The organism is Streptomyces sp. NPDC088116, assembly GCF_044741745.1.
In the GTDB taxonomy this organism is placed as follows: Bacteria; Actinomycetota; Actinomycetes; order Streptomycetales; family Streptomycetaceae; genus Streptomyces.
Genome location: NZ_JBIUTF010000002.1, coordinates 1 through 55,778, shown reverse-complemented (window position 1 = coordinate 55,778; position 55,778 = coordinate 1). Strand labels below are relative to the sequence as shown.

General features: G+C 70.2%; 41 protein-coding genes and 1 other RNA gene. 17 read left to right on the top strand and 25 right to left on the bottom strand.

Going from position 1 to position 55,778, the window contains the following annotated elements; translation table 11 throughout:
* Positions 1-145: 145 nt before the first annotated feature.
* From ACIOJD_RS06925 to ACIOJD_RS06910, 4 genes are all read right to left on the bottom strand, one after another.
* Positions 146-1,333, bottom strand: a complete 1,188-nt coding sequence (locus ACIOJD_RS06925; protein ID WP_401909178.1) for an acyltransferase — start codon at positions 1,331-1,333, stop codon at positions 146-148.
* Positions 1,330-3,507: a bifunctional polysaccharide deacetylase/glycosyltransferase family 2 protein gene (locus tag ACIOJD_RS06920; protein WP_401909176.1), complete on the bottom strand. Its 2,178-nt coding sequence runs from the start codon at positions 3,505-3,507 to the stop codon at positions 1,330-1,332. Before ACIOJD_RS06920 ends, ACIOJD_RS06925 begins: the two co-directional genes overlap by 4 nt.
* A 171-nt stretch (positions 3,508-3,678) precedes the next feature.
* Positions 3,679-4,170: a hypothetical protein gene (locus tag ACIOJD_RS06915; RefSeq protein WP_401909173.1), complete on the bottom strand. Its 492-nt coding sequence runs from the start codon at positions 4,168-4,170 to the stop codon at positions 3,679-3,681.
* A gap of 474 nt (positions 4,171-4,644) precedes the next feature.
* Entirely contained in the window at positions 4,645-5,610 is a 966-nt protein-coding gene (locus ACIOJD_RS06910; RefSeq protein ID WP_401909170.1) for a LysR family transcriptional regulator, read from the bottom strand.
* A gap of 104 nt (positions 5,611-5,714) precedes the next feature.
* Here ACIOJD_RS06910 and ACIOJD_RS06905 point away from each other — a divergent pair, with 104 nt between their 5' ends.
* Positions 5,715-5,909, top strand: a complete 195-nt coding sequence (locus ACIOJD_RS06905) for a hypothetical protein (protein ID WP_401909168.1) — start codon at positions 5,715-5,717, stop codon at positions 5,907-5,909.
* Between the two features lie 94 nt (positions 5,910-6,003).
* On the opposite strand, the gene ssrA is transcribed toward ACIOJD_RS06905, so the two are convergent.
* From ssrA to ftsE, 5 genes are all read right to left on the bottom strand, one after another.
* Positions 6,004-6,396, bottom strand: a transfer-messenger RNA (tmRNA) gene (ssrA, locus tag ACIOJD_RS06900).
* 153 nt (positions 6,397-6,549) lie between these two features.
* Positions 6,550-7,029: an SsrA-binding protein SmpB gene (gene smpB, locus ACIOJD_RS06895; protein WP_401909165.1), complete on the bottom strand. Its 480-nt coding sequence runs from the start codon at positions 7,027-7,029 to the stop codon at positions 6,550-6,552.
* Positions 7,030-7,088: 59 nt separating this feature from the next.
* Positions 7,089-8,321, bottom strand: a complete 1,233-nt coding sequence (locus tag ACIOJD_RS06890) for a S41 family peptidase (RefSeq protein ID WP_401909164.1) — start codon at positions 8,319-8,321, stop codon at positions 7,089-7,091.
* Between the two features lie 67 nt (positions 8,322-8,388).
* On the bottom strand, positions 8,389-9,306 hold the full coding sequence (gene ftsX / locus ACIOJD_RS06885; protein WP_401909161.1) for a permease-like cell division protein FtsX: 918 nt from the start codon (positions 9,304-9,306) through the stop codon (positions 8,389-8,391).
* Positions 9,307-9,337: 31 nt separating this feature from the next.
* Positions 9,338-10,027, bottom strand: coding sequence for a cell division ATP-binding protein FtsE (ftsE, locus tag ACIOJD_RS06880; protein WP_046503740.1), 690 nt, complete (start codon positions 10,025-10,027; stop codon positions 9,338-9,340).
* Positions 10,028-10,323: 296 nt separating this feature from the next.
* Here ftsE and ACIOJD_RS06875 point away from each other — a divergent pair, with 296 nt between their 5' ends.
* Positions 10,324-10,518, top strand: coding sequence for a hypothetical protein (locus ACIOJD_RS06875; protein ID WP_401909158.1), 195 nt, complete (start codon positions 10,324-10,326; stop codon positions 10,516-10,518).
* A gap of 134 nt (positions 10,519-10,652) precedes the next feature.
* On the opposite strand, the gene ACIOJD_RS06870 is transcribed toward ACIOJD_RS06875, so the two are convergent.
* The 4 genes from ACIOJD_RS06870 to ACIOJD_RS06855 form a co-directional block, all read right to left on the bottom strand.
* Positions 10,653-11,327, bottom strand: a complete 675-nt coding sequence (locus ACIOJD_RS06870) for a hypothetical protein (RefSeq protein ID WP_401909155.1) — start codon at positions 11,325-11,327, stop codon at positions 10,653-10,655.
* Positions 11,328-11,598: 271 nt separating this feature from the next.
* Positions 11,599-12,705 (bottom strand): peptide chain release factor 2, encoded by a 1,107-nt coding sequence (gene prfB, locus ACIOJD_RS06865; RefSeq protein WP_401909153.1) that lies wholly within the window; start codon positions 12,703-12,705, stop codon positions 11,599-11,601.
* A gap of 475 nt (positions 12,706-13,180) precedes the next feature.
* A complete protein-coding gene (locus tag ACIOJD_RS06860) occupies positions 13,181-14,416 on the bottom strand; it encodes a serine/threonine-protein kinase (RefSeq protein WP_401909150.1) in 1,236 nt (411 codons plus the stop codon).
* A 182-nt stretch (positions 14,417-14,598) separates the two neighbouring features.
* Positions 14,599-16,341 (bottom strand): serine/threonine-protein kinase, encoded by a 1,743-nt coding sequence (locus tag ACIOJD_RS06855; RefSeq protein WP_401909147.1) that lies wholly within the window; start codon positions 16,339-16,341, stop codon positions 14,599-14,601.
* Between the two features lie 607 nt (positions 16,342-16,948).
* On the opposite strand from ACIOJD_RS06855, the gene ACIOJD_RS06850 reads away from it, so the two are divergent.
* The 4 genes from ACIOJD_RS06850 (at position 16,949) to ACIOJD_RS06835 (ending at position 24,769) form a co-directional block, all read left to right on the top strand.
* The gene (locus ACIOJD_RS06850) at positions 16,949-20,839 is read left to right on the top strand and encodes an FHA domain-containing protein (protein ID WP_401909145.1); all 3,891 of its coding nucleotides are present in this window, start codon (positions 16,949-16,951) and stop codon (positions 20,837-20,839) included.
* Between the two features lie 195 nt (positions 20,840-21,034).
* Positions 21,035-22,450, top strand: coding sequence for an ABC transporter substrate-binding protein (locus ACIOJD_RS06845; RefSeq protein WP_401909143.1), 1,416 nt, complete (start codon positions 21,035-21,037; stop codon positions 22,448-22,450).
* Between the two features lie 4 nt (positions 22,451-22,454).
* Positions 22,455-23,807 carry a carbohydrate ABC transporter permease gene (locus ACIOJD_RS06840; protein WP_401909140.1) on the top strand — a complete coding sequence of 451 codons (1,353 nt, stop codon included), beginning with the start codon at positions 22,455-22,457 and terminating at the stop codon, positions 23,805-23,807.
* The gene (locus ACIOJD_RS06835) at positions 23,804-24,769 is read left to right on the top strand and encodes a carbohydrate ABC transporter permease (protein WP_401909139.1); all 966 of its coding nucleotides are present in this window, start codon (positions 23,804-23,806) and stop codon (positions 24,767-24,769) included. Before ACIOJD_RS06840 ends, ACIOJD_RS06835 begins: the two co-directional genes overlap by 4 nt.
* Positions 24,770-24,886: 117 nt before the next feature.
* Here the strand turns inward: ACIOJD_RS06835 and ACIOJD_RS06830 are convergent, their stop codons facing one another.
* Positions 24,887-25,564, bottom strand: coding sequence for a TetR/AcrR family transcriptional regulator (locus tag ACIOJD_RS06830; RefSeq protein ID WP_401909136.1), 678 nt, complete (start codon positions 25,562-25,564; stop codon positions 24,887-24,889).
* Positions 25,565-25,736: 172 nt separating this feature from the next.
* Between ACIOJD_RS06830 and ACIOJD_RS06825 the strand changes: the two genes are divergently transcribed.
* Positions 25,737-26,699, top strand: coding sequence for an ABC transporter permease (locus ACIOJD_RS06825; protein ID WP_401909134.1), 963 nt, complete (start codon positions 25,737-25,739; stop codon positions 26,697-26,699).
* The gene (locus ACIOJD_RS06820; protein ID WP_401909131.1) at positions 26,692-27,492 is read left to right on the top strand and encodes an ABC transporter ATP-binding protein; all 801 of its coding nucleotides are present in this window, start codon (positions 26,692-26,694) and stop codon (positions 27,490-27,492) included. The genes ACIOJD_RS06825 and ACIOJD_RS06820 overlap by 8 nt, the downstream gene beginning before the upstream one ends.
* A gap of 80 nt (positions 27,493-27,572) precedes the next feature.
* Here ACIOJD_RS06820 and ACIOJD_RS06815 read toward each other — a convergent pair whose 3' ends face one another.
* Positions 27,573-32,570, bottom strand: a complete 4,998-nt coding sequence (locus ACIOJD_RS06815) for an NAD-glutamate dehydrogenase (RefSeq protein WP_401909129.1) — start codon at positions 32,568-32,570, stop codon at positions 27,573-27,575.
* A 424-nt stretch (positions 32,571-32,994) separates the two neighbouring features.
* Here ACIOJD_RS06815 and ACIOJD_RS06810 point away from each other — a divergent pair, with 424 nt between their 5' ends.
* Positions 32,995-33,546, top strand: coding sequence for a DJ-1/PfpI family protein (locus ACIOJD_RS06810; protein WP_401909126.1), 552 nt, complete (start codon positions 32,995-32,997; stop codon positions 33,544-33,546).
* A gap of 453 nt (positions 33,547-33,999) precedes the next feature.
* On the opposite strand, the gene ACIOJD_RS06805 is transcribed toward ACIOJD_RS06810, so the two are convergent.
* Together ACIOJD_RS06805 and ACIOJD_RS06800 are read right to left on the bottom strand one after the other, a co-directional pair.
* On the bottom strand, positions 34,000-34,677 hold the full coding sequence (locus ACIOJD_RS06805) for an HAD family hydrolase (protein ID WP_401909123.1): 678 nt from the start codon (positions 34,675-34,677) through the stop codon (positions 34,000-34,002).
* A 90-nt stretch (positions 34,678-34,767) separates the two neighbouring features.
* Positions 34,768-35,271 carry a DUF6912 family protein gene (locus tag ACIOJD_RS06800; protein WP_401909120.1) on the bottom strand — a complete coding sequence of 168 codons (504 nt, stop codon included), beginning with the start codon at positions 35,269-35,271 and terminating at the stop codon, positions 34,768-34,770.
* Positions 35,272-35,742: 471 nt separating this feature from the next.
* On the opposite strand from ACIOJD_RS06800, the gene ACIOJD_RS06795 reads away from it, so the two are divergent.
* Complete coding sequence (locus ACIOJD_RS06795) at positions 35,743-36,189, top strand: Rv3235 family protein (protein ID WP_401911587.1); 447 nt, start codon at positions 35,743-35,745, stop codon at positions 36,187-36,189.
* Between the two features lie 134 nt (positions 36,190-36,323).
* Here the strand turns inward: ACIOJD_RS06795 and secA are convergent, their stop codons facing one another.
* On the bottom strand, positions 36,324-39,137 hold the full coding sequence (gene secA / locus ACIOJD_RS06790) for a preprotein translocase subunit SecA (RefSeq protein WP_401909117.1): 2,814 nt from the start codon (positions 39,135-39,137) through the stop codon (positions 36,324-36,326).
* A gap of 240 nt (positions 39,138-39,377) precedes the next feature.
* On the opposite strand from secA, the gene ACIOJD_RS06785 reads away from it, so the two are divergent.
* Together ACIOJD_RS06785 and ACIOJD_RS06780 are read left to right on the top strand one after the other, a co-directional pair.
* Positions 39,378-39,998, top strand: coding sequence for a GNAT family N-acetyltransferase (locus ACIOJD_RS06785; protein WP_401909115.1), 621 nt, complete (start codon positions 39,378-39,380; stop codon positions 39,996-39,998).
* A gap of 30 nt (positions 39,999-40,028) precedes the next feature.
* The gene (locus ACIOJD_RS06780) at positions 40,029-41,228 is read left to right on the top strand and encodes a winged helix-turn-helix domain-containing protein (RefSeq protein ID WP_401909113.1); all 1,200 of its coding nucleotides are present in this window, start codon (positions 40,029-40,031) and stop codon (positions 41,226-41,228) included.
* 33 nt (positions 41,229-41,261) lie between these two features.
* On the opposite strand, the gene ACIOJD_RS06775 is transcribed toward ACIOJD_RS06780, so the two are convergent.
* The 7 genes from ACIOJD_RS06775 to mtnA all read right to left on the bottom strand — a co-directional run bounded on the left by ACIOJD_RS06775 (position 41,262) and on the right by mtnA (position 49,958).
* A complete protein-coding gene (locus ACIOJD_RS06775; RefSeq protein WP_401909111.1) occupies positions 41,262-42,023 on the bottom strand; it encodes a response regulator in 762 nt (253 codons plus the stop codon).
* 242 nt (positions 42,024-42,265) lie between these two features.
* Positions 42,266-42,958 carry a ribosome hibernation-promoting factor, HPF/YfiA family gene (gene hpf / locus ACIOJD_RS06770; protein WP_401909108.1) on the bottom strand — a complete coding sequence of 231 codons (693 nt, stop codon included), beginning with the start codon at positions 42,956-42,958 and terminating at the stop codon, positions 42,266-42,268.
* 315 nt (positions 42,959-43,273) lie between these two features.
* Positions 43,274-43,996 (bottom strand): ComF family protein, encoded by a 723-nt coding sequence (locus ACIOJD_RS06765; protein ID WP_401909106.1) that lies wholly within the window; start codon positions 43,994-43,996, stop codon positions 43,274-43,276.
* Positions 43,997-44,210: 214 nt separating this feature from the next.
* Positions 44,211-46,088 carry an LpqB family beta-propeller domain-containing protein gene (locus ACIOJD_RS06760; protein ID WP_401909103.1) on the bottom strand — a complete coding sequence of 626 codons (1,878 nt, stop codon included), beginning with the start codon at positions 46,086-46,088 and terminating at the stop codon, positions 44,211-44,213.
* Positions 46,078-48,117: an MtrAB system histidine kinase MtrB gene (gene mtrB, locus ACIOJD_RS06755; RefSeq protein WP_401909101.1), complete on the bottom strand. Its 2,040-nt coding sequence runs from the start codon at positions 48,115-48,117 to the stop codon at positions 46,078-46,080. Before mtrB ends, ACIOJD_RS06760 begins: the two co-directional genes overlap by 11 nt.
* 1 nt (position 48,118) lies before the next feature.
* The gene (gene mtrA, locus ACIOJD_RS06750; RefSeq protein WP_401909098.1) at positions 48,119-48,796 is read right to left on the bottom strand and encodes a two-component system response regulator MtrA; all 678 of its coding nucleotides are present in this window, start codon (positions 48,794-48,796) and stop codon (positions 48,119-48,121) included.
* Positions 48,797-48,803: 7 nt separating this feature from the next.
* Positions 48,804-49,958 (bottom strand): S-methyl-5-thioribose-1-phosphate isomerase, encoded by a 1,155-nt coding sequence (mtnA, locus tag ACIOJD_RS06745; RefSeq protein ID WP_401909095.1) that lies wholly within the window; start codon positions 49,956-49,958, stop codon positions 48,804-48,806.
* Positions 49,959-50,152: 194 nt separating this feature from the next.
* Between mtnA and ACIOJD_RS06740 the strand changes: the two genes are divergently transcribed.
* From ACIOJD_RS06740 to ACIOJD_RS06720, 5 genes are read left to right on the top strand one after another with little or no spacing between them, the layout of a single operon-like run.
* A complete protein-coding gene (locus ACIOJD_RS06740; RefSeq protein ID WP_401909093.1) occupies positions 50,153-51,388 on the top strand; it encodes a hypothetical protein in 1,236 nt (411 codons plus the stop codon).
* A 4-nt stretch (positions 51,389-51,392) separates the two neighbouring features.
* The gene (locus tag ACIOJD_RS06735) at positions 51,393-52,079 is read left to right on the top strand and encodes a DUF4129 domain-containing protein (RefSeq protein WP_401909090.1); all 687 of its coding nucleotides are present in this window, start codon (positions 51,393-51,395) and stop codon (positions 52,077-52,079) included.
* Positions 52,076-53,296 carry a DUF4350 domain-containing protein gene (locus ACIOJD_RS06730; protein ID WP_401909088.1) on the top strand — a complete coding sequence of 407 codons (1,221 nt, stop codon included), beginning with the start codon at positions 52,076-52,078 and terminating at the stop codon, positions 53,294-53,296. The genes ACIOJD_RS06735 and ACIOJD_RS06730 overlap by 4 nt, the downstream gene beginning before the upstream one ends.
* Entirely contained in the window at positions 53,293-54,276 is a 984-nt protein-coding gene (locus ACIOJD_RS06725; protein WP_401909086.1) for an AAA family ATPase, read from the top strand. Before ACIOJD_RS06730 ends, ACIOJD_RS06725 begins: the two co-directional genes overlap by 4 nt.
* Positions 54,277-54,287: 11 nt before the next feature.
* Positions 54,288-55,598 carry a DUF58 domain-containing protein gene (locus ACIOJD_RS06720; RefSeq protein ID WP_401909083.1) on the top strand — a complete coding sequence of 437 codons (1,311 nt, stop codon included), beginning with the start codon at positions 54,288-54,290 and terminating at the stop codon, positions 55,596-55,598.
* Positions 55,599-55,778: the final 180 nt, after the last annotated feature.

The window sequence follows — 55,778 nt, the reverse complement described above, 5'->3', positions numbered from 1 at the left end:
GGGCGCCGCGCGGCCGGGGCGGGGGGGGGCCGCCGGGGGGGGCGGGGGGGGGGGGGGGGGCGGGCCGGCCGGGCCGGGGGGGGGGGGGGGGGGGGGGGGGGCCCGGGGGGCCCCCCGGCGCCCGGCCCCTGGATCCGTTACGCGCCTACCCGCCGGTCGGCCACAGCCGTGGCCGGCGTCCGGCACCCGCGTCCTCGGCCCAGCCCATCACGAGGATCACCAGAGCGAGCAGAGGCCAGACGAGGACCAGCGTCAAGGCCGGGTAGGCCGCGTCCAGTTCCGTACCGAAGGCGTCCGCCCCCGGCAGGTTCCAGAGCTGGTCGATGATCGGGAAAGTCGCCATGATCAGCAGGTTGTGCCAGAGGTAGATCGTCACCGCTCGGTTGTTGGCGAGGCTGATCAGCGAGTCGAACCGCGCCAGCCTGCCCGGGAGTTCTCGCCAGGACGGGGCGTACCGGAACAGGAGCACACAGAAACCGAGCGACCAGGTCGCCTGCGCGAGCGGGATCTCGTCCAGGTTCCAGCCCTCGTCGGTGGGATGGCCCGAGGCCCACCACAGGCCGAAGGCCATGGTGAGGAACGCCAGGCAGAGCGTGAGATGGCGCGGGACCTTCTGGAGCATGCCGTCGTTGTGGGCGAAGCCCAGCACCCAACAGGCCCCGAAGGCCCCGAAGTCGGTGAGGGCCTCCCCCGTCTCGCCGGGGATCTCCACCAGTCCCGTGCCGAACACGGCCGTCAGGGCGACCGGGAAGGCCAGCGCCGCCCACGGCACCCTGCGGAACGCCCACAACAGCACCGGCGAGGCGAGTACGAACCAGAGGTAGGCGCGGATGTACCAGAGCGGGCCCGCCGCCTGGTCCGCCCAGGACGAGTCCAGCAGACCGCCCGCGCTCCCGCTCTCCGCGGGATAAGGCGGGGCTCCGAACGGGACGAGGTAATTGGCCAGTTCGGCGAACCACCACAGGCCCTCCTCCCTGACCGGCCGCCAGCCCATCACGAACATCAGCGGTACGACGACCAGCGCGAACGCCCACATCGGCGGCAGCAGTCGCCGCAGCCGGCCCCGCAGGACTTCCGGCGCGGGCCGCCGGGAGAGCGACCGGGCCATCAGCGATCCGGCCAGCGCGAACATCACGCCCATGGACGGGAAGAGGAAGGTCAGCCAGGCCCAGCCGAACATGTGGAACACCACGACGCGGACCAGCGCGATGGTGCGCAGCAGGTCGAGACAGCGGTCCCGGCCGGCCGGAGCCCGCCTGACAGGTGTGGTGGGTGCGGCGGACTCAGTCCTCCGCGCGCCCTCACCGGAGTCAACCGAAGGAGATGACGTCACGCGACCGGCCTCCGATCGGCGTCCGCACCCGTACGGGAACCGGCGCCCGAACCCACACCGGCGTGCGCGTCCGCGTCACGCCCCCGCGGCGCCGGGACCGCCCCCGGCGCCTCCACCACGCCCGTACGGCGCAGCTTCTGCCAGCGCAGCCGGCCGCCGGTGAGCGCCGTGATCCAGGACTGGAGCAGCACCACGTACATGAGCTGCCGGTAGAGGATCTGCTGGAGGGGCAGCGAGATCAGATGCCTCATCCGCTCCCGGTCGAGCCGGAAGGCGTACGCCGCGCAGACCGCCTGGACGAGCAGGACGCCGAACCAGGCCACGATCGTCTTCTGTGTCGGGCCGAAGACCAGGCCGTACAGCAGGAACACGTCGATCAGCGGCGCCAGCAGGGGTGCCAGCACCATGAACAGCGAGACCAGCGGCAGACCGACCCGGCCGAAGCGGCCGGACGGGCCGCGTTCGACGAGCGCCCGGCGGTGCTTCCAGATCGCCTGCATCGTGCCGTAACTCCAGCGGTAACGCTGGGACCACAGCTGCCGTACGGACTCCGGCGCCTCCGTCCAGGCACGGGCGCGCTCCGCGTAGACGACGTGCCAGCCGTCGCGGTGCATGGCCATGGTGATGTCGGTGTCCTCGGCGAGGGTGTCCTCGCTCATCCCGCCGACGCGTTCCAGCGCCCGGCGCCGGAAGGCCCCGACCGCGCCGGGGATGGTGGGCATGCAGCGCAGTACGTCGTACATGCGGCGGTCCAGGTTGAACCCCATGACGTACTCGATGTGCTGCCAGGACCCGATGAGCCGGTCGCGGTTGCCGACCTTGGCATTGCCCGCGACGGCGCCGACGCGCGGGTCGCCGAAGGGCTGCACCAACTCGCGCACGGTGGAGCGTTCGAAGACGGTGTCGCCGTCCATCATCACGACGATGTCGTGACGGGCGTGCGCGATGCCGTTGTTGAGGGCGGCGGGCTTGCCCTGATTCTCCTGGCGTACGACACGGACGTTGGGCAGCCGGAGCGCGTCGACGATGTCCGCGGTCCCGTCGGTCGAGCCGTCGTCGATGACGACGATCTCGATGGGATGGTCGCTGTCCATCAGCGAGCGCACCGTGTTGGTGATGCACTCGCGTTCGTTGTACGCGGGCACCAGCACCGTCACCGGTTCGGTGATCTCCTCGCCCCAGCGGAAGTCACGGCGGCGCACCTTGCGCGCGTGCGCGAAGGACAGGACCAGCATCAGGCCGAACCGTACGAGGACGAGCACACCGATCACGGAGAGCCCGACGACCAGGGCATCGGTGAGGTTGTCCGAGAGGGTCACGGCGCCGACCCATGCCGTGCCCTTCCAGAGCTCCGGTCCGGTGACCCGGGTGTGGGCGCTGGGCGCGCCGAGCGCTTCGGTGAGGTTGGTGAACGTGAACCCCTTGGCCCGCATCTGCGGCAGGTACCGGTCCAGCGCGGCGACGGTCTGCGAGCGGTCGCCCCCGGAGTCGTGCATCAGCACGATCGATCCCCTGTCGCCCTTGGGCGTGGCCCGCTCGACGATCGCGGCGGCGCCGGGCCGCTTCCAGTCCTCGCTGTCGATGGTGTCGAGCACCGTGATGTAGCCGAGGCTGCCCAGGTAACGGGCGACCGGCCAGGACTTGTTGTCCATGGCGTCGGCGAAGGAGGAGTACGGCGGCCGGAACAGCGACGTGCGGATGCCCGCGGCGCCCGCGAGTGCCAGCTGGTTCTGCGAGAGCTCCCAGTCGATACGGGAACTGCTCTGGTAGGAGAGGTCGGGGTGGTTGAAGGTGTGCAGGCCGACCTCGTGCCCCTCGTCCACCATCCGTTTCACCAGCGCCGGATAGCGGGAGGCCATGGTGCCCGTGACGAAGAAGACGCCGTGTGCGTCGTACTCCTTCAGCTTGTCGAGGACCTTGGGCGTCCACTCCGGGTCGGGACCGTCGTCGAAGGTGAGGACGAGCCTGCGGTCCGGGATGTCCAGCGACTTGGCGGGGGTCGCGGCGCGGGCGTCGATGACCGGGCCGCCGTCGAGGATCCGGTCGGGCACCTGATCGGTGGCGGCCGGGGGGCGTACGCGGTGGTCGGCGAGGATCTCGCTGTGCACATAGCCGCGCAGCATCAGCATCGCGAGCAGCGCGACGAGGATGAGGGAGGGCAGCAGATAACGCATGGGCAGCCTGCGCCGTTTGACGCGGACGCTCCTGCCCCGGCGCGAGCCCTTCCGACCGCTCCCACTTCTCACGCCGCTCACGCCGCTCACGTCGCTTACGCCGTTTGCGCGTCGGCCTTCGATGTCCTGTGCGTCGTCGCGCCGACGGGCACGTCTGCCGGTGGATGTCATCTACCGCGCGCCTTCCGCGGCCAAGGTCTGGCCGCCGTCCCGCGCCGGTGTGGTCGCCACGGGCCCGGTGGGCTCGGCGGGCGGCGGGCTCGGCTCGGCGGGCGGGTCCGTCGGCTCGCCGCCGGTGCCACCGGTGGTGACCGCGCCGCCGGTTCCTCCGGCGCCGCCTGTCCCCGATCCGCCACTCGCGTCGCCACCGGACGGGGACGATGCTCCGGGCCCGGGAGTACTGCCGCCGGTGCCGGCCGCACTGCCCGTGCCGGCCGAGGAGTTGGGCGGCTTCACCGAACTCGACGCCCCCGTAACGGGCTTGCCCGTGGCGCCGCCGGAGCCGCCGGAGCCGCCGCGCGAGGGCTGCCGTACGGTGACGGCGCCGTTCGCGTCCGCCGGCGAGGGCGTGACATCCGCCGTGCCGGGCGTCGCGGAGGTGGTCGCGCCGGCCGTAGGAGTTGGCTGAACCACCACCTTGTCCGCGCTCTCCTTCTCCGGCACCCCGGGTATCCGAAGCCACGGAGCGCTGGAGTTTCCGCCGACCAGGGCGGCTATCACCGCCACCGCGTAGCAGGCACAGACGAGGGACACGACCCAGCCGGCCCGGCGGAGTTTTTTACTCCGACGACCGCTTGAATCAACAAAAACTGGACCATCAGGCGCATTTGAAGCAATTTTCTGCGCAGAATCCGCCTCCGAAACGGGCGAATCTCCCGCCGGAAGCTCGGAGAGCTGTCGACCCAGCCCATCGAGCTCGAAGGTGACATCGTTCGGCTCATGTATATGCCCGGTACGGGCATCTTCTCGCCATTTTTCCATTGCAGTACGCACATCCCCCACCACTGAACGTCATGAGTGCGCGCATGGCTGGCTGCTTTTCTCCCTCGGCCGGGTCCCCACCCGGGCCGAGCGCCCCCCTACCACACCGCACTCGGAAGGAGAATGTAGCGCACGCTGGTGCGTCCGAATGAACCTTCACGAGTTATCGCCCCTCGCCGTGACGGCAGTGGTAGGGAACCAACTGCCAAGAGGGCGTTCCAGCCAACCTTCACTTTTCGCCAGGGTGGCCGCAGCGGCACGCAGAGCATTCACTCCAGGATGGTTCAGCCCCTTGCGCCACACCAGCCACACGGGTGACAGAGGTACGGGGTCCACCAGCGGGCGCAGCACCGCACCGGGCAGCACCGGAAAGTCCACCACGGCCAGCACGGGTGTCCGGGTCCTGGCCATGACCCGCCCGAACTCCTGCGCACCCACCGCCATCGGCGCCGGCGGGGCGATCGCGATGGAGCGGCCCGCGAAGAGCTGTCGCGCCAGCTCCGTCCACTCCGGCGTCGCCGGATTGCCGTCCCCCGCGTAGACGGTCTCCCCGGCGAGCGCGTCGAGCGGCACTTCGGCGCGGGCGGCCAGCGGATGGTCGTGCGGAAGCAGCACGGCCATCGGCTCGTACCGTACGAACTGACACGCCAGCCCGGAACGCAGCGCGGGCACGAGGCCGTCGGCGTAGCCGAAGGAAGCGTCGATCCGCCCGTCGAGGATGCCCGCGGCGGCCCCGGTGAGACCGCTCTCGAAGCGGGCCATCAGCTCGTGGCGCGGGGCGAGTTCACGGGCGAGGGCCAGCACGCGGCCCGACGTCATCCCCTCACTGTTGACATCGACGAGCAGCGGCCGCGCCTCGCCCGCGAAGGCCCCCAGCAGTTCGTCCTGAGCCGCCAGCACCCGCCGGGCGTACGGCAGGAGCCGTTCACCGTCGGGCGTCAGCGTCACCTGCCGGGTGGTCCGTACGAACAGGTCGGCGCCCAACTCCCGCTCCAGCCGCCGGATATCACGGCTGAGGGCCTGCTGGGCGACATAGAGCCGGGCGGCGGCCCGGGTGAAGTGCAGGTCTTCGGCGGCGGCCAGGAAGGAACGGAGCAGCCGGGGATCGACGTCTCGGGGCATTGCCGCATTCAACCGGGGGCGGCCCGTTTTTCACAACACCATTGCGTGAATGGCCTCTGATCAGGTGTTGGACCGGACGGGGAGGGTGCCATGAAGGTAAGACCATGCCGCATTCACCCGACGCCCCCTCGCCCCTGATGACCGTCACGGGCAACACCCTGGTCCTGGCCCAGTGGTACGCCCCGGACAAGGACTCCGGCACGCACTCCGGTACGGACTCCGGCGGCCTCACTCTGGCCTCGCGCCTGATCGCCCGGCTGAGCCGTCTTCGTCGTCCGCGCCGCGAGCGCACCCCTTAGAACACGACGACAGAACTCGACGACACGTGAGAACACCGACGACACGACGAAGGCCCCGCTGCCGGAGCAGCGGGGCCTTCGCCTCACATGGGAATTGTGGAGATGGCGGGAATCGAACCCGCGTCCAACGGTGCGGAACCAGGGCTTCTCCGAGTGCAGTCCGCTGCGATTTTCTCGGCCCCGGAGATCACACGGACAAGTCTCCGACGGGCTCAGTCACTGTTTGATTTCCTTCTGTGCCCCGTGACCGGGCTCAGAAGTTTAGTTCCCTAGTTGATGCCAGGAGCCGGGTCGGGAACAGCCCCGGGCTGACACTCCATATGGAGCTTTCGTCTAGCTGCTAATTAGGCAGCGAGAGCGAAGGCTTCGGAGGAATCGCGCTTAGAAGTGGCGATTATTGTTTGCGACATATGGTTAACGAGATCATTGCCGCTTCCTCGACTCGCTTCCCCTGCTTCGACATCCGCTGTCGAAACCGATCATCCCCATGTTGATTTTTCAAATGCCCTTTCCGGGCGTGCACCCGCTGTGGGGTACGGGACCCATCGTACGTGACCAACGCACGACGGTGCCAGCCTATTCCGCCGGGGCGGGCCTCGGCGGACCTCTTCGGGCGTCCGCCGGCCGGGCGCGGGCGCCGTCAGGCCCGTTCGCGCCGCTTCGCCGCCGAGATCGCCCGGTCCGTCTCGCGCCGGTCCTGCTTCTCCCGCAGTGTCTGGCGCTTGTCGTACTCCCTCTTGCCCTTCGCCAGCGCGATCTCGATCTTCGCCCGGCCGTCCTTGAAGTACAGCGCCAGGGGCACGATCGTGTGACCCGTCTCCTGCGACTTCGACTCCAGCTTGTCGATCTCCATGCGGTGCATCAGCAGCTTGCGCTTGCGCCGGGCGGTGTGGTTGGTCCATGTGCCCTGGCTGTACTCGGGCACATGGACGTTGTGCAGCCACGCCTCGTGCCCGTCGATCTGGACGAAGCCGTCCACCAGTGAGGCCCGCCCCTGGCGCAGGGACTTCACCTCGGTACCCGTCAGCACGAGACCACACTCGTAGGTGTCGATAATGAGGTAGTCGTGCCGCGCCTTCTTGTTCTGCGCGATCAGTTTGCGCCCTTTTTCCTTAGCCATAGTCCCGCCATTTTCGCACCCCGGCGCAACTCCTTTACGCCTGTCCTTACGGTGCTGTCCTACTGCGTGCCGCCCAGCCCGCTCAGTACCGTCCTGGCCCGCTCCTGGGCGCGCTCGCTCACCTGTAGATCCGGTGTGACGCCCCGGCCGTCCACACCGTGCCCGGAGGGCGTGCGGTAGTGGCCGACGGTCAGCTCGGCGACGGAACCGTCGGCCAGGGTGCTCGGCATCTGCACCGAGCCCTTGCCGAAGGTGCGTGTGCCGACGGTGACGGCGCGGCCACGGTCCTTGAGGGCTCCGGTGACCAGCTCGGCGGCGCTCATCGTGCCGCCGTCGACCAGCACCACCACGGGCCGGCCGGTGTCACCGCCCGAGTCCGCGTAGAGAGCCCGCTGCTCGCCCCTCATGTCGTACGTGGCGACCAGGCCGCCGTCCAGGAAGGCCGAGGTGGCCTTGACGGCCTCGGTGACCAGCCCGCCCGCGTTGCCCCGCAGGTCGAGCAGGACACCGGCGCCCTTCGGGGCCTCCCGGACCGCGTCCCGCACCCGCTCGCCCGAGCCCTTGGTGAACGACTCGACCTTGATCCGCAGCGCCCCGCCCTCGATCGGGTCGACCGACACGGACTCGGTGGCGAGCCGGGCCCGGCGCAGACTCTCCGTCCAGCGCTGCCCGTCGCGCTCCAGGCCCACGGCGACGGACGTACCGACGGCGGAGGCACCGGCCGGGGCGCCGCCGCCCCCGCTCCTGGCGCTTCCCTTGTCGCTCTTCACGGTGACGTTCTCATTGTCGCCGCGCAGCAGCGCCATGACCTCCGTGACGGGCCGCCGCGAGACGCCCACGCCGTCGATGTCCCGGACGATGTCACCGGGCCCGATACCCGCCTTCGCCGCGGGACTGCCGGGCGCGACCCGGGTCACCTCGATCAGTCCGGCGACGGTCCGCCGGGCCCAGAGCCCGACTCCGGTGTACTCGCCGTCGAGGGCCTGCTCGAACTCCTCGTACTCCTTCTTGTCGTACACCGCGCCCCAGCGGTCACCACTGCGGCTGACGACTTCCTCGGCCGCTTCCGTGGCGGACTTGCCGTCGGCCACGGCCTCGGCCGCCGCTCTCGCGACTTCGTCGCGGTCGGCCGTCGAGGACACCGACCGGGTCGGTCCGTCGGACGGCGTCCGCCCGTCGCGCGGCAGGGAGTTGGTGGCGACGCCCGTGGCGAGCACGCTCGCGAAGAGCAAAGTCAGGGCCGCCCCGCGGCCGGGACCGCGGGACATTCGGTGCGACTCGGAGCCCGACATGGCGTTGAGTCTAGGACAACCCCGGGCGACCCAACGGTACTTGTCGGCACCACGCCAAGGGCACTTGTCACACCCTGAGGTACTTGCGCAACGCGAGGAAAGCGGCCACGGCGGGCATCAGCAGACCGATCGCGATCACCAGCGGAAGCTTGGCGAGCACCGCGTCCCAGCCGATGAAGTTGACCAACTCCATCTTGTCGGCGAGGGCGAGACCGTTGTCGATCAGGAAGTACCGGCCCAGCAGCAGCATGCCGCAGGCGACCACACCGCCGATCAGTCCGGCGAACGCGGCCTCCATGATGAACGGCATCTGGATATAGAAACTGGACGCGCCGACGAGCCGCATGATCCCGGTCTCGCGTCGGCGGCTGAACGCCGATACACGAACGGTGTTCACGATCAGCATCAGCGCAATGACCAGCATCAGCGCCATCACACAGAGCGCGGCGATATTCATGCCGTTCATCAGATCGAAGAGGTTCTGCAGGATATTTCGCTGGTCCTGGACGGATTCGACACCGTCCCGGCCGGCGAAGGCGGTCGCCACCACCTTGTACTTCTCGGGGTCCTTGAGCTTGACGCGGAAGGACTCCGGCATCTGGTCCGGCGTGATCGTGCTGGCGATCGGGGAATCGCCGTACCGCTCCTTGTAGTGCTTGAACGCCTCGTCCGACGTCTCGTGGTGGACGGTCTCGACGATGTCCATCTTGTCCAGATCGGTTTCGATCTGCTTCTTCTGCTCGCCCGTGACCGCGCCCTTGGTGCACTTGGGCGAGGTGGTCGCGTCGTTCTTGTTGCAGAGGAAGATGGAGACGTTGACCTTGTCGTACCAGTAGTCCTTCATCACGCTGACCTGCTCGCGCATGAGCAGCGCGCCGCCGAACAGGGCGAGCGAGAGGGCCACGGACACGATGACCGCGAAGGTCATCGTGAGATTTCGGCGGAGACCGACGCCGATCTCCGACAGGACGAACTGGGCGCGCATGGCGTCCTTTCAGCTTTCGGTACTTCGATGCTCAGTGCTGGTAGCCGTAGACGCCGCGCGCCTGGTCGCGCACCAGACGGCCCTTTTCGAGCTCGATCACGCGCTTGCGCATCTGGTCGACGATGTTCTGGTCGTGGGTCGCCATCACCACGGTGGTGCCGGTGCGGTTGATGCGGTCCAGCAGCTTCATGATGCCGACGGAGGTCTGCGGGTCGAGGTTGCCGGTGGGCTCGTCCGCGATCAGCAGCAGCGGGCGGTTGACGAAGGCCCGCGCGATCGCGACGCGCTGCTGCTCACCACCGGACAGCTCGCCCGGCATCCGGTCCTCCTTGCCGCCGAGGCCGACAAGATCGAGGACCTGGGGGACGGACTTGCGGATCTCACCGCGGGACTTTCCGATGACCTCCTGCGCGAACGCCACGTTCTCCGCCACGGTCTTGTTCGGCAGCAGCCGGAAGTCCTGGAAGACCGTGCCGAGCTGGCGGCGCATCTGCGGCACCTTCCAGTTGGACAGGCGCGCGAGGTCCTTGCCGAGGACATGCACCATGCCGTGGCTGGTGCGCTCCTCACGGAGGAGCAGCCTCAGGAAAGTCGACTTACCGGAACCGGAGGAGCCGACCAGGAAGACGAACTCCCCCTTCTCGATCTCAAGGGAGACATCCCGCAGGGCGGGGCGGTTCTGCTTCGGATAAGTCTTGGAGACGTTGTCGAATCGGATCACTGATGCACACCACGGTCGGCCGGGAGTAGGTGAGCGAGACCTTACGCGAACCCGACGGACCCGCGCAGTCCGCATCCGCCTCCGAGGCCGGTTCCGGAACGGACCGGCGCCCCGTCTTGGGCGATTTATCACAGATCGGCCGGGGCCGCCACCCATGACGGTCTTGGCGGAATCCGGTCGGCCGCGCCGATTGCGTGGGGAACTGGCAAAGTAGAAGGGGGAACGGTCGTGTTCCCCGGAGCGTTGAGCGGAGTAACACTGACAGCGGCTCCGCCGCGCGGTGAGGAGGAATGCGCATGACCTACGACCGATTGGTGTGCGCCAACTGCGCGGGACCTGTCAGTGAGGGCAGGTGCGCCGTATGCCGTGCCAACAGGGAGCGTCTCCAGCACCAGGGCCCCTTGGGGGGCCTGAGCCCGGTGGCTCTGCTGACCCTGCTGGTGCTGCTCGTGGCGGCCGTGGCGCTGGTGGCAGCGCACCAGCCCGCCTGACCGCCGGCCCCCACCCGGACACACCGAAGGGCCCGGACGCTTTCCGCGTCCGGGCCCTTCCACGTACCCGAAGTACGTGACGTGTGTTCCCGCGCGCCACCCGTACTCAGGCGCCGCGCGGGTCCCGCCGCTGACTACGCGACGGTACGGCCACCGGCCAGACGCGGCAGCATCCGGAAGCCGATGCCACCGGCGATCATGGTCGCGGCACCGATGAGCAGGTACGCCGTCTCGGGGGCGCCGGTCTCCGCCAGCTCCTCCTTGGCGGCACCCTGCTCCACCGGCTGCGAGCCGGCCGAGTCGGTGTCGGTGTTGTCGGCGCACTCGGCGCCGTCCAGGTCGACGGTGCAGGTGCTCGCGCCGTCGTCACCGTTGCCGCCACCGGTGCCGCCGCCGTTGCCGGGGTCGGTCGTGGCGGGGACGGACGGGTCCTCCGAGGGCTCAGTCGGCTCCCCGGTGGGCTCCTCGGTCGTCGGAGGCGTGGGCTCCTCCGTCGTCGGAGGGGTGGGCTCCTCGGTCGGAGGGGTCGGCTCCTCGGTGGGAGGAGTGGGCTCCTCCGTCGGGGGCGTCGGCTCCTCGGTGGGAGGAGTCGGCTCCTCGGTCGGCGGGGTCGGCACCTCGGTCGGCGGAGTCGGCGTCTCGTCGCCGAGACCGAGACCGATGTCGGCGTTGACGCCATCCTCGGAGATACCGAGACCGACGTCGATACCGGTGGCCTGAGCGGCGCCCGCAGCGGTCAGCGAGGCACCCGCGGCGATCACCGCGCAGGCGGCGATACGCGCTACGCGGATGCGCGTCTTCTTGGTCATCTGCTTGCTACCCCCAGTAGCTCATACGTCATTTGGTGCAGCGCCCGGGGCAGCTGCCGCTGGGGGCCCCTGTCACTCCGCCCCCGGTCTCACGCGCCCCATGAATTACGCATGCCGCGTCAGCTTTCCGAGTTTTCATATACGCGTCAAGGTCATTGCGCGTGCAATGACCGGTATCACGCCGGTTGTCCGGCATGCGGGGATGCAACTGTGACATAAAAGGGAACTGCCGTCCCTCGGACGGCAGTTCCCTTGTCGACAAAGCGTGAATTTACTTGTCCTGCTGCTTGCGCCAGCGAATTCCGGCTTCCAGGAATCCGTCGATCTCGCCGTCCAACACGCCCTGGGGATTGCCCACTTCGAAGTCCGTGCGCAGATCCTTCACCATCTGGTACGGGTGCAGAACGTACGAACGCATCTGGTTGCCCCAGGAGTTGCCGCCGTCTCCCTTGAGCGCGTCCATCTTGGCCTGTTCCTCCTGGCGGCGGCGTTCGAGCAGCTTCGCCTGGAGGACGTTCATCGCGCTCGCCTTGTTCTGGATCTGGGAGCGCTCGTTCTGGCAGGAGACCACGATGCCGGTCGGCACGTGCGTGATCCGCACCGCGGAGTCGGTGGTGTTGACGCCCTGCCCACCGGGGCCCGAGGCGCGGTAGACATCCACGCGCAGCTCGGACTCGTCGATCTCGACATGGTCACTGGACTCGACGACCGGAAGCACCTCGACACCCGCGAAGGAGGTCTGCCGACGGCCCTGGTTGTCGAACGGCGAGATACGGACCAGACGGTGCGTGCCCTGCTCCACGGAGAGCGTTCCGTACGCGTACGGCGACTTGACCACAAAGGTGGTCGACTTGATGCCGGCCTCTTCCGCGTACGACGTCTCGTAGACCTCGGTGCCGTAGTTGTGCCGCTCGGCCCAGCGCAGATACATCCGCTGAAGCTGCTCGGCGAAGTCGGCGGCGTCGACGCCGCCCGCCTCGGCGCGGATGTTCACCAGCGCCTCACGCGCGTCGTACTCGCCGGACAGGAGCGTACGGACCTCCATCTCGTCCAGCGCCTTGCGCACCGACTCCAGCTCCGACTCGGCCTCGGCACGGGTATCGGCATCGTCCTCGGCCTCGGCCAGCTCGAAGAGCACCTCAAGATCGTCGATGCGCCCGCGCAGCGCCTCCGTCTTACGGACCTCGGCCTGGAGGTGCGAAAGCTTGCTCGTAATCTTCTGCGCCGCGTCCGGATCGTCCCAGAGGGACGGGGCCGCGGCCTGCTCCTCGAGCACAGCGATGTCTGCCCTCAGCTTGTCGAGGTCCAGGACGGCCTCGATCGACCCCATGGTCGAGGAGAGGGACTTCAGCTCTTCGGATACATCGACGACTGCCACGGGTCCAGCGTAACGGCTGAGCGCGCGAACCCTCCCCCGGCTGCTTTTTTGAGGGCTCGGTTCGGCTTCGGGGCGCTTCAGCCCCTGCCGACGGTCGACCGTGCCCGCCCCCCGTACCTCGGGGCCTGCGCGCGCTCTCCCTTACGACAGCGGCGCGCCCCTTCGGCTCACTCGCCGCCGGACGACCGAACCGGAACATCCCCAGAGGCGCAGGCAGAACCAGAAAGCGGCCCGCAGACGAGGACGGACGGGAGGGGGCCGGGGCCGCAGGAGGTGACGTGTCCGGACGTAGAGCGTGATGTGTGCCGCACACCGGCCCGCACCCGACCACGAGACCCGCACGCGGCGTAAATCATGCAGTCCGGACATGCGCCTCCGGAGCCCCGGCCCCCGCACCACCCACGGCGAAACCGCACCCGCACCGCTCCCCAACCCGCCTCGCCCGCCGCACGGCGACACCGCCCCCGCCGAGGACCTACGGCACCGGCGAAGTGGTCTGCCGAGAATCCCGCGGCGCCCCACCCGCCCCGTCCCCACTCGCGGCCAGCCATCCGCCCACCCCCACCACCGCGAGCAGCAGCACCGCCACCACCCCCAGAGTGATACGCCGCTTCCGCACCGCCTCCGCCTTGTGACGGGCCGAGCCGGGTCTGCGCCGGCTCGACGAGCGGGGCGCACGGGCCGTGCCGCGCGCGCCGCCGGCCAGTTCGTCGGGGCCGGGGACCCGCATGCTCGTATGCGTGTCCCGGTTGGAGTCGGGGGCCGCGCCGGGGACCAGCGGGACCGCGCCGCGACGGCGCGGCTCCTGCGGCTCGGCCCGCCGGGGCTCCTCGTAGGGCTGCTCGGTGGGCTCCGCGTCGGGCTCGTCCACGTCCAGCGGCGGGATGCCCGCCAGGCCCGGCAGCTGCTCGCGCAGCCGGGCCGCCAGCTCGGAGGCGCGCAGCCGGGAGGCGGGGGCCTTCGCCAGGCACTGGAGGAGGAGCTGCCACAGTTCCTCGGGGATGCCGGGCAGCGGGACGACGGACTCGGTGACATGCCGGCGCAGTACGGCCCCGGGGTGGCCGCCGCCGAACGGCGTGAAGCCGGCGAGCAGCTCGTACAGGACGGTGGCCAGCGCGTAGATGTCGACGGCCGCGCGCGGCGGCAGGCCCTCCACGATCTCGGGCGCCAGATAGTCCGGAGTACCGATGATCTTGGTGGCCTTGGTGCGGCGCGGGGTGTCGATCAGCTTGGCGACACCGAAGTCGGTCAGCAGCGCGGGGTGCGAGCCGCCGGGGCCGAGCGGGCCTTCCATGTCGAGCAGGATGTTCTCGGGCTTGACGTCGCGGTGGACGACCCCGGCGGCGTGCGCGGCCGCGAGTCCGTCGGCGACATCGGCGATGATCGCGACGGCGGCCTCGGGGGCGAGCCGGCGCTCGCGGTCGAGGCGGGTGCGCAGATCAGTGCCGCGGACCAGCTCCATGACGAGCGCCAGGTCGTTGCCGTCCACGACGAGATCGTGGACGCCGACCACCCGGGGGTGGTCGAGACCGAGCAGGGCGGTGCGCTCCTGGACGAAGCGTCCGACGAGTTCCTGGTCGGACGCGAGGTCCTCGCGCAACAGCTTGATGGCGACGGGCCCTTCGGGTCCCTCGCCGAGCCACACCGTCCCGGCGCTCCCCCGCCCCAGAATCTGATGGGCGGTGTACCGGCTGCCGATATTCCGTGCCAAGACTGCTCCCTCAGCGGCTGGCGTTGCCCACCAAAGTACGCGGATGTCGGGGCGTCTCGCGCCCAGGTCGGCCCCGACCCCCACACCTGTGGGGGAAATGTGATGATCCGGGGGCCCCGCCCCCGGATCATCGCGCGAACCCCGTCCGTCAGGCTTTCGCCTCCGTCAGGCTTTCGCCTCGGTCAGGTCTGCCCGCCGCCACTGGACTCGCCCAACTCCGAGACCCACTTCGAGACGGACGAGACCGCGTCGCTGATCGCGGCCCAGTAGCTCTGGCCGGTGTCGACCCATTCCGGGAGCGGGGTCAGTTCCCAGATGAGCCAGCCCGCGATGATGAGCAGGACGATCGTGAACAGGCAGCCCTTGAGGCAGCCGAGGCCCGGGATCCGCATCGGGTTGGCGCTGCGCTGCCTGGGCTCGCGCGGTGGGCGCGGTTCACGGCGCTGGCGAGGCTCCGGGGGCTGCTGCGGCGGCGCGTACTGCTGTTGCGGGGGCGGGGCGTACTGCTGCTGGGGCGGCGGCGCGTACTGCTGCGGCGGCGGTCCCTGCTGCCCGCGCTGCTGCTGACGCGGGGGCGGCGGCTGCCGGCCCTGGTGCCGCTGCCCCTGGGGCGGTTGCTGTCCCTGCGGAGGCGGGGCGCCCTGCGGGCGGTGCGGGCGGCGGCGCAGCGGGTCCTGGCTCGGGTCGAGGTACTGGACCTGGGTCTGTTCGTTGCGGTCGCGGACGCCCTGCATCTGGTTCTGCCAGGGGTGCGGGCCCTCGGCGTCACCGCCCGGCGGTACGGGTGGCATGACCGAGGTCGGGTCGGCGCCGGACCCGGGTCCGCCCGGACCGGTGGCGGGCATGACGTTGGTCGCCGCGTTCGGGTCGTACGCGCCCGGAGCACCGGGGGCGCCGGGAACGCCGGTGGAGGGCAGGACGCTCGTCGCCGCGCCGGGGTCGTACGAACCGGCGTTGCTCGGCAGTACCTGCGTCGCGTCGGCGGCACCCGGGGTGTCCGGCACCGGCGCGGGCGCCGGGTCCGGCGCGAGCAGCGCGCCGACGCCCATCGCGGCATCGACCTGGGCGGGCGTGGAGTGCACGCCGACGCCGGCGGCGACGGTCCGCAGGGCACGGGCGAGGTTCACGGCGCTGGGCCGCTCGTCCGGGTTCTTGCGCAGGCACCTCTCGATGACCGTCCACAGCGGCTCGGGCACGGTGGAGGGGCGGCGGGGCTCCTCGCTGAGGTGCCGCTGGAGCACCTCCAGTGCGGTCGAGCCGGCGAACGGCGGGCGGCCGGTGACCAGTTCGTACATCAGGATGCCCGCGCCGTAGATGTCCACGGCGGACGTCTGCGGACGGCCCTCGGCGGACTCCGGCGCGACATAGGCGGGGGTGCCGACGAACTCGTGCGTACGGGTCAGGCCCGGGGAGTCCGCGAGGCGCGCGATGCCGAAGTCGGTGAGCATCGGGTGCAGTTGCCCGCCGTCGTCCTTGAGCAGGACGTTGGCGGGCTTGAGGTCCCGGTGTACGACGCTGTCGGCGTGGCTGGCGGCGAGCGCGTCCGCGATCTGGGCGGTCAGCAGAGCCGCCCCGACCGGGCTGAACGGGCCGTTCTCCCGCAGATAGCGGTGCAGGTCGGGGCCCTCGACCAGGTCCATGACGAGCGCGAGGAGATCGCCCTCGACGACCAGGTCGCGGGTCCGCACGATATTGGGGTGGGTGAGGCGGAGCAGGACGGAGCGCTCGCGCAGGAAGCGCATCACCACGTCCGCGTCGTGCGCCAGTTCCTCCTTGAGGACCTTGATCGCCACGGTCTCGCCGGGCTGGCCCGGTACGGCCGCCTCGGCCCCGGCCGTCTCGCGCTGACTGGCTCGCCAGACGGTGCCCGTGGCGCCGCGTCCGAGCGGCTCCTCGAGCAGGTACTTGCTGCCTACGGGCCGCACGTCATGCGCTCCCTGCTGGTCGGGGTCTTCTCAGTCTTCTCATTCGTCCCGGGCGCGCCGGGTCTCCGGCCCACTGTAGACCGGCCGGGAAGTACGTGGAGGCGACGCGTGCCGGACGGATTCCGCCCCGCACACCTCTTCTCCCACCCTGTTTCCGGTCGGTTCGCACCCCGTTTCCGGTCGGTCCGGACCCGAGGATGCCGTGCCGAACAGGTCCACGGCCGGTCATCTTCCGGTCCCGGTCCCGTCCCGCTACGGTCATGGACCGAATACGCGCCGGTCGCGTCCGGAGGAAAGACGTTCACAGCGCCCGGATGGTTGCGGTCCGCCGGTCCCGTCGACCGGTCCGCCGGTCCCGTCGACCGGTCCACAGACGTGACGGAGACGGATGGAGAACGTCGGAGACGATCCCGATCCGCACCGGAACAGCACCTGAAGCGTGACTCGGGCAGGCGCTTTTGCGCCAACAGCAGCCCAATCAAGATCACTTATAGCTGGTCGCCGGGCGTGTTGTCAGCGGCAGGTGCGAAGATGCCCCCAGCACGAGAGGTGTGGAGCGGGGAGTCGCACCGTCCGTGCCGACCTGTACCGGGCGACGCGTCCGTGCGTGGTGGGGGGAATCACAGGGCTCTCCCCTGCCGGGCACCCCGCGCAGAAGGGACCGCTGACGGCGATGCAGATCCGGCTGACCGTCCTCGCGCCGCGCAGCGGCCATACCGCGGGGCGCGCGTGTGACGTGCTCGTCACCGCCCCTGCCGGGACGGCGCTGGCCGCTGTCGCCTCCGGCCTCGCCACGGCGGCCGCGGGACCCGACACCTCGGGCACCGTCGTCCTCTACTCGGGCCGGGAGCGGCTCGACGCCCAGCGCCGCACCCTGGGCGAGCCTCCGCTGATCGACGGAGCGGTGCTCTCCCTCCAGGTCCCCGGCGAGGACGACGCTCCCGCCGAGGACGCCGCGGTCCAGCTCCATGTGGTCGCGGGCCCCGACGCGGGCGGGGTGCACCTGCTGCACGGCGGGCGGGTGCGGATCGGCCGGTCCGCCGACGCCGACGTGCCCCTGGACGATCCGGACGTCTCGCGGCTCCACTGCGCGGTGACGGTCGGCGAGGACGGCCGCGTCTCCGTCGCCGATCTCGGTTCCACGAACGGCACGACACTGGAGGGCGAGGAGGTGGGCGAGCGGCCGGTCCGGCTGGCCCCCGGCGCGCTCCTGCGGCTCGGCGAGTCCGCGCTCCGCCTCACGGCCGGCGACCGCCCGGCCACGCTGCCGACGGCGTCCGACGGCGAGGGCCATCTGCGGATCGCCCGCCCCGGTACGGACGGCTCGGATCCGCTTCCGTACGCAGGCGCGAGCGGTGGTGCGAGCACCGACAGCCGCTCCGGCGCGGGCACCGGCACTCCCGGTGCGCCGGCGGGCACCGCTCACGGAGGTCCGGATCCCACGCGCGCCGGCGGAAGCGGGAGCGGCCGGGCGACGAGCGCGTACGGCTCGGTCGGGTACGGCGCGGACGGCTCGGGTGGACCCGGCTCGGACAGCGCCGGGTCCGGCCGCACGGACGCCCCGGCCGGACCCCGGTACGGCAGCGGTCCGCGTGAACCCGCGACGGCGCACGGCGGGCCCGCCTCCGGCGGCCGGGGCGGGGACGCCCGGGGACGCGGGCCGGGCCATGGCGAGGGCCACACCATCCAGGCGTACGGGCCGAGGGGATCGAGCCCGATCCCGGGCCGGGCCCCGGGTCCGCAGTACGGCGGCCCGCAGTACGGGAACCCACCGGGCGCCCCGCGGGTGCCCGACCCGCGCTCCTCCGACACCCGCCGTTCCGACACCCGCAGCTCAGGTACGCGCGGCCCGGACGCACGCGATTCGGACACCCGCGGCTCGGACACGCACGGTTCCGACGTCCTGGGCTCCGGGGGCCGTGGTCCCGATACGCACTTCGGCCGCGGTTCCGCCCTCGACTCCCCGGACGGTACGCACAGCAGGGCGGCCGGCCCCGGCCGGGCGGACGGCCCCGAGTGGCCGTCGGACGGCGAGTCCGGCGAAGGGCCGCGCCCCCACAGCCGTACGACCGGTACGCGCCGCCAGGGCACGCCCACCCGGGGGACCGAGCTGCCCGACGCCACGGCCCGGCGACGCGGCGGCATAGGCGCCTGGGCCCGGCGGCTCGCCGGTGGCCGTGACGAGGCGGACCTCCCGGAGACCGCTCCCGGCCCCCGGCACCCCGCCGGGTCCCCCGGCCGCGCGCGCCTCAAGGAGACCTGGCCCGATCCGGCCGAGGTACTGCTCACCGCGCTCGGCCCCGGCCCCCGCCTGTGGGAGCGCGACAGCCACCACGCGGAGGCGCTCGTCGTCAGGCTGGGCACGGCGGACCGTCCGGCCGCCGGCGGCGCGAGTTCCGTCCTGGCCGCGGTGCCGGTGACCGTAGGGCTGCGCGAGGCGGGTTCGCTCGGGCTCGCGGGCCCCCGGGAGCGGCTGACGGGGCTGGCCCGCTGGACCGTGGCCCAGCTCACCGCGCTGCACTCGCCGGCCGATCTGGAGATCGTGCTGATCAGCGCGGACCGGTCGAGAAGCCTGGAGCAGCGCAAGCAGGACTGGGCCTGGCTCGGCTGGCTGCCGCACGCACGGCCCTCCCACGGCCAGGACTGCCGGCTGCTGCTCGCCTACGACCGGGACCAGGCGGCCGCGAGGACCGCCGAGCTGTCCCGTCGGCTGGACGACGGGCCACTGGGCCCCGGCTGGGCCTCGGCCGGTGCGGCCGAGGTCGCGCGGGCCGCGGCCCGCCATGACGGGCCGCACACGGTCGTGATCGTGGACGGCGACCCCGGTTCCGCCGCACTGCGCGAGTCGGCGGCGCAGCTGGCCGGTGCCGGATCCGCCGCCGGTATCCATCTCGTCTGCCTCGCCGAGACCCCGGCCGCCTCGCCGCTCTCCCCGGTCGCCGCGACCTACGAGGAGGCGTGCGCGGTCTCGCTCCCCTTCCGGGAGTGCGGGGCCGTCGCCCTGCTGAGCGGCGATGTGGCCACCGCGCTGCGGCTGTTGCGTACGGCGGTGGGGCAGCCCGCCGGGCATGGCACGGTCGCCGTCGTGGACGCGGTGTCCCCGGCCTGGGCCGACCGTTTCGCACGGGCGCTGGCGCCGCTGCGCGCGGCGGCCGGAAGCGGCCGGGGACGCCCCGCCGCGGTCCTGCCGCAATCGGCCAGGCTGCTGGACGAGTTGGGGCTGGCCCGTGCCACCCCGGCGTCCCTGATGGCCCGTTGGGCGTCCGCCGCGGACCGCACGGGCGACTGTACGGCCGTCCTCGGTGCCGGACCGCACGGACCGGTGAGCGTCGATCTGACGGACGAGGGCCCGCATCTGCTGATCGAGGGCCCGGCGGGCAGTGGCCGTACGGAGCTGCTGCGTTCCGTCGCCGCCTCCCTGTCCGCCGCCGGCCGGCCCGACCGGCTGGGGCTGCTGCTGGTCGACGGCGCCGGGGGCGAGCGGGGCGAGGGGCTGTCGGCCTGTACGGAACTGCCGCATGTGACCGATCATCTGGTCGCCTCCGACCCGGTGAGAATGCGCCATTTCGCGCAGGCGCTGGGGGCCGAGCTGAAGCGGCGTGCCGAGTTGCTCGGGCGGCTGGATTTCACCGAGTGGCACAGCCGTCCCGAGGTGTCGGACCGGGTGATCGGCCGGCGCGCGCCGAGCGCCGCCGAGCAACGGGCGGCACGGCGGGGCGAGTCGCGTACGGACCAGCTCCGTACGGAACAGCGCGTGGACCAGCTCCGCGCGGACCCACCCGGCCCGGAGCAGCAGCGCGTGGAGCAGTTGGGCGATCAGCGCGACGAGCCGGATTCCCAGACCCGCGGCACCCTCAGGCTCCGGACCACGTCGTTCCGTACGGAACAGACCCGTACCGAACAGACCCGCACGGAACAAGCCCGCACGGATCAGGCCCGTGCGACGGACCAGCCCCAGGGGATCGCGTCCCTGCCCCGGCTCGTCGTGCTCGTCGACGACTTCGACGCCCTTGTCGCGCCCGCGCTCGGCAGTCCGGGGCGGCCCGCCGCCGGTTCCGTCGTACGGGCCCTGGAGGCCGTGGCCCGGGAGGGCGAGCGTCTCGGCGTGCATCTCGTCGCGACCTCGGCCCGCCCGGACCGTACGGTCGACACGGAGCTGGCGCAGGGCGCGCGGCTGAGGGTCGTACTGGACACGCCGCCCGCCGTGCCCGCACCCGACGAACCGGCGCCGGGCCGGGGCCGCCTGGGCCATCCGGACGGCCGGGTCACGCCGTTCCAGGGCGGCCGGGTCACCGGCCGTATTCCGCGTACGGGGACCCTGCGGCCCACCGTGGTGGTGCTGGAGTGGGAGCGGATGGGCGACCCGCCGACCCGCCGGCCGGTCAGGGAGCTGGGCAACGGTCCGACCGATCTGGCGCTGCTCGCGAGCGCCCTGGAGCGGGCCGCGCGATCGGTCGACGCCGTCCCTGTCACACCACTGGACCCGGCTCGCCCATGAAGATCCCTTTACGTCCCTCGGACGACGTCACGAGCCCATCACGATCACCGAGTTGAGACCTGATCCGCTATTGCGGCGCCCGGTCACGCGGCGTAGGACTGTGCGCACGGGACGCGAGCAGAGCCGCCACGTCACGGCCGCGACGCCGGTCCCGTATGCGTTGATCCATACGCACACGGGAGAGACGGGGCAGTAATGCGCACAACTCGCGGAGCAGGCAAGACTCTTGGCACCGCCGGTGCCGGCACCAGCAGCAGGGCCGCCGGTACCGGTACGCGCAGAGCGGCGGTGGCGGCCGTGGCCGCCGGCGCCCTGGCCCTCACCGGCTGCGGCGGTTCCGAGGACGGCAAGGGCTCGGACGACGGGGCAAGCAAGGAACCCGCCGTGACGGTCCAACTGCCCAAGCTGACCGGCGAGAACATCCAGGTCGCGGCCGTCTGGACCGGCCCCGAGCAGGCGAACTTCACCAAGGTCCTGAGCGAGTTCGAGAAACGCACCGGCGCGAAGGTCACCTTCGTCCCCGCCCAGGACCCGATCGTCAACTTCCTCGGCACGAAGATCGCCGGTGGCAGCCCGCCGGACATCGCGATGCTGCCGCAGGTCGGCGCGATCCAGCAGGCCGTCCAGAAGAAGTGGGCCAAGCCGGCCGGAGCGGCCACCAAGGCCCAGCTCGCGAAGAACTACGGCAAGGGCTGGCGGGACCTCGGCGCGGTGGACGGCACGCAGTACGGCGTGTATTTTAAGGCCGCCAACAAGTCCCTGGTCTGGTACAACAACACGGCGTTCGAGAACGCGGGCGCGTCGGCCCCCAAGACCTGGAAGGACTTCCTGTCGACGGCCGAGACGATCTCCGCCTCCGGAGTCACCCCGGTCTCGGTCGCGGGCGCGGACGGCTGGACCCTCACCGACTGGTTCGAGAACATCTACCTCTCCCAGGCGGGCCCGGAGAAGTACGACCAGCTGGCCCAGCACACGATCAAGTGGACCGACCCCTCGGTGAAGGAGGCGCTGACCACGCTCGGTCAGCTCTTCGGCAAGCCGAGTCTGATCGCGGGCGGCGCGGACGGGGCGCTCCAGACGGAGTTCCCCGCGTCCGTCACCCAGACCTTCACCGGCGGCGACCAGCCCAAGGGCGCGATGGTCTTCGAGGGTGACTTCGTCGGCGTCAACATCGGCGAGACCGAGGCCAAGATCGGTACGGACGCGAAGGTCTTCCCGTTCCCGGCGGTCGGCGCCGACTCCCCCGTGGTGACGGGCGGCGACGCGGCCGTGGCGCTCAAGGACACCAAGGGAGCGCAGGCGCTGCTGACGTTCCTGGCGTCCACCGACGCCGCGAGGATCTGGGCCGAGGCGGGCGGCTTCGTCTCGCCGAACAAGTCCCTGGACACCGCCTCGTATCCGAACGACGTCCAGCGCGACATCGCCGAGGCGCTGATCGCGGCGGGCGACGATTTCCGCTTCGACATGTCGGACCAGATGCCGCAGTCGTTCGGGGGGACGCCCGGCAAGGGCGAGTGGAAGGCGCTCCAGGACTTCCTGAAGAACCCGAAGGACGTCGCGGGGGCCCAGCGACAGCTTGAGTCGGCCGCCGCCAAGGCGTACCGGAGCTGACGCGATGACATCGGCGAACAAGGCCACGGGAAGCACCGCGCCGGTGCTTCCCGTCACGGAAAAACGTCAGAGCGTGACCGGCACACGCAAGCTCGTCGCGGCCGGTTTCCTGCTGCCCGCGCTGGTGCTGCTGGGCGCGCTCGTGGTCTACCCGATCGGGTTCTCGGTCTACCGCTCCTTCTTCGACAAGTCCGGCGACGGCTTCGCCGGGCTCGACAACTACATCGAGATATTCACCGACGACACCATCCTCACCGCGGTCAAGAACAACGCGATCTGGGTGATCGTGGCGCCCACGGTCGCCACGGCGCTCGGTCTGATCTTCGCCGTACTCACCGAACGGGTGCGCTGGGGAACGGCGTTCAAGCTGATCGTCTTCATGCCGATGGCGATCTCGATGCTCGCCGCGGGCATCATCTTCCGGCTGGTGTACGAGCAGGATCCGAACCGCGGTGTCGCCAACGCCGTCTGGGTCGGGGTGCACGACACCTTCAACGAGTCGGCCGGCTTCCCCAAGGCCCATCCGCTGCCGGTGCATCCGCTGAAGGCGGGGGACGGCGGTTCGTTCCTCACCAAGGAGCCGGTGAGCGCGCACGCCGAGGTCCAGCTGCCGCTGGTGGGGGTGGCCCCGGCGAAGATGCCGTCGGACGCGCAGCCGGCCAAGGCCGCGAAGCCCGAGGACGGCCGGGTCACCGGGACCGCCTGGCTCGACTTCACCAGGGGCGGCGGTGGGAAGCCCAATGTCGTCGACGCCAAGGAGCTGGGCCTCAAGGGCATCAAGGTCGAGGCGGTCAAGGACGGCAAGGTCGTGGCCTCCACGACAGCGGGCGCGGACGGTACGTTCAGCCTTCCTCAGGCGGCCGACGGCGCGCAGTTGAAACTGCCCGGGAGCAACTTCCGGGAGCCGTACAACGGCGTGGACTGGCTCGGTCCCTCGCTCGTCACTCCCGCCGTCATCGGCAGCTACCTGTGGATGTGGGCGGGGTTCGCGATGGTGCTGATCGCGGCGGGCCTGGCGAGCGTGCCACGCGAACTCATGGAGGCCGCCCGGGTGGACGGCGCGAGCGAGTGGCAGGTCTTCCGCCGGATCACGGTACCGCTGCTGGCTCCGGTCCTGGCCGTCGTCATGGTCACGCTGATGATCAATGTGCTGAAGATCTTCGACTTGGTCCTGATCATTCCACCGGGCTCGTCCCAGGACGACGCGAACGTGCTGGCGCTCCAGCTCTACCGCTCGTCGTTCGGTACGGACGCGGATCTCGGCGTGGGCAGCGCCATCGCCGTACTGCTGCTCCTGCTGGTGATCCCGGTGATGCTGTTCAACGTACGGAGGATGCGAAGGGAGACGCGCCGATGACCACGAACGATGACGGTACGAGGGTCGCGGCGCAGTCGAAGACGGTCACGGCGGCAGAGAAGGCCGGAGCTGTCGGAGCTGTCGGGACGCATGAGGGAGTGGTCAAGGCCGAGCAGTCCCTCGGGAGCCGGATCGCGGCCCGCGCGGGCGGCGGGGTGGTGCGGGTCTTCCTGATGCTGGTCGGCCTGTTCTGGCTGATGCCCACGATCGGTCTGCTGCTCTCCTCGCTGCGCGACTCCACGGACATCGCAGCGAGCGGCTGGTGGAAGGTCTTCACCGCGCCCGCCGAGCTGACCACCGCGAACTACTCGCAGCTCCTCGACAACGACATCATCACCAACTCCCTGCTCTCCACGATCGTGATCACCGTCCCCTCGACCCTCCTGGTCGTGGTGATCGGCTCACTCGCCGGATACGCCTTCGCCTGGATGGACTTCCCCGGACGCGACTGGTGGTTCCTGGTGGTCGTCGGACTGCTGGTGGTGCCGGTGCAGGTCGCGCTGATCCCGGTCTCGAAGCTGTTCGGTGCAATCGGCATCTTCGAGACGACGTTCGGCGTGATCCTCTTCCATGTCGCCTTCGGTCTGCCCTTCGCGATCTTCCTGCTACGGAACTTCTTCGCGGAGATCCCGCGAGAGCTGCTGGAGGCGGCCCGGCTGGACGGCGCGGGCGAGATACGGCTGTTCACACGGGTCGTGATGCCGCTCGGCGGTCCCGCGATCGCCTCGCTCGGGATCTTCCAGTTCCTCTGGGTCTGGAACGACATGCTGGTGGCGCTGATCTTCGCGGACTCCAAGAATCCGCCGATCACCGTCGCGCTCCAGCAGCAGGTACGGCAGTTCGGCAACAACATCGATGTGCTGGCGCCCGGCGCTTTCGTCTCGATGGTGATTCCGCTGGTCGTGTTCTTCGCGTTCCAGCGGCAGTTCGTGACGGGCGTGATGGCGGGAGCCGTCAAATAGCCGTGTGACAGGTGCTGTTGATACGGGAGCTGATACGGCGAGTTGATGCAGCGAGTTGATACAGGCAGTTGATACAGGGAGGGGCGGCCGCCGCGACGGCCGTCCCTCCCTGTCACGTCACCTCGGTGGTCGGCGGCTGAGCGCGGCCACCGCCGAGGCCGCCAGGTCGTCCAGATACCCCTTGGGCAGATCGCCACGGACCACCACCAGCCGCCAGTAGAGCGGTCCGACGATCAGATCCAGCGCCCGGTCGGCGTCCGCGCCTTCGGGAAGCTCCCCGCGTTCGACCGCCGCGCGGACGATCACCGCCGCGATGCCCTGCTGCCCGTCCAGCAGCGCCGCCTTGATCGCGTCCGAGATCTCGGGGTGGCGGGCCGCCTCCACCAGCAGATCCGGGATGACCTGCGAGGCGACCGGGTGGCGCAGGGCGTGGGAGGCGACTTCCAGCAGCGCGCGGACGTCGCCGTACAGCGAGCCGGTCGCGGGGGCGGGCAGCCCCTGCGCGGCGAACGCGGAGACCAGGTCGAGGACGAGCGCGAGCTTGGACTTCCAGCGGCGGTAGACGGCGGTCTTGCCGACACCGGCGCGGCGGGCGATGCCCTCGATGGACATCCGGGCGAAGCCGACCGCGGCCAGTTCCTCGAAGACGGCGGTGCGGATGGCGTCGGTCACGTCCTCGCGGAGCACGGCGGCGCCTGCGGGGGCGCGGCGCGGGGCGCGCGGGTCCGCGGACCGGGGGCCGGCGGTCCGGGGGCCGGCGGTCCGGGAGTCGGTAGTCCGGGGGTCGGTAGTCATCGGCACCGAGCATAGCGCCACGGCGACGTCACAACGAAACGGTTGCGTTGCGACGTAACCCGTCCTACCTTTGCCGTTACGACGATACGGACCCGTCCCGTCGTAAGTGATGCCTCAGCCGCGACAGGAGCGACCAGCACCAGCGCGACACCCAGCGACGAACGTGAGCCCGATGATCACACCGACCGCACCGGTCCCGGACCCCTCCCCGGACCGCGCCCAGGCGCCCGCCCGTAACCCCACCGCCGCCACCAAGACCGGGACCGAGACCGACTTCAGCGCCCTCGCCGCACGCCACGGGCTCACCGTGAGCGGCGCCCGGCCGACGCTGCCCGTGTACGTACGGCAGCTCTGGTCACGGCGGCACTTCATCACCGCCTTCGCCACCGCCCGGCTGACCTCGCAGTACAGCCAGGCAAAGCTCGGCCAGATCTGGCAGATCATGACCCCGCTGCTCAACGCGACGGTCTACTACTTCATCTTCGGCGTACTGCTCCAGACCAAGCGCGACATACCGGACTTCATCCCGTTCCTGGTGACCGGCGTCTTCATCTGGACGTTCACCTCGAACTCGATCACGGCGGGCACCCGCGCGATCTCCGGCAATCTCGGCCTCGTACGCGCCCTGCACTTCCCCCGCGCCTCCTTGCCGATGGCGCTCGCCCTCCAGCAGCTCCAGCAACTGCTCTTCTCCATGGGCGCGCTGGTCGTGATCCTGGTCTGTTTCGGCCAGTACCCCGGGCCCGCCTGGCTGCTCGCGCTGCCGGCCCTGCTGCTCCAGTCGCTGTTCAACATGGGCCTCTCGATGGCCGTGGCGAGGCTGGCCGCCAAGACTCCGGACATCGCCCAGCTGATGCCGTTCCTGCTGCGCACCTGGATGTACGTCTCCGGCGTGATGTTCAGCGTCGACCGCGTGACGAAGGGCGACGGCCTGCCGCATGTCGTGGCGGTGGCGCTGCAATGCAACCCGGCCGCCGTCTACATCGACCTGATGCGCTTCGCGCTCGTCGACAGCTACACCGCCGGTCAACTGCCCCCGCATGTCTGGGCCATCGCCGCCGGCTGGGCGCTGCTCGCCGGAGCCGGCGGATTCCTGTTCTTCTGGAAAGCCGAGGAGGAGTACGGCCGTGGCTGACTCACCCCCCGATCCCGTCCCGTCAACCCCCGATGCCGTCCCGACCGTCGTCGCCGACGGCGTCCACATCACCTATACGGTCCACGGCACCCGCGGCGGCCGGGGCAGCGCCACCTCCGCCCTGAGCCGCATCGTGTCGCGGCGCGGCACCCCCGGAGCGCGCGAGGTGCACGCCGTACGGGGCGTCAGCTTCGCCGCGTACAAGGGCGAGGCGATCGGGCTGATCGGCTCCAACGGGTCCGGCAAGTCGACCCTGCTCAAGGCCGTCGCCGGACTGCTGCCCACAGCTCGGGGCAGGGTCTTCACCCGGGGCCGGCCCTCGCTCCTCGGCGTCAACGCGGCGCTGATGAGCGACCTGACCGGGGAACGCAATGTCATCCTCGGCGGGCTGGCGATGGGCATGTCGCGCGAGCAGGTCCGGGCACGCTACGACGACATCGTGGAGTTCTCCGGAATCAACGAGAAGGGCGACTTCATCTCCCTGCCGATGCGGACGTACTCCTCGGGCATGGGCGCCCGGCTGCGCTTCTCGATCGCCGCCGCCAAGAGCCATGAGGTCCTGCTGATCGACGAGGCACTGTCCACCGGCGACGCCCGGTTCCAGCGCCGCAGCCAGGAACGCATCGCCGAACTGCGCGAACGGGCGGGCACGGTCTTCCTGGTCAGCCACAGCAACAAGACGATCACCGAGACCTGCGACCGGGCGCTCTGGCTGGAGTCGGGGACGCTGCGGATGGACGGCCCGGCGGCGGAAGTCGTCGCGGCGTACGAGGAGTTCACCGGCAAGAAGTAACCCCGTACGCACAGGGGCGCCCGGCTCGTCACGAGCCGGGCGCCCCTCCTGTCACTCCGGATCCCTCATGTCGCTCCGGATCAGCGGTGCGTACGCAGCAGCGTCCTCATCGTCCGCATCGCGACCGACAGATTCGCCAGGTCGAACGCGTCCGAACTCTGGATCTCCTCCAGCGTGGCCCGCGAACGGCCCAGGATCGCGGCGTTCTTCTGCTCCCACGCCTTGAAGCGCTCCTCGGGCGTCGAACTGCCGTCGCCCACGGTCAGGACGTCCGATGTCAGCCCGGCGTGCGCCGCGTACAGATCCTCGCGGATGGAGGCGCGGGCCATGGACTGCCAGCGATCCGCCCGCGGCAGCTCCACGATCCGGTCCATCAGCTGGCTGATCCGCAGCCGGTCACCGAGGTCGTAGTACACCTCGGCGACGGCCAGCGGGTCCTGTTCCGTACGGTCGGCGATCGCCACGATGTCGAGCGTCGGGAAGGCGGACGAGAAGCCGGCGACCCGCAGCGCGAGTTCCTCGGGCACGCCCGCGCCGGTCAGCTCCGTCAGGATGCCCTGGTACCAGTCCAGTTCGGGCCCGCGCAGCATCGTGGGCAGCTGCGCCCAGACCCGCTCCACGCCCGCGGCGAAGAACTCGATGGTCTCGGCGATCTCCAGGGGCTGCGGCCGGTTGCCCAGCAGCCAGCGCGTACCGCGCTCCACCAGCCGGCGCGAGTGCAGCCGGATCCGGGTCTGGACACCGGCCGCGACCTGGTTGTCCAGCGCCTCGACAGCGTCCCAGACACCGTTCAGCCCGAAGATCTCCCGGGCCGCCGTCTGCGCCCGTACGATCTCCTCGATCGACGCCCCGGTCTCCTCGCGCAGCCGGTGCAGGAAGGTCGAACCACCGGTGTTGACGGTGTCGTTGACCAGCACCGTCGTAATGATCTCGCGGCGCAGCGCGTGCGCGTCGATCTGCTCGGCGAACTGCTTCATCAGCGCTTCGGGGAAGTACGCGTGCAGCAGCTTGCGCAGGTACGGGTCGTCCGGCAGCTCCGTGTGGATCAGCTCCTCCGCCACCGTGATCTTGGTGTAGGCGAGCAGCACCGCGAGTTCGGGCTGGGACAGGCCCCTGCCGGAGTTGAGCAGTTCCCGGATCTGCCGTTCGGTCGGCAGGAACTCCAGCGCCCTGTTGAGGTCCCCGTCCCGCACGAGGCGCCGCATGAACCGCTGGTGGGCGTGGAGGAGGGAGGGCGCCTGGGCGGAGGCGTTGGCGAGCGCGGTGTTCTGCGCGTAGTTGTTGCGCAGGACCAGCGCGCCGACCTCGTCGGTCATCGCGGCGAGCAGCTTGTTGCGCTGCTTGACGGTCATGTCGCCTTCGGTGACCAGGCCGTTGAGCAGGATCTTGATGTTCACCTCGTGGTCGGAGGTGTCCACGCCCGCGCTGTTGTCGATGGCGTCGGTGTTGACCTTGCCGCCGTCACCGCCGGCGCCGAGCCGGGCGAACTCGATCCGGCCGAGCTGGGTCAGCCCCAGGTTGCCGCCCTCGCCGACGACCTTGACCCGCAGGTCCTCGCCGTTGACGCGGATCGCGTCGTTGGCCTTGTCACCGACGTCGGCGTCCGTCTCGGTGGAGGCCTTGACGTACGTACCGATGCCGCCGTTCCACAGCAGGTCGACGGGGGCCTGGAGGATCGCCTTCATCAGGTCGGCGGGCGTCAGCTTGGTGACACCGGCCTCGATGCCGAGGGCCTCGCGCACATGCGTGTTGACGGGGATCGACTTGGCGCTGCGGGGATGGATGCCGCCGCCCTGCGAGAGCAGGGACTTGTCGTAATCCGCCCATGAGGAGCGCGGCAGCTCGAACAGGCGGCGGCGCTCGGCGTACGAGGTGGCCGAGTCCGGGTGCGGGTCGAGGAAGATGTGCCGGTGGTCGAAGGCCGCGACGAGCCGGATGTGCTCGGAGAGCAGCATGCCGTTGCCGAACACGTCACCGGACATGTCGCCGACACCGACGACCGTGAAGTCCTGGGTCTGGGTGTCGTGGCCGAGTTCGCGGAAGTGCCGCTCGACCGACACCCAGGCACCGCGTGCGGTGATGCCCATGCCCTTGTGGTCGTAGCCCGCGCTGCCGCCGGAGGCGAAGGCATCCCCGAGCCAGAAGTCGTAGGCGACAGCGACCTCGTTGGCGATGTCGGAGAAGCTCGCGGTGCCCTTGTCGGCGGCGACGACCAGATACGTGTCCTCCCCGTCGTGGCGGACCACGTCGGACGGCGGCACGACCTCGCCCGCGACCATGTTGTCCGTGATGTCGAGCAGGGCCGAGATGAAGATCTTGTACGAGGCGATGCCCTCGGCGAGCCAGGCGTCCCGGTCCGCGGCCGGGTCGGGCAGCTGCTTGGCGACGAAGCCGCCCTTGGCGCCGACGGGCACGATCACCGTGTTCTTCACCATCTGCGCCTTGACCAGGCCGAGCACCTCCGTACGGAAGTCCTCGCGCCGGTCGGACCAGCGCAGACCACCGCGGGCGACCTTGCCGAAGCGCAGGTGGACGCCCTCGACGCGCGGGGAGTACACCCAGATCTCGTACGCGGGCCGGGGCGCGGGCAGGTCGGGAATGGCCCGCGGGTCGAACTTCATCGACACATAGCTGTGCTGCCCGCCGTCCTGCGACTTCTGGAAGAAGTTGGTCCGCAGGGTGGCCTTGACGAGGGTGAGGAAGGACCGCAGGATCCGGTCCTCGTCCAGGCTCGCGACCTGGTCCAGGGCGCCGTCCAGCTCCTCCAGCATCGCCTCGGTCAGCTCCGTACCGGCGCGCTGGCGGCCGGGCGACATCCGGGCCTCGAAGAGGGAGACCAGCAGCCGGGTGGTGTGGACGTTGGTACGGAGGGTGTCCTCCATGTAGTCCTGGCTGAAGGTCGAGCCGGACTGGCGCAGGTACTTGGCGTACGCGCGCAGCACCATCGCCTGCCGCCAGTCCAGACCGGCCCGCAGCACGAGCGCGTTGAAGCCGTCGTTCTCCGCGGCCCCGGTCCAGACGGCGGCGAACGCGTCCTGGAAACGCTCGCGGTCGTCCTCGGTCAGGTAGTCGCCACCCGCGCCACCGCCCGGGGGCATCCGCAGGCCGAAGTCGTAGATCCAGGCGTGGGTACGGTCCGAGCAGCGCAGCTCGTACGGACGCTCGTCGACGACCTCGACACCGAGCCGCTGGAGCACCGGGAGGACGGCCGAGAGCGAGACCTGCTCGCCGGAGCGGTAGATCTTGAAACGCCGCTCGCCGGGACCGGCGTCGACGGGCTCGTACAGGGAGAGCGAGAAGTCCTTCTCCGCCTGGGCGAGCGCCTCCAGATGGGCGAGGTCGGCGACGGCGGCCCGCGGAGAGTGGTCAGCCTTGTAGCCCTCGGGGAAGGCGTTGCCGTACCGGCGCAGCAGTTCGGCGGCGCGCTCCTCGCCGCATTCGGCGTTCAGCGCCTCGCCGAACGCGTCGGCCCAGGAGCGTGCGGCCTCGACCAGCCGGGCCTCGATACGGTCCGCGTCGGCGTCCGTGAGCTTGGTCAGCGCGGTGCCCGGCGGGACCCGGACCACGAAGTGCAGCCTGGAGAGGATCGATTCTGTATTCCAGGCGGTGAAGTCGACGCTGGTCCCGCCGAGCTCCTCCTTGAGGATGTCGACCAGCCGGAGCCGGACCCCCGTGGTGTAGCGATCACGCGGCAGGTAGACGAGGGCCGAGTAGTAGCGCCCGTACTCGTCCTGGCGGAGGTAGAGCCGCAGCCGCCTGCGCTCCTGGAGGTAGAGCACGCTGGTGACGATCGAACGGAGCTGGTCGACGGGCGTCTGGAACAGCTCGTCGCGCGGGTACGTCTCCAGGATCTGGAGCAGATCGCGGCCGTCGTGGCTGTTGGGCGAGAAGCCCGCGCCCTCCAGGACCTCGGCGACCTTGCGGCGGATCACCGGGACCCGGCGCACGGACTCGGTGTACGCGGCCGAGGAGAAGAGCCCCAGGAAGCGCCTCTCGCCGACGACATTGCCCTTGTCGTCGAACTTCTTCACCCCGACGTAGTCGAGGTAACCGGGCCGGTGGACGGTCGCGCGGCTGTTGGCCTTGGTGAGGATGAGCAGCTTGTGCTCACGGGCCTTGGCGCGGGCGTCGGCGGGCAGCCGGCTGAAGGAGGGACTGACCGGGTGATCGTCGTCCTCGTTGTGCTTGGGGTCGGAACGCAGGACACCGAGCCCGGTGCCCGGCACTGCGGCCAGGACATCGGTGTCCGTCAGCTGATACTCGCGGTAACCGAGGAAGGTGAAGTGATCCGCGGCGAGCCAGCGCAGCAGCTCCCGGGCCTCGTAGACCTCCTGGTCGCGCAGATCGTCCGCGATCGGCTCGTCGGCGAGCTCATCGGCGATGCGCAGCGCGGAGTCGCGCATCTTCTCCCAGTCCTCAACGGTCTCGCGAACGTCGGACAGAACGCGCAGCAGGTCGGAGGTGATCTGCTTCAGGTCGCCGCGGTCGCTCTCGCGGTCGACCTCGACATGGATCCAGGACTCGGTGAGCGCGTCGTGCGGGCGCTCCTCGGCGGCCGTCCCCTCGGGCAGCACCTCGATCAGCTTGCCGGTGACATCACGGCGTACGGCGATCTGCGGGTGGATCACGGCATGGATGCCGCGGCTCTGCCGGGAGAGCTCGTTGGTGACGGAGTCGACCAGGAACGGCATGTCGTCGGTGACGACCTCGACCACGGAGTGGCTGCACGTCCAGCCGTTCTCCTCGACCGTCGGGGTGTGCACCCGTACGTTGGCCGTCCCCTGCGGGCGGTGCGCGGCCAGCCGGTAGTGCGACTGCGCGGCACCGAAGACATCCACGGGGTCACGGCCGACCAGATCCTCCGGAGCCGTGTGCAGGTAGTAGCGCTGGAGGTACGCGAGGAGCGTCTCCCGGTCGGGGCCACCACCCCCGTCGCCGGACCCGCCGGCTCCGGCCGGGGCCGCGCTCTTGCGGGAGCTGCCCACTGGCCCCCCGGCACCCCCCACCGGGCTGTTCTCAGCGACCCGGGCCGCCTGTTCGAGCAGCTCGGCCTTGGCTTCGTCCAGCTTGGTCTGCATGTCCTCTGGCTCCTGTCGCGCGCCGTTGCGTGACGTAGGTGAAGGATGCGACACAACGCCACGACGCGGGGTTTCCGCTCGGAGTCGACGTTATGCCGCGGCGGAAGATGTCCGGGGCTTTATTTGCCAATTTTGACGGTCCACCCGGATCGGGGTGATCAGCGACCACCCGGGCGCTGTAACGCTCCGGGCGCGGGCCGGGGGCTTCGCTGCCCCCACGGCGTATAGCGCTGATCACGGGGACAAGGCTATCTCCCTCCACCCGGGCGCCGTCATGTGCCGTATGTGTACAAAAGCTGGACCCCGTTTTGGACGCTCCGCACAAGCCAAAATCACCCACGCGCGGCGACCCGGACGAGAGCGACCAACAGGACGAGACTGGTCGACAGATGGACACATCGACACATCCTTCCCGGGAGCAGTCATGGCAGCCAAGGTTCTGATCGTCACCGGCGATGCCGCCGAATCCCTCGAAGTCCTCTATCCGTACCAACGCCTGCGCGAGGAGGGCTACGAGGTCCATATCGCCGCCCCTACCCGCAAGAAGCTCCAGTTCGTGGTCCACGACTTCGAACCAGGCTTCGACACCTACACGGAGAAGCCCGGCTACACCTGGCCGGCCGACCTGGCCTTCGCCGAGGTCGAACCCACCCAGTACGCCGCCGTGGTCATCCCCGGCGGACGCGCCCCCGAATACCTGCGGGGCGACCCGGAACTCCGCAAGATCCTCAAGTCCTTCTTCGACGCCGACAAACCGGTGGCCCAGATCTGCCACGGCCCGCTCCTGACAGCCGCGATCGGCGAACTCGCCGGCCGCCACGTCACCGCGTACCCGGCCCTGGAACCCGACATGCAGGCGGCCGGCGCCACCTTCCAGGACACGGAGGCGGTCGTGGACGGCAACCTGATCTCCTCCCGCGCCTGGCCGGACCACTCGTCCTGGATGCGCGAATTCCTGAAACTCCTCCGAACGTAACGCCTCCCGGCGGGGGGCCATGGTGGGGTGCGGGGCGCCTCCCGGCGGGGTCCGGCTGCATTGTGACGCCGGCCGCTGGTTCGTGTGCGGGTTGTTGCCGGGTGCCGCGGACCACCCCCACCGCCCGGGGGCGGACCACCTGCGGGAGGGGGTCGGAGGTGCAGGAGGTGCGTGTCCGGACGTAAAGCGTGATGTGTGGCGCTACTCGGCCCGCACCCGGGTACGAGACCCGCACGCGCCGTAAATCATGCAGTCCGGACATGCGCCTCCGGAGGCCCCGGCACCCGCACCCACAACGGCGCGCACCACATCCGCACCCACGCCCACCAGACACCGCACCCGCACCCCCGGACGGCGCCCCGCCGAGACGGCCGGATCCTAGACGGCCGGACTCGAGACGGCCGGACTAGAGACGGCCGGACCCGAGGCGGCCGGACCCGAGGCGGCCGGACCTCAGGCCAAGTCCCCCGCCAAAGCCACCGCGTCCGCCAAGCTGTCCACGACCGGCACCCCCACCGCTTCCAGGCTCGCCCGACTGTGCGACCCGCCGCTGTACAGCACCGCACGCGCCCCCACATGCGCCGCCGCCACCGCGTCGTCGACCGCGTCGCCGATCACCACGGTGCGCTCCGCGGATATCCCGCCGCCCTCGCCCTGCGCGGCCAGTGCCGCCAGATGCCGCTCCATGTGCAGCGCCTTGCTGCCGCCCGACGGCCCCGTCCGCCCGTCGACGCGGATGAAGTGGCTCTCGATTCCGTACGCCCGCACGACCGGCACCAGCTCGTCGTGCCCGTACATGCTCAGCAGCGACTGGCTGCGCCCCGCCAACTGCCACTGCGCCAGCAGTTCCTCGACGCCGTCGGTCAGCCCGCAGCCGGCCCGCCGCTCCGTGTAGTGCCGGTGGAAGCACTCGTCCATGACGACCCACTCGTCGTCGGTCGGCAGACGGCCCATCAGCCGCTCGTAGAACACCGGAATCGGCACGCAGTACAGCGCGCGGTAACGGTCCAGCGTGATCGGCTCCAGGCCTATCTCCGCGAACGCGGCATTCGTCGCCCCGATGACCGCCTGGATGTCATCGAGGATGGTCCCGTTCCAGTCCCAGACGAGATGCGTCCTCTGCTTCCCCATGCCAAAACCGTACCGGCCGTGTCTGACAACGCCCCGCCGAGCGGACAGACTCACGCCCTGTCCGGCCCAGATCCTCAGGCCCTGTCCGGTCTAGATGAGGTTCGGGATCTCCTGGATCCCGTACCAGAGCAGCTCGTGGTCCTCCGCGCCGTCCACCGTGAACCGCGCGTCGTCGTCGCCGTGATCCGCCGCGCCCAGCGCGTCCGCCGCGGCCGAGACGTCGGCGTGCGCCTCGTCGGAGTCGACGTGCACCGCCGCCGCCTTCGACAGCGCGATCGCGGAGGCGATCCGCACCTCGCCGAGCCCGGCGGCGTCCGGCCCGCGGTCGGGGTCCGCGACGGCTTCCCTGTCGGGTACGTCGGCCGCGACGACGACCCTGCGGCGACCGGCACCCGGATCCGCGGCGAGCAGCCGCAGCGAGCCGGCGGCGGCCCGGTTGAGGGCCGCGTACTCCAGTTCCTCGATGTCGTCGGAGACGTACCACTCGCGCAGCCCGGGGGTCACGGCGTACGCGGTCAGCGGCCCTGGACCCAGCTCGCCGGTCTTGTGCGCCGCTGCGAGACCGGACAGGGTCAGGGGGACGTAGACGCGCATGAGCAGGCCACTTTCGTAGTCGGGGAAGCATCTAAGGATACGTCCGGGAGTCCCTCTTCGGGGTGACGCTCCAGGAGCCCTGAGGCGTCCACCGGGAACCGCACGCCACCCCGCTGTCCGGCCCCGCACGGCGCGCTCATCACCCGGATAGGTGATTCCACCGTTCCCTGCGCCGAGCGCGCACCGGCCTTGCGACGGCCCCCGGACGGCCCGTAAAAGATGCCCCACCAGAAGTTACTGCCCGGTATCCGAGCCGGGCGGGCAGAGCAGACGGGGGCGATCTGCATGGACAGGACCGATACCGCCACTCCCCTCGGCACCGCGACGGACCGGGCAGCGGCCAGGACCATCGCCAAGGCGGGGACCACCACGACGGGCCGGACGGCCGGGCCCGCCACCACGGGCAGGACCGCCACGGGCGGCACCAAGACAGGCGGCACCACCACAGGCAGGATCACCACCGCCAGGAACATCGATTCCGCCGCCGCGGACAGGCCGGCCGTCCCGGCCCGGCCACCGGCCCGGCCGCCGTCCCGCCGCGATCAGCGCAGGCCCGGCACCGTACGCCCGCAGCGGCGCCCGCACATCCCTCCGCACGAACTCTTCGCGGAGCGCCTGCTGGCCGTCCTCAGCGGCCAGAAGCCCGTGCACTGGATGCTCGGCCAGACCGTCGGGGACGCGTACGAACAGCTCGTCCAGCTCGCCCCCGGCACTCCGCTGAGGGCGAGAGGCGTACGCCCCGTCATCCACACCTGCCGTGCCTTCCAGCCGAGGACCGGCGTGGTGGAGGCCTCCGCGAGCATCGCTGCGGGCGAACAGCTGCGCGCCATGGCCTTCCGTCTGGAGCAGAGCGCCGATCTGCGGTGGCGCTGCGCGGCGGTCGAGCTCGGCGGAGAGCGCGTCACCGCCGGGGCATGAGGACGGGCCGGGGAATGAGTACGGGCCGCGACGTGAGGACGGGCCGGGGAATGAGTACGGGCCGGGGCACACACAGCGAAGGTGCGTGCCCCGGCCCGTACCGGGATCAGCCGGTCCCGCTGGACCGGCCGGTCCTACTTCTTGCGACGGCCGCCCTTCTGCGCCTTACGGCGCTCGGCCCGCGTCATCCCGTCCGACGTGGAGCGCGTCGGGCCCTCCGCGCTCTGGAAGTCGCCCTCGACGATGCCGCCCTCCCCGTCCACCGTGGGAGCGGAGAAGTGCAGCCGGTCGGGCCGCTGCGGAGCGTCCAGCCCCTTGGCGCGGATCTCCGGCCGGGAGGCACCGGCGGGCACCGCGTCCTCCTTGGTGAGCGAGGTGCGCTCGGCCGAATCCTGCACCGGAACCTCCTCTACCTGCTGCTCGACCTGGACCTCCAGGTTGAACAGGTAGCCGACGGACTCCTCCTTGATGCCGTCCATCATGGCGTTGAACATGTCGAAGCCCTCGCGCTGGTACTCGACCAGCGGGTCCTTCTGCGCCATCGCCCGGAGGCCGATGCCCTCCTGGAGGTAGTCCATCTCGTAGAGGTGCTCGCGCCACTTGCGGTCCAGGACGGACAGCACCACGCGCCGCTCCAGCTCACGCATGATGTCCGCGCCGAGCTGGTTCTCCCGGTCCTCGTACTGCTCGTAGATGTCGTCCTTGATGGACTCCGCGATGAACTCGGAGGTGATCCCGGCACGGTCGCCCGTGGCGTCCTCCAGCTCCTCGACGGTGACCTTCGTCGGGTAGAGCTGCTTGAAGGCGCCCCACAGCCGGTCCAGGTCCCACTCCTCGGCGAAGCCCTCAACGGTCTCCGCCTGGATGTACGCCTCGATGGTGTCGTCCATGAAGTGACGCACCTGCTCCTGGAGGTCCTCGCCCTCCAGGACACGGCGGCGCTCGCCGTAGATGACCTCACGCTGCCGGTTGAGGACCTCGTCGTACTTCAGGACGTTCTTACGCGTCTCGAAGTTCTGGACCTCGACCTGCGACTGGGCGGACGCGATCGCGCGGGTCACCATCTTGTTCTCGATGGGAACGTCGTCGGGCACATTGGCCATCGCCATCACGCGCTCGACCATCTGCGCCTTGAACAGACGCATCAGGTCGTCGCCGAGCGACAGGTAGAAACGGGACTCGCCGGGGTCGCCCTGACGTCCGGAACGACCGCGCAGCTGGTTGTCGATGCGGCGCGACTCGTGCCGCTCGGTGCCCAGGACGTAGAGCCCGCCGAGGTCCTTGACCTCCTCGAACTCCGCCTTGACCGCCTGCTCGGCCCGCTCCAGAGCGGCCGGCAGGGCCGCCGCCCACTCCTCGACATGCTCGACGGGGTCAAGGCCGCGCTGCCGCAGCTCGGCCTCCGCCAGGTCGTCGGGGTTGCCGCCGAGCTTGATGTCCGTACCACGCCCGGCCATGTTGGTGGCGACGGTGACGGCACCCTTGCGGCCGGCCTGGGCGACGATCGTCGCCTCCCGGTCGTGCTGCTTGGCGTTGAGCACCTCGTGCTGGACACCGCGCTTGTTGAGCTGCTGCGAGAGGTACTCGGACTTCTCGACCGAGGTGGTGCCGACCAGGATCGGCTGCCCCTTCTCGTGCTTCTCCGCGATGTCGTCGACGACCGCCGCGAACTTGGCGACCTCGGTGCGGTAGATCAGGTCGGACTGGTCCACGCGGACCATCGGCCGGTTCGTCGGGATCGGCACGACGCCCAGCTTGTAGATCTGGTGGAACTCGGCGGCCTCGGTCATGGCCGTACCGGTCATACCGGAGAGCTTGCCGTAGAGGCGGAAGAAGTTCTGGAGGGTGATCGTGGCAAGAGTCTGGTTCTCGTCCTTGATGTCCACCCCTTCCTTCGCCTCGATCGCCTGGTGCATGCCCTCGTTGTAGCGACGGCCGGCGAGGATACGGCCGGTGTGCTCGTCGACGATCATGACTTCGCCGTCGATGACGACGTAGTCCTTGTCGTTCTTGAACAGTTCCTTGGCCTTGATGGCGTTGTTCAGATAACCGACGAGCGGCGTGTTCACCGACTCGTACAGGTTGTCGATACCCAGCCAGTCCTCGACCTTGGAGACACCGGGCTCATGGATGGCCACGGTGCGCTTCTTCTCGTCGACCTCGTAGTCGCCGGTCTCCTCGATGCCCTTGAGCTGGTTGCCCGCCTCGCCCTTGGTGAGCCGGGTGACCAGCTTGGCGAAGTCGCCGTACCACTTGGTGGCCTGGTCGGCGGGGCCGGAGATGATCAGCGGCGTACGGGCCTCGTCGACGAGGATCGAGTCGACCTCGTCGACGATGGCGTAGTTGTGGCCGCGCTGGACCAGCTCTTCCTGGGACCACGCCATGTTGTCGCGCAGGTAGTCGAAGCCGAACTCGTTGTTCGTCCCGTACGTGATGTCGCAGGCGTACTGCTCGCGGCGCTGCGCGGGCGACATGTTCGCCAGGATGCAGCCGACCTCGAGGTCCAGGAACTTGTGGACGCGGCCCATCATCTCGGAGTCGCGCTCGGCCAGGTAGTCGTTCACCGTGATCAGGTGGACGCCCTTGCCGGACAGCGCGTTGAGGTACGCGGGCAGCGTGCCGACGAGGGTCTTGCCCTCACCGGTCTTCATCTCGGCGACATGGCCGAGGTGCAGTGCGGCGCCGCCCATCAGCTGGACGTCGTAGTGGCGCTGACCGAGGACACGCTTGGCCGCCTCACGGACGGTCGCGAAGGCCTCGGGGAGCAGGTCGTCCAGGCTCTCACCGTCGGCGTACCGCTCTTTGTACTCGGCGGTGAGCGCCTTCAACTCGGCGTCGGAGAGAGAGACGAAGTCCTCTTCGATGGAGTTGACCTGGTCCGCGATGCGGTGCAGTTTGCGCAGGATCTTGCCTTCGCCTGCACGCATGAGCTTGTTGAAGACGGACACTGAGGTTGGTCTCCTTGCCGGTCGGGCCTGGCACGTGGGTCGTGTACGGACACGGGCGCGGGCACGGCAGGCGGGCCCCACCGCAACGGCCATCGTAAGCGAGGACTCGGCCGCGCCGGGAGGGCTGCCGTCACGCAGGCCTGCTGTTACCCGTAAAGAGAACGCGCGGGACCCTCGGAAGGTGCCGGGGAGACGCGAAAAGCACTCGTGACGAAGACTCCCCCTCGGCAGAATCCCGGCATGGAACCCGTCATACTCACGACCCGCCGCCTGCGGCTGCGCGCCCTGACACCGGCCGACACCGACGACGTGAAGGCGGCCTGCCAGGACCCGGACATCCAGCGCTGGACGACGATCCCCTCTCCGTACGAACGACGGCACGCGGAGGAGTTCATCGGGCTGCTGGCCCCGGCCGGATGGCGCAACGGCACCGAGTACACCTTCGGTGTACAGCGGCGCGAGGGCGGCCCGGTGATCGCCGCGGTCAGCCTGCACCACCCCCGTTCCGGCACCTGGGAGGTCGGCTACTGGACCGCGAGGGAACACCGGGGCCTCGGCTACATGACGGAGGTCGTGACGGCGGTGGCCCACTTCGCCTTCACGACGCTGGGCGCGCTGCGGCTGGAGTGGCGTGCCGAGGTCGGCAACGCGGGTTCCCGCGCTCTGGCGGAGAAGGCCGGTTTCGCGGTGGAAGGCGTCCTGCGCGCCGGTCTGCTCAACAAGGGCATCCTGCGCGACTGCTGGATCGGCTCGCTGCTCCCGTCCGATCTCGGGCTGCCGACCGTCTGTCCCTATCTGCCGGCCCCGCCGCGCGACATCGCCACCGGGCCCCGACAAGCGCCTGAGGACCTGAGGACCTGACTGTCAGTGCCGCCGTCTATCGTGCGGACCATGACCACAGTGCCGCCCGCCACCATCGAGCTGTCCGCCGACGAGGCCCGCCGGATAGCCCTGCGCGCCCAGGGATTCCTCGGCGCACCGGACCGGCGCGCAGGGGTGCGGGGCGTGCTGCGCCACCTCGGCGCGGTCCAGCTGGACACGATCTCGGTGCTGGCTCGGTCGCACGAGCTGATTCCGTACGCACGGCTGGGCGCCGTCGGCCGTAAGACGGTCGAGGACGCCTACTGGACCCCCTCGGCGCCCGCGGGTGCGCCGTCATCGCGGCCGCACGCCTTCGAGTACTGGTCGCACGCGGCCTGCGTGCTGCCCGTCGAGGAGTGGCCGCACTTCGCCTTCCGCCGCCGCGCCTACCGGGCCCGCCCGCAGTGGCACCACGAGCTGGCGGACGGCTCCTACGACGCGGTGATCAAGCAGCTGCGGGCGGAGGGCCCCCTGACCGCCACGGAGCTGGGCGGCGCCAAGAACGGCGGGCTGTGGTGGGACTGGTCCGAGGCGAAGGTCGCCGTCGAGCGCGCGCTGATGTACGGCGAGGTCGTGTGCACCGGGCGGCGCAGCTGGAAGCGGGTCTACGACCTGGCGGAGCGTGCCATTCCCGGCGATCTCCTGCACGACGAGCTGGATGACACGGAGTGCCTGCGCCGGCTCGTGCGGCTCGCGGGCCGCTCGCTGGGCGTCGGCACGCGCGCCGACATCGCGGACTACCACCGTCTCAAGGGTGAGCAGGTCGACGCGGTGATCGCGGACTCGGGGCTGGTGCCGGTGACGGTCGCGGGATGGGAGAAGCCCGCCTGGGCCGATCCGGAGGCGCTGGCGACCACCCCGCGCGGGCGGCACCGTACGACACTGCTGTCACCCTTCGACTCCCTCATCTGGGAGCGGGCCCGCACCGAGCGGATCTTCGGCTTCACCCACCGGCTGGAGGCGTACGTCCCCAAGCCCAAGCGGGTGTACGGCTACTTCGCGATGCCCCTGCTGTCCGGCGGCAGACTGCTGGGCCGCGTCGACCCGGCGCGTGAGGGGAAGACACTGGTGGCCAAGCAGGTGTCCCTGGAGACCTCGAAGGCCGTGCTTCCGATGGCGCAGGCGCTGCGCGAGGCGGCGGAGTGGGTCGGCTGCTCGGACGTACGTGTGGAGCGGGTCGACGCACCCGAGCTGCGCGGGCCCCTGACCGAGGCGCTCGCCGCGGGCTGAGCGGACCGGGCAGCACGGGACGGCACAGTCAGGTCAGCGGATCTCCAGGATCTTCTCCCGCATCGCGTAGACCACGGCTTCCATCCGGGAGTGCAGCTGGAGCTTCTCCAGGATGTTGCGGACGTGGTTCTTCACGGTGTTCTCGGAGATGAACAACTCCTTGGCGATATCACGGTTGTTCATCCCCGTGGCCACCAGCTTGAGGACCTCCAGCTCGCGGTCGGTGAGACGCGGCGCCGGGACGAGCCTGCGCTCGTCGGTGCGCTGGATCATCGACTTGAACTCGGTCAGCAGCTTGGACGCCATCGAAGGGCTGATCTGTGACTGGCCGTCGGCCACGGCGCGGATCGCGGTGGAGACCTCGTCGGTGGAGATCTCCTTGAGGAGATAGCCGGTGGCGCCCGCCTTGATCGCGTCGTAGAGGTCGGCCTCCTCGTCGCTGATCGTCAACATGATGATCTTGGCGCTGGGCGCCACCTCCTTGATGGAGGTGCAGGCCTCGATACCCCCGCGCCTGGGCATCCGTACATCCATCAGCACGATGTCCGGGAGCAGGTCGGCTGCCTTGTCGACGGCCTCCGCGCCGTCACCGGCCTCCCCGACGACCTGGATGTCCTCCTCCTGTGCCAGCACGATCTCCAGCCCACGGCGGAAGAGCGCGTGGTCGTCCACGACCAGGACCCGGATCGGCTCCTTGCGGGAGCCCTCCCGCTCCATGTCGGTGTCGGACCGGCCGCCGCCGACCATCTGGCCGGCATCGCCCGCGCGGTGCACCGGTCCGAAGCTGTCCGACATCGTTCCTCCCCCTGATGGCCGTGGCCCGAGAATTCATGAGAGCCCGCCAACCGCAGGCCGCAGACCAGTTGTTGGCTTGCGGGCCCATGATTTCATGCCTTGAGGGTGGAACGGTGATCCTTGCGCAGACACGATGGTGCCCCTGAGGGCACAAAGGTCTCTCAGGGGCTCCACCAGGGCGCGGATCTCAGCCGAATTCCGGCCCGTATTCAGCCATGAACCCGCCGTACACCGGGCGGATCTCAGCCGCCGAGGGCGCCGCCGGCGCCACCTGCTTCGGATTCGGCCAGGGGATCTGTCCTGAGGTGGATGACGCCGTAGTCGTAGGCGTGACGGCGGTAGACGACGCTGGGTTCCTTGGAATCGGAATCGACGAACAGATAGAAGTCGTGACCGACCAGCTCCATCTCGTAGAGCGCCTGATCGAGTGTCATCGGCGCGGCGACGTGGTTCTTCTCACGGACCACCAGCGGACCTTCGCCCTGCACCCGGAGCGAGCCGACCATCGTGGTGGGTACCGCGTCGGCGGCCGCTTCCTGCGCCGCGGTCTCGCCGGTCGAGTTCAACTGGGCCACGCCAGGAACCACATCGACGACCTCGGCTGCCGACAACCGCCCGTTGCCCCGGCGGTCGTGGCGCTTGTCGTGCTGCTTGCGCAGCCGCGCCTCCAGCTTTCCGGTGGCCAGGTCGAGCGCCGCGTACGGATCGGCGGCCGCCGCCTCCGCACGGATCACCGGGCCACGGGAATGGAGCGTGATCTCCACCCGGTCGCACCTGTCGGCCTGACGCGGATTGTGTTCCTTGGACACCTCGACGTCGAGGCTGATCACCTTGCCGTCGAGCTTCTGGATCTTCTCCAGCTTCAGCTTCTCGGCCACGTGCTTGCGGAACCGCTCCGGCACCTCTGTCTTGCGGCCCTTGACGACGATGTCCACGCAGAACTCCGTTCCCGGATCACTCCGCCTCGCTGCGGAGTTACTCCCTGTTGCACCAGACCCCAGTTGGTCACCAGGGCCTCGGACTTGGTGACTTTCACCTCCTCCTCCCCCGTCGGCGCGATCTCATCCCCCCAACTTTCGAGGTTCTGAAAAAGCACTGAAGCACAGCAGCGCATTCGCTGAGTCACGGCTTCCGCCATTCCTCATAACCGAACATAGCCCTCCCGGGCCGTTGTCGGCACCCGCTACCGGCACGTACCTCTGTTCAGCTGATTTTCTTCCCTCTTTACCTGCAACGATGCGGGATCCCGGTCAGTTCCGGTTTATTTCGAAAGAGAGCGGCGGGGCGGCGACAACTGCCGCGCTCACCTGTACGAATCCGGGATTCCCCGGCCCGGTCGCGGCACGCAGTGCCCGCGCCGCCTCGACGAGCGAGGCACCCGTTGTCATGAGATCGTCCACCAGCACCACCCGGCCGCCCTCCAGCAGCCGCGCACCCCCGACCGGGACGTCCAGGGCCCCCGACAGATTCGCCAGCCTCTGGCGGGCACCGAGGCCCGCCTGATCGGCCACCGCACGCCGCTGCCGTAACAACGGCAGAACCCGGCACGGCCTGCCGTTACGCCGCAACTCACCCGCCGCGGCCAGCGCGATCCGGCGGGCGGCGTCATGCCCGCGCGCCCCGACCGCACGCCGCGTGGACGGGACCGGTACGAGCAGCAGCGGCCCGACGCTCGTACCAGGCGGCGCGGCGGCCTGTACGGCCCCTCCCAGGGCGCGGCCCAGCGGACCCGCGAGCCCGAGCGCGCCGCGCTCCTTGTGCGCCAGCAGCACGGCCCGTACCGCGTCTTCATACGGCGCCGCCGCGTGAACCGTCGGCAGCCCCACCGGCTCGGGCGCCGGGCGCACCCGGCAGGGCCACGTGCCGTACAGGGCCCTGCCGCAGTCCTCGCACAACGGCGTCCTGGGACTGCCGCAGCCGCCACAGGCAACCGGCAGGACCAGGCCGGTGATCTCCCGCCACCACCCGCGCATGAATTCACTGTGCCAACGACGGAGGCACCCGGCCACCCCTGTGGACAACTCGTCCGGGCAAAGGTCCGGGCAAGCCCCCACGCAGCGCCCGCACCGGCCCGTCACCCGAGCCCTCGCAGGACGGGCCGAGACGTCCGGACCGTCCCCGTCAGCCGGGGCCCCTGCCCGGGACGCCCGGGTCGGCAAGGGCGGCCGGGTATCCGGGTTGTGTCCGTCAGCCGGGGTAGACCGGTGACGAGCCGGCCTCGACCATCGTCTGCCAGTTCGCCCCGCTCGGCAGCCGTACGATCCCCGCGTCCTGCGATTCGGCCACCAGCGGCTGCCGGTCGTCGTCCGCCGCCGCGATCGCCGTCACCTGGTTCACCCCGGGCAGCACGCCCGCGGCCGAGGTCGACCCATCGGCCTGGATGTAGCGCACCTGCTGCACCCCACCGGCCTCCTTGCCGACCACCACCAGTCGGCTGGGCCCTGCCCAGGACACCGCGGTCACCGTCTCCATCTGCGGGGCCGCCGACTGGAGTTCCGCCACCGACACCGTCGGTCCGGCCGGGGAGCTGTGCCACTCCACCCGCCCGATCTGCAGCGTGGTCCGCCCGTCCTTCGACAGCAGCAGCGCGATCCGGACGCCGTCCGCCGACACCCGCAGCCCCTTGATCCGCGCCCCTTCCAGTCCATCGACCCGGACGTTCTCCGGGGTGCCGGCGCCCTCCTCGAACCGCAGCAGGCGCGGCTTGGCGGGATCGCGGTCCGCGACCCACAGATCGCCACGCCCGTCCCAGCTCGGCGCGGTCAGCCGGTCGTCCTTCGCCGGGCCGTTGCTGGACATCAGCGGATCGCCCAGCTCGCCGTCCGAGAGGACGGACGACACGTAGAGGGACTTGGCGTCCTCCGTGACACCCGCCGCGTGTTTCTCGTCGCGCGCCACCCCGACCGTTCCGAGCCTCACGTCGCCGTTGCCGAACGGCCCGATCACGGGCGTCCGTTCGGCCTCCTCGTTCCCGTCGGCCCGCAACAGCGACAGCTGCCCCTGGTCGTCGACGAAATACGGATTGTCGGGACGGCCGGTCGTGCGGTCGGGCGCGAACTCCTCGGCCTGGTCCCCGCCGAGCACGCAGAGCGAGGACCCGTCCGCCAGCAGCTCGACCTGCCCGACCGGGGTCGACGTCAGGTCCCGCAGCGTGAAGAGCAGCTGCGCCGCCATCTTCCGGCACTGCGTGCGCCCCGCCTTCGACGCCTTCTCGTTCAGCGGCACCTTCAGCGCGTTCCGGTCGTCGAACTCCAGCGTTCTGGTGCCCTTCTCGAGAGCCGTCCCGGCGGGGAAGGGGGAGTCGACCACCGTCTTCAGCCAGCGCGTCGGCCCGTCCAGCAGCACCTTCACCGCCTGGGTGACCGGGTCCATCCGGGTCGTGGGGTCTATCCGCTGACGGACATAGACGGGGTCGGCGACCAGCCAGTTCTCGCCGGAGGCGAAGTAGTACTTGTTCACCGAACGGTAGTTCCGCTGGAAGTCCGACTCACCGAGCACCAGCCCCTGCGGCAGGCTGTCGATGCGCCACTCCTTGCCGTCGGCCCCGTTGCGCTGCTGCACCAGGTGGATGGTGCCGTTGTACGAGGCGGGCTCGGCCGGGTGGTAGGCGTGCGCGGCGTCCACATCGGCGATCCGGTCGCCGTACAGCGGATAGGTACGGCCAGGGCCGTCGGATCCTGCCGGATCCCGGGGGCCCGCGGGGTCGGGCGCGGCGCGCAGCACCGTCGTACCGGCACCCGGCTCCCAGTAGTCGGACGCCGCTTTCGTGAGGTACTTCCTGGCCATCGCGAAGTCCGGATCGTCACTGGTCATGGCCTCGAGGAAGCCGTCGACGATCTCGTCGGGCTCGGCCTTCTCACGCGGCGGGACGGCATAGACGCGTACCTGGGACTCACCGGCGGGCGATGCCTTGACCGGCTCCACATCGCCACTGTCCGGGACCGAGGCGCACCCGGTCAGCAGCAGGGCAAAGGTCCCCAGCAACGCGGTCAGCGCCGTTGGCCTCTTCGCCGTCGGCCTCCTCACCGCACGCTCATGGCCGTACCGACGGCGGTCAGCGCCCACGTATCGTGTCCTCCCGCTCCGGAGCCTCATGTGCTGTGTCCTCGGTCTCCCGGTCGGGGAGCCGCTCGTCGGCGGGACGCGCCACCACCCGGGCTCCGCTGCCCGGCAGTGCCGCCGGGTCCACCGCGGCCGTCGTACGGGACGAGGCGGGCGCAACGGGCGGTGCCGCCAGCGCGGAGCCGACCGCCCCCGGCTGCACGGGCACGCTCGCCAGCCGGTGCGCGCTCTCCTTCAGTTCCTGTGCTCCGGCGCTCTCCCGGTTGCGCCGGGAGTCCTCGGGCTCCAGCGGTATGGGTGAACCGCGCAAGGCCTCGTCCGCCGTACGCGGCAGGGTCAGCCGGAACTGGGAACCCCCGCCCGGCTCGCCCCACGCCTGTAGCCAGCCTCCGTGCAGCCGCGCGTCCTCGACCGCGATCGACAGCCCAAGACCGGTGCCCCCGGTGGTACGGGCACGGGCCGGGTCCGCCCGCCAGAAGCGGTTGAACACCCGGGTCGCCTCGCCGGGCTTGAGCCCCACGCCGTAGTCGCGCACGGCAACCGCGACGGCCCCGCCCGCCACCCCCATCCGTACGACGACATCCCGGCCCTCGCCGTGCTCCACGGCGTTGACGACCAGGTTGCGCAGCACGCGCTCGACCCGGCGGGCGTCGGCCTCCGCCACAACGGGCTGCTCGTCCCCGACGACCCGGATCCGGCTGCCCTTGCGCTCGGCCAGCGGTTCGGCGCCGCCGATCACCCGGCGTACGACCTCACGCAGGTCTATCGGCTCGGCCTCCAGCGCCGCCGCGCCCGCGTCGAAGCGGCTGATCTCCAGGAGATCCGCCAGCAGGGACTCGAAACGGTCGAGCTGGTCACCGAGCAGTTCGGCCGAGCGTGCCGTCACGGGATCGAAGTCGCTGCGCGCCTCATGGATGACGTCGGCGGCCATCCGCACGGTCGTCAGCGGCGTGCGCAGTTCGTGCGAGACGTCGGAGACGAAGCGCCGCTGCATCCTGGAGAGCTCCTCCAGCTGCTGGATCTTGAGCTGGAGGTTCTGCGCCATCTTGTTGAAGGCCTCGCCGAGCCGGGCGATGTCGTCCTCGCCGGTGACCTTCATCCGCTCCTGGAGACGGCCGGTGGAGAGCCGCTCGGCGATCCCCGCGGCCATCCGTACGGGGGTCACGACCTGCCGCACCACCAGCCAGGCGATGGCACCGAGCAGTACGACCACGAAGACCCCGGCCGTGGCGAGTGTGCCCTTGACCAGGTTGAGCGACTGCTCCTCCTGGGTCAGCGGGAAGAGGTAGTAGAGCTCGTACGCGTAACCGTCGACGTCGTTCAGCCGCTTGCCGACGATCAGTCCCGGCTCCGGATCGCGGTCCTCGGTGGCACCGGTGTACGTGATCTTGGCGTATCTCTCGTACGGCCCGGTGCCCTGCGCGACCGCGGTCCGCAGATCCGCCGGGACGCTGGCGAAATCCACCCCGCCCGAGACCCGGGGCGCCCGGCTGGTGGCGTCATCCGAATCGGGGCTCAGTGCCACCACGTTGAAGGCGCCCGGACCGCCGCTGGCGAGCTGCTCGACGAGGTCGGAGCGCCAGTTGACGGAGTTCCTCCCCGGCCTGCCGCTCGTCCCGTCGTCATCCCGGCCGCCGAGCGCGGCCGGTGCGTCGGCCTTCTCCTTCGCGACCGTGAAACCGCCGGCCGCCTGACTCTGGGCCGCCTTCTCCTTGGCGTCGAGCAGGCCGTTGCGTACCTGGCCTATGACGACGAACCCGAGGAGCAGCACGACACCGAGCGACATGAGCAGCGTCGCCGCGACGACCCGCAGCTGGATGTTCCGCCGCCACAGCCGTACGGCGGGCAGCAGCGGACGCCTCACCCAGCGCACCAGAAGCCGCAGCACGGGCCCGCCCGGCGAACCGTCCTGGAGCAGCCGCCCGCTCTGGAACAGGCGGCCGAACCTCACGAGCGCACGCCCCGGCCCGGCAGCCCGCCCCGCACGGACTCCCGGCTCACCGGGCTTCGGAGCAGCGCTGCCGCCGGACACGTCAGCTCGGTCCTGCCTTGTAACCGACTCCGCGGACGGTCACCACGATCTCCGGCCGCTCCGGGTCCTGCTCGACCTTGGAGCGCAGCCGCTGGACATGCACATTGACCAGCCGGGTGTCCGCCGCGTGCCGGTAGCCCCAGACCTGCTCCAGGAGCACCTCCCGGGTGAACACCTGCCACGGTTTGCGGGCCAGCGCGACCAGCAGATCGAACTCGAGCGGTGTCAGGGCGATCGACTGCCCGTCCCGCTTCACCGAGTGACCCGCCACGTCGATGACCAGGTCGCCTATGGCCAGCTGTTCCGGCGCCGGCTCCTCCGACCTGCGCAGCCGCGCCCTGATCCGGGCCACCAGCTCCTTGGGCTTGAACGGCTTGACGATGTAGTCGTCGGCCCCGGATTCCAGCCCGACCACCACATCGACCGTGTCACTCTTGGCCGTGAGCATGACAATGGGCACCCCGGACTCGGCCCTGATGAGCCGGCACACCTCGATGCCGTCCCGGCCGGGCAGCATGAGATCCAGCAACACCAGATCCGGCTTGGTCTCACGGAAGGCGGCTAGCGCCTTGTCACCGTCCGCCACGAACGACGGCTCGAAACCCTCACCACGCAGCACAATGCCGAGCATCTCGGCCAGTGCGGTGTCGTCATCGACGACAAGGACGCGTCCCTTCATATCGACATCATCCCATTAGCTCATCGTTACCTGGGCGTGACCTGGCACACAGCTCCGCGATCCCGTCCCTGGTCACCGGGGACAGTGCGCCAAATTCGGTGACGATCGCCGTCACCAGTTCCGGGGGTGTGACGTCGAAGGCCGGGTTGTACGCCTGCGTTCCCAGCGGCGCCACCGGCACTCCGCCTCCCGGCTCCGCTCCCGCCGCGGCCCCCGGCGCCACGAACTCGGTCACCTCCTGACCCGGCCGCTGCTCTACCTCGATCGAAGCCCCGTCCGGGGTGCTCAGGTCGATCGTCGTCGTGGGCGCGACCACGACAAAGGGAACATGGTGGTACTTGGCCAGTACGGCGAGCGGATAACTCCCCACCTTGTTCGCCACCGAGCCGTCGGCGGCGATCCGGTCGGCCCCGATCAGAACGGCGTCCACCTCCCCCGCCGCGAAGAGCGAACCAGCCGCGTTGTCCGTGAGCAATGTGTACGCCATCCCGTTACGAGCCGCCTCATACGCCGTCAGCCGGGCGCCCTGAAGGAGCGGACGCGTCTCGTCCACCCACAGACGCCGTAGCCGACCGGCCCGGTGAGCCGACAACGCCACGGCGAACGCGGTGCCCTCCCCGCCGGAGACAAGCGCCCCGGTGTTGCAATGAGTCAGGATCCGGTGGCTGCCACCCGGCAGCAGTTCATCGAGGAGCGTAAGCCCAAACTCAGCCATCTGTGTGCTGGCCTCGGCATCTTCCCGGTGCAGCCGCCTCGCTTCGGCGAGCGCCACAGCCGCCGCCTTCTCCAGACCGGCCCCGCTCTCAACCGCCGCCCGGTACGCGTCACGGGCCCTGCGCACCCCGTATCCCAGGTTCACCGCGGTGGGCCGCGCCCGAGCCAACTGCTCCGCCGCGTCCTCCACGTCGTAGCCCCGCGCCGCGGCGAGCGCCACCCCGTAGGCGCCCGCGACACCCAGCAACGGAGCCCCCCGAACCGCCAGCGTCCGGATCGCGAGCACCAGAGCGGGAACATCGGTGCAGACCCGCTCGGCCTCCTCGGCCGGAAGCCGCGTCTGGTCGAGAAGTACCAGTACAGGCCCTTCCGGCAGTTCGTCCCAGCGGATCGAAGGAAGCATGGAGGGCTCCACGCCGAACGGGGTTTGTGCGTACTCATCAGCCATCCGCTCAGTCTGCCCGCTGCGGCACGGACAGTGAAGGCGAGGACGCAGGCGAGAAGGAGATGCGGCCCCCGGTCCACCGGGACGCGGCGCGTGGCACGATGGCTGCCAGCCTGCCGCTCCGTTCCATGGACAGGCACCGCTGAAGCGCCGGCTCGCCGAGCAGGCCCCACAACCAATCCACGAGGTGGACGACCGTGAACGACACTCCGGGCTGGGCCTCGCCCGGATCTGCCCCGTCCGACGGCCAGGACGCCACCGTGCCCAGGCCCGCCGAGCCCGCCGACGACTCGGGTTCCTCCTCGAAGTGGTCCAGCGCCCAGCCCCCGGCCGGGCAGTGGTCCCCGCCGAGCGCCCCCGGCGCCGGGCCCTCCGCGCCCCGGACCGCACCAGGCTGGGGCGGCCCCGCCCAAGGAGGCGGACCGGGCCACGGCTGGGGGCAGCCGCCCGCAGCCAAGCCGGGCGTGATCCCGCTCCGTCCGTTGGGTGTCGGCGAGATCCTCGACGGCTCCGTGTCCACTCTGCGCGCGCACTGGCGCACAGTGCTGGGCATCAGCCTCGTCGTCGCCGTGATCTCCCAGATCGGCGACATTCTCGTCCAGCGCTACCTCCTCCCCCCGCCGGTAGAGATCGATCCCAACGCCGACCCGTCGGAAGCACTCCGTCAGGCCGCCGACTCGGTGCGGTCGAGCCTGATCGCCCTGGCACCGTCGCTCGTCATCACGATCATCGGCACCCTCTTCACCACAGCGGTACTCACGATGGTGATCAGCCGGTCTGTGCTGGGCCGCTCCGTCACACTCCCGGAAGCGTGGAACGAGGCCCGCCCCCGGCTTCCCCAACTGCTGGGCCTGACCCTGCTGCTGCCGCTGATGAGCCTGGCCATCATGACCGCCGGTATCCTCCCCGGCGTGCTGGTGGGGTCCGCCGCGGGCATCACGCTCTCTCTTCTCGGCGGGCTGGCCGCCTTCGTCGTCATCCTCTGGCTGATGATCCGCTTCAGCCTCGCCTCTCCCGCGCTCATGCTCGAACGGCAGGGCGTACTGGCCTCCATGCGCCGCTCCGCCAAGCTCGTTCGAGACGCCTGGTGGCGCACCTTCGGCGTCCTGGCGCTCACCCTCCTGCTGACCTTCCTGGTCTCGCTGATCATCGGGGTGCCCTTCGGCCTCATCGCCGCAGCGGTGGACAGTGACGGCCTCGGCGGACTGCTCACCGGCAGCGGCCCGGACTTCGGCTGGCCCTACCTGATCATCACCGGCATCGGCACGGTGATCGCCTCCACCATCACCTACCCGATCTCCGCCGGCGTGACCGTCCTCCTCTACGTGGACCAGCGCATTCGCCGCGAGGCCCTCGACCTCGAACTGGCGCGAGCCGCCGGCGTACCGGGATACGGCTCCGACCAGCCGGACCACACCACGCCCGGGAACTGATGCCGTGACCATCACGGGGGGAGCGACGACACGGCTGCTGACCCGCGCAGCCGACGACATACCCGTGGACACCCCCCGCTTCCCCGCCCGTGAAGCGGCGGAGCGGGAACTGTCCAAGCCGATGTACCACGAGAACGATCCGAACCTCCTCCAGCGCGCACTCGACAACTTCTGGGAGTGGATCGGCAAGCTCTTCGAATCCGCCTTCGGCTCGGCCCCCGGCGGTCCACTCGGCATCGCCGTCCTCGCCCTGATCGTCGTGCTCCTCGTCGCCGCCCTGTGGTGGCGGCTGGGTACACCCCAGCGCATATCCCGCACGGCGGAAACTCTCTTCGCCGACGGCCCCCGCAGCGCCGCTGAACACCGCGCCACCGCGGAGGACCACGCCACCGCCGGCCGCTGGAACCAAGCCGTCCAGGAGCGGATGCGTGCCATCGTCCGCTCCCTGGAGGAACGCGCCCTGCTCGACCCGCGCCCCGGCCGCACCGCCGACGAAGCCGCCGCCGAAGCCGGGCGCCCGCTCCCCGACCACGCGGACCGACTGCGCACGGCCGCCAGGGAGTTCGACGACGTCACATACGGAGGCCGCACCGCCGGGCGGCGGACATACCTGCTCCTGTGCGATCTCGACCTGGACCTCGAGCATGCGAAACCGCAGCTGAGCACCACGTCCGGAGGAACCGCCGAGTGACCTCCACGATCAGCCCCACTTCGGTCTCCCCCACCGCCCGCCAAGTGTGGACCCGGGGCCGCGGACTGCTCCTCGCGCTCCTTGTCCTCCTTGCGGCCGGCATCACCCTGGCCACTCTTCGCTCCGGGGACCAGCACGGCCGCCTGGACCCGCGCTCCGCCGACCGGTACGGCAGCCGCGCCGCCGCCGAGTTGCTCAAGAACAGCGGAGTCTCCGTCGATGTCGTCACCACGTTGAACGAAGCCACAGCGACGACCGGACCCGATACCACCCTTCTGGTCACCAACCCCAATTTGTTGACGCCCCATCAGCAGCGCTCCCTGCACGCCGTGACGGCCCCCTCGGGTGGCCGCACCGTCCTGCTGGGCGCTGGCCCGCCCTCCGTGGACGCACTGGCCCCCGGCGTGCGTACGAGCGCCCCCACACCGGTCTCGGCACGAGCCCCTGGCTGCTCCCTGCCCGCCGCCGACCGCGCGGGCACTGTCGACATCGGTGGCGAGCGGTACGTCACCAACGCCCCCGGCGCCGACGCCTGTTACACGAGCGACGGCGACCCGACCCTGCTCAGAATCACGAACACCGACGCGGGCAAGGGCACAACTACGGACGCCGGTGACACCGTCCTGCTCGGCTCGCCCGATCTTCTGTACAACGACCGCCTCGACAAGCAGGGCAACGCGTCGCTGGCCCTGCAACTCCTCGGCTCCCGGCCTCATCTCGTCTGGTACCTCCCTTCGCTCAGTGATCCCTCCGCCTCCAGGGGCAGCGGTGACGACAGTGGTGACAGCGGCTTCCTCTCTCTGATCCCTTCTGGCTGGCTCTGGGGCACCTTCCAGCTCTTCCTCGCCGCAGTGCTCGCCGCTGTCTGGCGTGCCCGCAGGCTGGGGCCTCTCGTACCCGAACGGCTCCCCGTCGCCGTCCGGGCCTCGGAATCCGCCGAAGGCCGCGCCCGCCTCTACCGCAAGGTGAACGCCCGGGACCGTGCCGCCTCCGTCCTCCGCTCGGCGACCCGCGCCCGGCTCGCGTCTCTCCTCGGCGTCCCTCCCGCCAAGACACACAGTCCCGAAACTCTGATCCCCGCCGTCTCCGCCCAACTGCCGGACACCACGCGGGACCTACGCACCCTGCTCTTCGGCCCGACTCCGGTCGACGACGCAGCGCTCATCCGCCTGGCGGATCAACTCGACGCCCTCGAAAGAGAGGTACGCACCTCATGAGTGCCCCGACCACAGAGACCGCTGGGAACTCGGACAACGCCCGCGCCTCCCTGGAAGCCCTGCGTGCCGAGATCGCGAAGGCGGTGGTCGGCCAGGACCCCGCCGTCACCGGGCTGGTGGTCGCCCTCCTCTGCCGCGGCCATGTGCTCCTCGAAGGGGTCCCCGGCGTCGCCAAGACCCTCCTCGTACGGGCCCTGGCCGCGTCACTCGAACTCGACACCAAACGCGTCCAGTTCACCCCGGACCTGATGCCGAGTGACATCACCGGATCCCTGGTCTATGACGCCAGAACCGCAGAGTTCTCCTTCCAGCCCGGTCCCGTGTTCACCCATCTGCTGCTGGCCGACGAGATCAACCGCACACCTCCCAAGACCCAGTCATCGCTTCTGGAAGCGATGGAAGAACGCCAGGTCACAGTTGACGGCACTCCACGCCCCCTGCCCGATCCGTTCCTGGTAGCGGCCACTCAGAATCCGGTCGAGTACGAAGGCACTTATCCCCTTCCCGAGGCCCAGCTCGACCGCTTCCTCCTCAAACTGACCGTGCCGCTTCCGTCCCGCGAGGACGAGGTCAATGTCCTGACCCGCCACGCTGAAGGCTTCAACCCTCGTGACCTCCAGGCCGCAGGGGTACGGCCCGTGGCCGGGCCGGCCGACCTGGAAGCAGCACGGAATGCCGTCGCCAAGACATCCGTCTCGCCCGAGATCGCGGGCTATGTCGTCGATATCTGTCGTGCCACTCGTGAATCCCCCTCACTCGCGCTCGGTGTCTCCCCACGAGGAGCCACCGCCCTGCTCTCCACCGCCCGTGCCTGGGCCTGGCTCACCGGCCGGGACTATGTCATCCCTGACGATGTAAAAGCCCTGGCCCTCCCCACGCTCCGTCATCGCGTCCAACTCAGGCCCGAGGCCGAGATGGAGGGAGTCACCGCCGACTCCGTCATCACCGCGACCCTCGCCCACGTCCCCGTACCTCGATGAGACGGTGAACCGTGGCCCTCACCGGACGAAGCGCACTCCTCGCCGCACTCGGCTCTCTCCCCATCGGATTCTTCGCCCCCAGCTGGGCGGGAATCCTTGCCATCAACGCGCCACTCTCACTAGCAATTCTGTGCGACTACGCCCTGGCCGCACCAGTGCGAAGGCTCCAATTCACCCGAAGTGGTGATACTTCAGTTCGACTTGGTGAGAGCGCCGAAGTCCACCTCACCGTCACCAACCCCTCGGGACGCCCTCTCCACGCACAACTGCGCGACGCCTGGCCGCCCAGCAGCTGGCCCGCCGGCACCGACCAGACCGCCTCCCGGCACAAGGTGCGCGTCCCCGCCGGGGAACGCCGCAGACTCACCACGCTCCTCCGCCCCACCCGCCGTGGCGACCGGCACGCGGCACGTGTCACGGTGCGCTCGTTCGGGCCGATGGGCCTGGCCGCCCGCCAGGGCAATCACGAGGTGCCCTGGACCCTGCGCGTCCTGCCGCCGTTCACGAGCCGCAAGCACCTGCCGTCCCGGCTTGCCCGGCTACGCGAACTCGACGGCCGTACCAGCGTGCTGACCCGCGGCGAAGGAACCGAGTTCGACAGCCTCCGCGCCTATGTGCCCGGCGACGACACCCGATCCATCGACTGGCGGGCCACCGCACGTCAGTCGACCGTCGCTGTGCGGACCTGGCGCCCCGAACGCGACCGGCACATTCTTGTCGTGCTCGACACCGGTCGCACATCGGCCGGCCGGGTCGGCGACGTCCCCCGTCTCGACGCGGCCATGGACGCCACACTCCTCCTCACCGCACTCGCCGCACGCGCCGGTGACCGAGTGAGCCTCCTTGCCTTCGACCGCCGCGTTCGCGCCCAGGTTCAGGGCCGCACGGCAGGCGATGTCCTGCCCGCCATGGTGAATGCGCTCGCCCCTCTCGAACCGGAACTCGTGGAGACGGACGTGCGAGGCCTCGGTGCGGCCGCGCTCAAGAACGCACCGCGCCGGTCCCTCATCGTCCTGATCACCAGTCTCGATGCGGCTCCTGTCGAGGAAGGACTTCTTCCTGTCCTCCCAGGGCTCACACAGCGCCACACGGTCCTCGTGGCCTCGGTCGCTGATCCTCGTTCCGAGGAAATGAGTACGGGCCGTGGCACAGTGGACGCGGTCTACGAGGCAGCTGCGGGCACCCAGGCACAAACCCAGCGGCGCCGTACTGCAGAAAAACTGCAACGTCATGGTGTGACGGTCGTGGATGCCACCCCGGAGAAACTGGCTCCGGCCCTCGCCGACGCTTATCTCGCATTGAAAGCCGCAGGACGCCTCTGAGAACGGGGTGGTCGCCGACCGGAGTCCGCCACCACCCCGATTTCAATGAAATGGGTGCGGCTGGTGAATGGCCTGACGGGAAAAGGACCCTGAACGCAGGAATGCCCCGTACCATGACTGGTACGGGGCATTCCCACAACAATTGTTCGGCGGCGTCCTACTCTCCCACAGGGTCCCCCC

What these genes read in the sequence shown, in the direction of transcription:
- ACIOJD_RS06920 (WP_401909176.1), bottom strand. Translation starts at nt 3,507, where the DNA reads ATGCGTTATCTGCTGCCCTCCCTCATCCTCGTCGCGCTGCTCGCGATG.
- ACIOJD_RS06910 (WP_401909170.1), bottom strand. Translation starts at nt 5,610, where the DNA reads ATGCCCCGAGACGTCGATCCCCGGCTGCTCCGTTCCTTCCTGGCCGCC.
- ACIOJD_RS06905 (WP_401909168.1), top strand. Translation starts at nt 5,715, where the DNA reads ATGCCGCATTCACCCGACGCCCCCTCGCCCCTGATGACCGTCACGGGC.
- smpB (WP_401909165.1), bottom strand. Translation starts at nt 7,029, where the DNA reads ATGGCTAAGGAAAAAGGGCGCAAACTGATCGCGCAGAACAAGAAGGCG.
- ACIOJD_RS06890 (WP_401909164.1), bottom strand. Translation starts at nt 8,321, where the DNA reads ATGTCGGGCTCCGAGTCGCACCGAATGTCCCGCGGTCCCGGCCGCGGG.
- ftsX (WP_401909161.1), bottom strand. Translation starts at nt 9,306, where the DNA reads ATGCGCGCCCAGTTCGTCCTGTCGGAGATCGGCGTCGGTCTCCGCCGA.
- ACIOJD_RS06875 (WP_401909158.1), top strand. Translation starts at nt 10,324, where the DNA reads ATGACCTACGACCGATTGGTGTGCGCCAACTGCGCGGGACCTGTCAGT.
- ACIOJD_RS06870 (WP_401909155.1), bottom strand. Translation starts at nt 11,327, where the DNA reads ATGACCAAGAAGACGCGCATCCGCGTAGCGCGTATCGCCGCCTGCGCG.
- ACIOJD_RS06845 (WP_401909143.1), top strand. Translation starts at nt 21,035, where the DNA reads ATGCGCACAACTCGCGGAGCAGGCAAGACTCTTGGCACCGCCGGTGCC.
- ACIOJD_RS06840 (WP_401909140.1), top strand. Translation starts at nt 22,455, where the DNA reads ATGACATCGGCGAACAAGGCCACGGGAAGCACCGCGCCGGTGCTTCCC.
- ACIOJD_RS06835 (WP_401909139.1), top strand. Translation starts at nt 23,804, where the DNA reads ATGACCACGAACGATGACGGTACGAGGGTCGCGGCGCAGTCGAAGACG.
- ACIOJD_RS06830 (WP_401909136.1), bottom strand. Translation starts at nt 25,564, where the DNA reads ATGACTACCGACCCCCGGACTACCGACTCCCGGACCGCCGGCCCCCGG.
- ACIOJD_RS06825 (WP_401909134.1), top strand. Translation starts at nt 25,737, where the DNA reads ATGATCACACCGACCGCACCGGTCCCGGACCCCTCCCCGGACCGCGCC.
- ACIOJD_RS06815 (WP_401909129.1), bottom strand. Translation starts at nt 32,570, where the DNA reads ATGCAGACCAAGCTGGACGAAGCCAAGGCCGAGCTGCTCGAACAGGCG.
- ACIOJD_RS06810 (WP_401909126.1), top strand. Translation starts at nt 32,995, where the DNA reads ATGGCAGCCAAGGTTCTGATCGTCACCGGCGATGCCGCCGAATCCCTC.
- ACIOJD_RS06805 (WP_401909123.1), bottom strand. Translation starts at nt 34,677, where the DNA reads ATGGGGAAGCAGAGGACGCATCTCGTCTGGGACTGGAACGGGACCATC.
- ACIOJD_RS06800 (WP_401909120.1), bottom strand. Translation starts at nt 35,271, where the DNA reads ATGCGCGTCTACGTCCCCCTGACCCTGTCCGGTCTCGCAGCGGCGCAC.
- ACIOJD_RS06785 (WP_401909115.1), top strand. Translation starts at nt 39,378, where the DNA reads ATGGAACCCGTCATACTCACGACCCGCCGCCTGCGGCTGCGCGCCCTG.
- ACIOJD_RS06780 (WP_401909113.1), top strand. Translation starts at nt 40,029, where the DNA reads ATGACCACAGTGCCGCCCGCCACCATCGAGCTGTCCGCCGACGAGGCC.
- ACIOJD_RS06775 (WP_401909111.1), bottom strand. Translation starts at nt 42,023, where the DNA reads ATGTCGGACAGCTTCGGACCGGTGCACCGCGCGGGCGATGCCGGCCAG.
- ACIOJD_RS06765 (WP_401909106.1), bottom strand. Translation starts at nt 43,996, where the DNA reads ATGCGCGGGTGGTGGCGGGAGATCACCGGCCTGGTCCTGCCGGTTGCC.
- mtrA (WP_401909098.1), bottom strand. Translation starts at nt 48,796, where the DNA reads ATGAAGGGACGCGTCCTTGTCGTCGATGACGACACCGCACTGGCCGAG.
- mtnA (WP_401909095.1), bottom strand. Translation starts at nt 49,958, where the DNA reads ATGGCTGATGAGTACGCACAAACCCCGTTCGGCGTGGAGCCCTCCATG.
- ACIOJD_RS06725 (WP_401909086.1), top strand. Translation starts at nt 53,293, where the DNA reads ATGAGTGCCCCGACCACAGAGACCGCTGGGAACTCGGACAACGCCCGC.